Annotated in this window: 57 protein-coding genes (2 of these 57 only partly in view); 30 read left to right on the plus strand and 27 right to left on the minus strand. The window is 66.6% G+C overall.

Annotation, left to right across the window (positions count from 1 at the left end):
- Window positions 1-456: the 3' portion of a glycine--tRNA ligase subunit beta gene (glyS, locus tag CHU93_RS14540; RefSeq protein ID WP_094474877.1), read on the plus strand. Its footprint begins 1,623 nt before the window's first position; 456 of the gene's 2,079 nt are visible here — the last part of the coding sequence; the start codon falls outside the window, past its left edge; the stop codon is at window positions 454-456.
- Between the two features lie 69 nt (window positions 457-525).
- Window positions 526-3,189 (plus strand): pyruvate, phosphate dikinase, encoded by a 2,664-nt coding sequence (ppdK, locus tag CHU93_RS14545; protein ID WP_094474878.1) that lies wholly within the window; start codon window positions 526-528, stop codon window positions 3,187-3,189.
- A gap of 78 nt (window positions 3,190-3,267) precedes the next feature.
- Here ppdK and CHU93_RS14550 read toward each other — a convergent pair whose 3' ends face one another.
- Window positions 3,268-3,585: a hypothetical protein gene (locus CHU93_RS14550; protein ID WP_133064421.1), complete on the minus strand. Its 318-nt coding sequence runs from the start codon at window positions 3,583-3,585 to the stop codon at window positions 3,268-3,270.
- A gap of 40 nt (window positions 3,586-3,625) precedes the next feature.
- On the opposite strand from CHU93_RS14550, the gene CHU93_RS14555 reads away from it, so the two are divergent.
- Together CHU93_RS14555 and CHU93_RS14560 are read left to right on the plus strand one after the other, a co-directional pair.
- Window positions 3,626-4,588: an alpha/beta hydrolase gene (locus CHU93_RS14555; protein WP_165768757.1), complete on the plus strand. Its 963-nt coding sequence runs from the start codon at window positions 3,626-3,628 to the stop codon at window positions 4,586-4,588.
- Entirely contained in the window at window positions 4,585-5,694 is a 1,110-nt protein-coding gene (locus CHU93_RS14560) for an NAD(P)/FAD-dependent oxidoreductase (protein WP_094474881.1), read from the plus strand. Before CHU93_RS14555 ends, CHU93_RS14560 begins: the two co-directional genes overlap by 4 nt.
- On the opposite strand, the gene tgt is transcribed toward CHU93_RS14560, so the two are convergent.
- Window positions 5,670-6,815, minus strand: a complete 1,146-nt coding sequence (gene tgt / locus CHU93_RS14565; protein WP_094474949.1) for a tRNA guanosine(34) transglycosylase Tgt — start codon at window positions 6,813-6,815, stop codon at window positions 5,670-5,672. The genes CHU93_RS14560 and tgt overlap by 25 nt on opposite strands.
- Window positions 6,816-6,829: 14 nt before the next feature.
- The gene (locus CHU93_RS14570; RefSeq protein ID WP_165768758.1) at window positions 6,830-7,696 is read right to left on the minus strand and encodes a LysR family transcriptional regulator; all 867 of its coding nucleotides are present in this window, start codon (window positions 7,694-7,696) and stop codon (window positions 6,830-6,832) included.
- 109 nt (window positions 7,697-7,805) lie between these two features.
- Between CHU93_RS14570 and CHU93_RS14575 the strand changes: the two genes are divergently transcribed.
- From CHU93_RS14575 to CHU93_RS14600, 6 genes are read left to right on the plus strand one after another with little or no spacing between them, the layout of a single operon-like run.
- Window positions 7,806-8,168 (plus strand): monooxygenase, encoded by a 363-nt coding sequence (locus tag CHU93_RS14575; protein WP_133064422.1) that lies wholly within the window; start codon window positions 7,806-7,808, stop codon window positions 8,166-8,168.
- Entirely contained in the window at window positions 8,165-9,193 is a 1,029-nt protein-coding gene (locus CHU93_RS14580; RefSeq protein ID WP_094474884.1) for a zinc-dependent alcohol dehydrogenase, read from the plus strand. The genes CHU93_RS14575 and CHU93_RS14580 overlap by 4 nt, the downstream gene beginning before the upstream one ends.
- Window positions 9,194-9,217: 24 nt before the next feature.
- Window positions 9,218-9,586 (plus strand): hypothetical protein, encoded by a 369-nt coding sequence (locus CHU93_RS14585; RefSeq protein WP_094474885.1) that lies wholly within the window; start codon window positions 9,218-9,220, stop codon window positions 9,584-9,586.
- Between the two features lie 50 nt (window positions 9,587-9,636).
- Entirely contained in the window at window positions 9,637-10,359 is a 723-nt protein-coding gene (locus tag CHU93_RS14590; protein ID WP_207759290.1) for a hypothetical protein, read from the plus strand.
- Window positions 10,356-10,745 carry a cupin domain-containing protein gene (locus CHU93_RS14595; protein WP_094474886.1) on the plus strand — a complete coding sequence of 130 codons (390 nt, stop codon included), beginning with the start codon at window positions 10,356-10,358 and terminating at the stop codon, window positions 10,743-10,745. The genes CHU93_RS14590 and CHU93_RS14595 overlap by 4 nt, the downstream gene beginning before the upstream one ends.
- Window positions 10,742-11,488, plus strand: coding sequence for a TlyA family RNA methyltransferase (locus tag CHU93_RS14600; RefSeq protein ID WP_094474950.1), 747 nt, complete (start codon window positions 10,742-10,744; stop codon window positions 11,486-11,488). The genes CHU93_RS14595 and CHU93_RS14600 overlap by 4 nt, the downstream gene beginning before the upstream one ends.
- On the opposite strand, the gene CHU93_RS14605 is transcribed toward CHU93_RS14600, so the two are convergent.
- Window positions 11,485-11,772 (minus strand): HNH endonuclease, encoded by a 288-nt coding sequence (locus tag CHU93_RS14605; RefSeq protein WP_094474887.1) that lies wholly within the window; start codon window positions 11,770-11,772, stop codon window positions 11,485-11,487. The two genes, CHU93_RS14600 and CHU93_RS14605, sit on opposite strands and share 4 nt — an antisense overlap.
- A 47-nt stretch (window positions 11,773-11,819) precedes the next feature.
- On the opposite strand from CHU93_RS14605, the gene CHU93_RS14610 reads away from it, so the two are divergent.
- The 5 genes from CHU93_RS14610 (at window position 11,820) to CHU93_RS14630 (ending at window position 14,910) form a co-directional block, all read left to right on the plus strand.
- Window positions 11,820-12,371: a TspO/MBR family protein gene (locus tag CHU93_RS14610; protein ID WP_094474888.1), complete on the plus strand. Its 552-nt coding sequence runs from the start codon at window positions 11,820-11,822 to the stop codon at window positions 12,369-12,371.
- A gap of 3 nt (window positions 12,372-12,374) precedes the next feature.
- Complete coding sequence (locus CHU93_RS14615) at window positions 12,375-12,641, plus strand: accessory factor UbiK family protein (RefSeq protein WP_086116488.1); 267 nt, start codon at window positions 12,375-12,377, stop codon at window positions 12,639-12,641.
- A gap of 85 nt (window positions 12,642-12,726) precedes the next feature.
- Window positions 12,727-13,245, plus strand: coding sequence for a type III secretion system chaperone family protein (locus CHU93_RS14620; protein WP_086116487.1), 519 nt, complete (start codon window positions 12,727-12,729; stop codon window positions 13,243-13,245).
- 3 nt (window positions 13,246-13,248) lie between these two features.
- Window positions 13,249-14,031 (plus strand): pyrroline-5-carboxylate reductase, encoded by a 783-nt coding sequence (proC, locus tag CHU93_RS14625; RefSeq protein ID WP_094474889.1) that lies wholly within the window; start codon window positions 13,249-13,251, stop codon window positions 14,029-14,031.
- A 48-nt stretch (window positions 14,032-14,079) separates the two neighbouring features.
- Complete coding sequence (locus CHU93_RS14630; RefSeq protein WP_094474890.1) at window positions 14,080-14,910, plus strand: c-type cytochrome; 831 nt, start codon at window positions 14,080-14,082, stop codon at window positions 14,908-14,910.
- Here the strand turns inward: CHU93_RS14630 and CHU93_RS14635 are convergent.
- Window positions 14,907-15,425 carry a MarR family winged helix-turn-helix transcriptional regulator gene (locus CHU93_RS14635; protein WP_094474891.1) on the minus strand — a complete coding sequence of 173 codons (519 nt, stop codon included), beginning with the start codon at window positions 15,423-15,425 and terminating at the stop codon, window positions 14,907-14,909. The genes CHU93_RS14630 and CHU93_RS14635 overlap by 4 nt on opposite strands.
- A gap of 146 nt (window positions 15,426-15,571) precedes the next feature.
- On the opposite strand from CHU93_RS14635, the gene CHU93_RS14640 reads away from it, so the two are divergent.
- A complete protein-coding gene (locus CHU93_RS14640) occupies window positions 15,572-16,480 on the plus strand; it encodes a branched-chain amino acid aminotransferase (protein WP_094474892.1) in 909 nt (302 codons plus the stop codon).
- The gene (locus CHU93_RS14645) at window positions 16,434-18,044 is read left to right on the plus strand and encodes a phosphomannomutase (RefSeq protein WP_341476590.1); all 1,611 of its coding nucleotides are present in this window, start codon (window positions 16,434-16,436) and stop codon (window positions 18,042-18,044) included. The genes CHU93_RS14640 and CHU93_RS14645 overlap by 47 nt, the downstream gene beginning before the upstream one ends.
- 5 nt (window positions 18,045-18,049) lie before the next feature.
- On the opposite strand, the gene CHU93_RS14650 is transcribed toward CHU93_RS14645, so the two are convergent.
- Both CHU93_RS14650 and CHU93_RS14655 read right to left on the minus strand, forming a co-directional pair.
- The gene (locus CHU93_RS14650; RefSeq protein ID WP_094474894.1) at window positions 18,050-19,228 is read right to left on the minus strand and encodes a glycosyltransferase; all 1,179 of its coding nucleotides are present in this window, start codon (window positions 19,226-19,228) and stop codon (window positions 18,050-18,052) included.
- 10 nt (window positions 19,229-19,238) lie between these two features.
- Window positions 19,239-20,222: a polysaccharide biosynthesis/export family protein gene (locus CHU93_RS14655; RefSeq protein ID WP_243375701.1), complete on the minus strand. Its 984-nt coding sequence runs from the start codon at window positions 20,220-20,222 to the stop codon at window positions 19,239-19,241.
- Between the two features lie 802 nt (window positions 20,223-21,024).
- On the opposite strand from CHU93_RS14655, the gene CHU93_RS14660 reads away from it, so the two are divergent.
- The 10 genes from CHU93_RS14660 to CHU93_RS14705 all read left to right on the plus strand — a co-directional run bounded on the left by CHU93_RS14660 (window position 21,025) and on the right by CHU93_RS14705 (window position 35,158).
- Entirely contained in the window at window positions 21,025-22,467 is a 1,443-nt protein-coding gene (locus CHU93_RS14660; protein ID WP_207759291.1) for a mannose-1-phosphate guanylyltransferase/mannose-6-phosphate isomerase, read from the plus strand.
- A gap of 246 nt (window positions 22,468-22,713) precedes the next feature.
- Window positions 22,714-23,727, plus strand: coding sequence for a KpsE/RkpR family capsule polysaccharide export protein (locus CHU93_RS14665; protein ID WP_243375702.1), 1,014 nt, complete (start codon window positions 22,714-22,716; stop codon window positions 23,725-23,727).
- Window positions 23,724-24,518 carry an ABC transporter permease gene (locus CHU93_RS14670; RefSeq protein WP_094474897.1) on the plus strand — a complete coding sequence of 265 codons (795 nt, stop codon included), beginning with the start codon at window positions 23,724-23,726 and terminating at the stop codon, window positions 24,516-24,518. Before CHU93_RS14665 ends, CHU93_RS14670 begins: the two co-directional genes overlap by 4 nt.
- Window positions 24,515-25,168 (plus strand): ABC transporter ATP-binding protein, encoded by a 654-nt coding sequence (locus tag CHU93_RS14675; RefSeq protein ID WP_094474898.1) that lies wholly within the window; start codon window positions 24,515-24,517, stop codon window positions 25,166-25,168. The genes CHU93_RS14670 and CHU93_RS14675 overlap by 4 nt, the downstream gene beginning before the upstream one ends.
- 5 nt (window positions 25,169-25,173) lie before the next feature.
- Complete coding sequence (locus CHU93_RS14680; protein ID WP_094474899.1) at window positions 25,174-26,439, plus strand: glycosyltransferase family 4 protein; 1,266 nt, start codon at window positions 25,174-25,176, stop codon at window positions 26,437-26,439.
- Window positions 26,436-28,478: an FkbM family methyltransferase gene (locus CHU93_RS14685; protein WP_094474900.1), complete on the plus strand. Its 2,043-nt coding sequence runs from the start codon at window positions 26,436-26,438 to the stop codon at window positions 28,476-28,478. The genes CHU93_RS14680 and CHU93_RS14685 overlap by 4 nt, the downstream gene beginning before the upstream one ends.
- Window positions 28,475-32,080: a glycosyltransferase gene (locus CHU93_RS14690; protein ID WP_094474901.1), complete on the plus strand. Its 3,606-nt coding sequence runs from the start codon at window positions 28,475-28,477 to the stop codon at window positions 32,078-32,080. The genes CHU93_RS14685 and CHU93_RS14690 overlap by 4 nt, the downstream gene beginning before the upstream one ends.
- A gap of 47 nt (window positions 32,081-32,127) precedes the next feature.
- The gene (gene gmd / locus CHU93_RS14695) at window positions 32,128-33,162 is read left to right on the plus strand and encodes a GDP-mannose 4,6-dehydratase (protein WP_094474902.1); all 1,035 of its coding nucleotides are present in this window, start codon (window positions 32,128-32,130) and stop codon (window positions 33,160-33,162) included.
- Between the two features lie 3 nt (window positions 33,163-33,165).
- Window positions 33,166-34,062, plus strand: coding sequence for an NAD-dependent epimerase/dehydratase family protein (locus CHU93_RS14700; protein WP_094474903.1), 897 nt, complete (start codon window positions 33,166-33,168; stop codon window positions 34,060-34,062).
- Complete coding sequence (locus CHU93_RS14705) at window positions 34,055-35,158, plus strand: glycosyltransferase family 4 protein (RefSeq protein ID WP_094474904.1); 1,104 nt, start codon at window positions 34,055-34,057, stop codon at window positions 35,156-35,158. Before CHU93_RS14700 ends, CHU93_RS14705 begins: the two co-directional genes overlap by 8 nt.
- Here CHU93_RS14705 and CHU93_RS14710 read toward each other — a convergent pair whose 3' ends face one another.
- From CHU93_RS14710 to CHU93_RS14725, 4 genes are read right to left on the minus strand one after another with little or no spacing between them, the layout of a single operon-like run.
- The gene (locus CHU93_RS14710) at window positions 35,159-36,637 is read right to left on the minus strand and encodes a capsular polysaccharide export protein, LipB/KpsS family (protein WP_094474905.1); all 1,479 of its coding nucleotides are present in this window, start codon (window positions 36,635-36,637) and stop codon (window positions 35,159-35,161) included.
- Window positions 36,637-37,455 (minus strand): 3-deoxy-8-phosphooctulonate synthase, encoded by an 819-nt coding sequence (gene kdsA, locus CHU93_RS14715; protein ID WP_094474906.1) that lies wholly within the window; start codon window positions 37,453-37,455, stop codon window positions 36,637-36,639. Before kdsA ends, CHU93_RS14710 begins: the two co-directional genes overlap by 1 nt.
- Window positions 37,455-38,270: a 3-deoxy-manno-octulosonate cytidylyltransferase gene (kdsB, locus tag CHU93_RS14720; RefSeq protein WP_094474907.1), complete on the minus strand. Its 816-nt coding sequence runs from the start codon at window positions 38,268-38,270 to the stop codon at window positions 37,455-37,457. The genes kdsA and kdsB overlap by 1 nt, the downstream gene beginning before the upstream one ends.
- Window positions 38,271-38,273: 3 nt before the next feature.
- Window positions 38,274-39,254 (minus strand): KpsF/GutQ family sugar-phosphate isomerase, encoded by a 981-nt coding sequence (locus CHU93_RS14725; protein ID WP_094474908.1) that lies wholly within the window; start codon window positions 39,252-39,254, stop codon window positions 38,274-38,276.
- A gap of 95 nt (window positions 39,255-39,349) precedes the next feature.
- Here CHU93_RS14725 and CHU93_RS14730 point away from each other — a divergent pair, with 95 nt between their 5' ends.
- Entirely contained in the window at window positions 39,350-40,024 is a 675-nt protein-coding gene (locus CHU93_RS14730; RefSeq protein WP_165768759.1) for an HAD family hydrolase, read from the plus strand.
- Here the strand turns inward: CHU93_RS14730 and CHU93_RS14735 are convergent.
- Complete coding sequence (locus tag CHU93_RS14735) at window positions 40,009-40,566, minus strand: sterol desaturase family protein (RefSeq protein ID WP_243375703.1); 558 nt, start codon at window positions 40,564-40,566, stop codon at window positions 40,009-40,011. The two genes, CHU93_RS14730 and CHU93_RS14735, sit on opposite strands and share 16 nt — an antisense overlap.
- A 348-nt stretch (window positions 40,567-40,914) precedes the next feature.
- Between CHU93_RS14735 and CHU93_RS14740 the strand changes: the two genes are divergently transcribed.
- Complete coding sequence (locus CHU93_RS14740; RefSeq protein WP_243375704.1) at window positions 40,915-41,649, plus strand: SDR family NAD(P)-dependent oxidoreductase; 735 nt, start codon at window positions 40,915-40,917, stop codon at window positions 41,647-41,649.
- A 2-nt stretch (window positions 41,650-41,651) separates the two neighbouring features.
- On the opposite strand, the gene CHU93_RS14745 is transcribed toward CHU93_RS14740, so the two are convergent.
- Window positions 41,652-43,136: an LTA synthase family protein gene (locus CHU93_RS14745; RefSeq protein ID WP_243375705.1), complete on the minus strand. Its 1,485-nt coding sequence runs from the start codon at window positions 43,134-43,136 to the stop codon at window positions 41,652-41,654.
- Window positions 43,137-43,318: 182 nt separating this feature from the next.
- On the opposite strand from CHU93_RS14745, the gene CHU93_RS14750 reads away from it, so the two are divergent.
- The gene (locus CHU93_RS14750; RefSeq protein WP_094474953.1) at window positions 43,319-44,500 is read left to right on the plus strand and encodes a capsule biosynthesis protein; all 1,182 of its coding nucleotides are present in this window, start codon (window positions 43,319-43,321) and stop codon (window positions 44,498-44,500) included.
- 3 nt (window positions 44,501-44,503) lie between these two features.
- Here the strand turns inward: CHU93_RS14750 and CHU93_RS14755 are convergent, their stop codons facing one another.
- The 14 genes from CHU93_RS14755 to flgB all read right to left on the minus strand — a co-directional run.
- Window positions 44,504-45,361, minus strand: a complete 858-nt coding sequence (locus tag CHU93_RS14755) for a flagellar motor protein MotB (protein ID WP_094474912.1) — start codon at window positions 45,359-45,361, stop codon at window positions 44,504-44,506.
- The gene (gene motA, locus CHU93_RS14760; RefSeq protein WP_094474913.1) at window positions 45,358-46,224 is read right to left on the minus strand and encodes a flagellar motor stator protein MotA; all 867 of its coding nucleotides are present in this window, start codon (window positions 46,222-46,224) and stop codon (window positions 45,358-45,360) included. The genes CHU93_RS14755 and motA overlap by 4 nt, the downstream gene beginning before the upstream one ends.
- Window positions 46,225-46,308: 84 nt before the next feature.
- Window positions 46,309-47,280: a flagellin N-terminal helical domain-containing protein gene (locus CHU93_RS14765; RefSeq protein ID WP_094474914.1), complete on the minus strand. Its 972-nt coding sequence runs from the start codon at window positions 47,278-47,280 to the stop codon at window positions 46,309-46,311.
- The gene (locus CHU93_RS14770; RefSeq protein ID WP_094474915.1) at window positions 47,277-49,145 is read right to left on the minus strand and encodes a flagellar hook-associated protein FlgK; all 1,869 of its coding nucleotides are present in this window, start codon (window positions 49,143-49,145) and stop codon (window positions 47,277-47,279) included. Before CHU93_RS14770 ends, CHU93_RS14765 begins: the two co-directional genes overlap by 4 nt.
- Window positions 49,142-49,426, minus strand: coding sequence for a hypothetical protein (locus tag CHU93_RS14775; RefSeq protein WP_094474916.1), 285 nt, complete (start codon window positions 49,424-49,426; stop codon window positions 49,142-49,144). Before CHU93_RS14775 ends, CHU93_RS14770 begins: the two co-directional genes overlap by 4 nt.
- Complete coding sequence (locus tag CHU93_RS14780) at window positions 49,426-50,511, minus strand: flagellar basal body P-ring protein FlgI (protein WP_094474917.1); 1,086 nt, start codon at window positions 50,509-50,511, stop codon at window positions 49,426-49,428. The genes CHU93_RS14775 and CHU93_RS14780 overlap by 1 nt, the downstream gene beginning before the upstream one ends.
- Window positions 50,511-50,855, minus strand: a complete 345-nt coding sequence (locus tag CHU93_RS17620; protein ID WP_279354571.1) for a flagellar basal body L-ring protein FlgH — start codon at window positions 50,853-50,855, stop codon at window positions 50,511-50,513. The genes CHU93_RS14780 and CHU93_RS17620 overlap by 1 nt, the downstream gene beginning before the upstream one ends.
- The gene (locus CHU93_RS18275) at window positions 50,777-51,004 is read right to left on the minus strand and encodes a flagellar basal body L-ring protein FlgH (protein ID WP_423825912.1); all 228 of its coding nucleotides are present in this window, start codon (window positions 51,002-51,004) and stop codon (window positions 50,777-50,779) included. The genes CHU93_RS17620 and CHU93_RS18275 overlap by 79 nt, the downstream gene beginning before the upstream one ends.
- Before the next feature lie 74 nt (window positions 51,005-51,078).
- The gene (gene flgG / locus CHU93_RS14790) at window positions 51,079-51,864 is read right to left on the minus strand and encodes a flagellar basal-body rod protein FlgG (protein ID WP_094474919.1); all 786 of its coding nucleotides are present in this window, start codon (window positions 51,862-51,864) and stop codon (window positions 51,079-51,081) included.
- 10 nt (window positions 51,865-51,874) lie between these two features.
- Window positions 51,875-52,633 (minus strand): flagellar hook-basal body complex protein, encoded by a 759-nt coding sequence (locus CHU93_RS14795; protein ID WP_094474920.1) that lies wholly within the window; start codon window positions 52,631-52,633, stop codon window positions 51,875-51,877.
- Between the two features lie 9 nt (window positions 52,634-52,642).
- Window positions 52,643-53,938, minus strand: coding sequence for a flagellar hook protein FlgE (locus tag CHU93_RS14800; protein WP_094474921.1), 1,296 nt, complete (start codon window positions 53,936-53,938; stop codon window positions 52,643-52,645).
- A 3-nt stretch (window positions 53,939-53,941) separates the two neighbouring features.
- Window positions 53,942-54,220 carry a flagellar hook assembly protein FlgD gene (locus CHU93_RS14805; RefSeq protein ID WP_094474922.1) on the minus strand — a complete coding sequence of 93 codons (279 nt, stop codon included), beginning with the start codon at window positions 54,218-54,220 and terminating at the stop codon, window positions 53,942-53,944.
- A complete protein-coding gene (flgC, locus tag CHU93_RS14810) occupies window positions 54,217-54,615 on the minus strand; it encodes a flagellar basal body rod protein FlgC (protein ID WP_094474923.1) in 399 nt (132 codons plus the stop codon). Before flgC ends, CHU93_RS14805 begins: the two co-directional genes overlap by 4 nt.
- Window positions 54,615-54,671 carry the 3' end of a flagellar basal body rod protein FlgB gene (gene flgB, locus CHU93_RS14815; protein WP_094474924.1) on the minus strand. It continues 321 nt past the right edge of the window, so 57 of the gene's 378 nt are visible here — the last part of the coding sequence; its start codon lies off the right edge, out of view — the gene reads right to left on this strand; the stop codon is at window positions 54,615-54,617. The genes flgC and flgB overlap by 1 nt, the downstream gene beginning before the upstream one ends.

Genomic DNA, 54,671 nt, shown 5'->3' on the forward strand with positions numbered 1-54,671 from the left:
GTCCGTCACGACCTGATCGATGCCGTGTTCGCGCTTGGTGGCGAGGACGACTTCGTCCGCCTGCTTGCCCGCGTGAAGGCGTTGCAGGCCTTTGTCGAAACCGAGGACGGCACCAACCTGCTCGCCGGCTACAAGCGGACGGCAAATATCCTGAAGGCGGCGGAGAAGGACCCTCCCAGCGCCGAGCCGGCTACCGGCATTGGCGACGGGGCCGAGGCTGCGTTGTCCGATGCGCTGGATGCGGCGCTGCCGCAGGCGCAGGCTGCGGTGGCCGATGAACGCTTCACCGATGCCATGGCGGCACTGGCCGCACTGCGCGGGCCGGTGGATGGATTTTTCGACGCCGTGATGGTCAACGATCCCGACCCGGCAGTGCGGGCGCGGCGTTTGGCCCTGCTGGCGCGGTTCCGCGATGCGGTGCATGGCGTGGCGGACTTTTCACATATCGAAGGCTGATCGGCAGCCGTCATAGGGGGTATGGCGGCCGTGGCTGGCAACGCGAAGTTTCAAAGGGTGCACGGGGCAATGACCAAGTCAGTCTTCAAGTTCGGCGGCGGCACGGCCGAGGGCGACGCCAAACAGAAGGAACTGCTGGGCGGCAAGGGCGCTAACCTGGCCGAAATGGCCGGCATCGGCCTGCCGGTGCCCCCGGGCCTCACCATCGCCACGCACGTGTGCGCGGCCTATTATGACGCCGGCGGCAAGCTGCCCGATGAAGTCGCCCGCGACGTGCTGGAGGCGCTGGCCTTTGTGGAGGGCGTGACGGGCAAGCACTTTGGCGATGCCAGCAACCCGCTGCTCGTCTCCGTCCGCTCCGGCGCGCGCGTGTCGATGCCTGGCATGATGGACACGGTGCTGAACCTGGGCCTCAACGACGTGACGGTGGAAGGCCTCGCCACCGCGTCGGGCAATGAGCGCTTCGCGTGGGACAGCTATCGCAGGTTCATCCAGATGTATGGCGATGTCGTTCTGGGCCTTGACCATTATCTGTTTGAAGACGCGCTGGAAATCGCCAAGGAAGACAAGGGCGTCACGCAGGACACCGGCCTCGACGCCGGGGATCTGAAGGCCCTGGTTGGCCGCTACAAGGCGATTGTCGAGCAGGCCCTGGGCTGGCCCTTCCCGCAGGACCCACATGAGCAATTGTGGGGCGCGATTGGCGCGGTGTTCGGTTCCTGGCGCTCTGACCGCGCGCGCACCTATCGCCGGCTGAACGATATTCCCGAAAGCTGGGGCACGGCGGTGAACGTGCAGGCCATGGTGTTCGGCAATCTGGGCGACACGTCGGCCACCGGCGTGGCCTTCACCCGCGATCCCAGCACGGGCGAAAAGGCCTGGTACGGCGAATATCTGATCAACGCGCAAGGCGAGGATGTTGTGGCCGGCATCCGCACCCCGCAATATCTGACCAAGGCAGCGCGCGAAAAGGCCGGCGCCAAGGCGGCGTCGATGGAAGAGGCGATGGGGCAAGTCTTCACCGAACTCGGCCGGGTGTTCGACCTGCTGGAAGGCCATTATCGCGACATGCAGGATATCGAATTCACGGTGGAGGATGGCCGCCTGTGGATGCTGCAGACGCGCAGCGGCAAGCGCACCGCCAAGGCCGCGCTGAAGATTGCGGTGGACATGGTGGCCGAAGGGCTGATCAGCGAGGCCGAAGCCGTGCTGCGCGTGGAAGCCGCCGCACTGGACCAACTGCTGCACCCGACGCTCGACCCCAAGGCCCCGCGCGACGTGATCGCCCGCGGCCTGCCCGCCAGCCCCGGTGCCGCCAGCGGCGCCGTGGTGTTTGACAGTGATACGGCCGAACAGAAGGCCCGCGCCGGCGAAGCAGTGATCCTGGTGCGCACCGAAACATCGCCTGAGGATATTCACGGCATGCACGCGGCGCGCGGCATCCTGACGGCGCGCGGTGGCATGACCAGCCACGCCGCCGTGGTGGCGCGCGGCATGGGCCGCCCCTGCGTGTCGGGTGCCGGCAGCATCAGCATCGACATGGCCACCCGCGCCATGAGCTGCGGCGGCCGCCGCATCGTGGAAGGGGAGCGTATCACCCTGGATGGCGCCACCGGCGATGTGATGCTGGGCGAAGTGGCGACGGTGGAACCCGATCTGTCGGGCGATTTCGGCGCGCTGATGGTTTGGGCCGACAAGCATCGCCGCCTGAAGGTGCGCACCAACGCCGAAACCCCGGCCGATTGCCGGGTGGCACGCCAGTTCGGGGCCGAGGGCATTGGCCTGTGCCGCACCGAGCATATGTTCTTCGAACCCAGCCGCATCACCGCCGTGCGCCGCATGATCCTGGCCGAGGACACCGCGGGGCGCGCTGCGGCGCTGGCCGAGCTGTTGCCCGAGCAGCGGGCCGATTTCGCCGAGATTTTCCGCGTCATGGCCGGCTTGCCGGTGACGATCCGCCTGCTCGATCCGCCGCTGCACGAATTCCTGCCGCATGATGATGCCGGCTTTGCCGAAGTGGCCGCCGCCACTGGGCTGGCCGAATCGCTGGTGCGCCGCCGCATCGGCGAACTGCACGAATTCAACCCGATGCTGGGCCATCGTGGCTGCCGGCTGGGCATCACCTACCCCGAAATCTATGCCATGCAGGCCCGCGCCATTTTCGAGGCCGCGGTGCTGGTGGCCCAGGAAACCGGCGAGGCCGTGGTGCCCGAAGTGATGGTGCCGCTGGTCGCCACCCCGCGCGAACTGGAAATCACCAAGGCGGTGATCGATGCGGAAGCGGCCACCGTGTTCGCCGAAACCGGCACCACATTGGAATATCTGGTCGGCACCATGATCGAGCTGCCGCGCGCCGCCCTGCGCGCTGCCGAAATCGCCGACCATGCCCAGTTCTTCAGCTTTGGCACCAACGACTTGACCCAGACCACGCTGGGCATCAGCCGCGACGATGCGGCGCGCTTCCTCGGGCCCTATGTGGAGCAGGGCATTTATCCGAAGGACCCGTTTGTCTCCATCGATGAAGACGGTGTCGGCGAACTGGTCAGCCTTGCGGCTGAGCGTGGGCGCGGCGTGAAGTTGGGCCTGAAGCTGGGCATCTGCGGCGAGCATGGCGGCGATCCGGCCAGCATCGCTTTCTGCGAGCGGCTGGAGCTCGATTATGTCTCCTGCTCGCCCTATCGCGTGCCGATCGCCCGGCTGGCGGCGGCGCAGGCGGCGTTGAAGCGGGGCTGAGCCCTCAGCGCCGCCACATCCACCAGCCGGTCGCAAAGCCGGCCAGCACCCACAGCCATATCTCGGCAAACAGTGCCATCAGCGCTCCTCCCACCGCGCATCGATGATGAGCGGATGGTGACGCAGCCGGGCAAGAATGGCGGCGCGGGTTTCCCGGTCGGCCGTGCCGGAAAGATAGGCGATGCGGGCAGGATGGCTGCGCGGCGGGCGGAAACTGATGCTGCCATCGTCAACCTCATGCACGGCCAGTGCCCGTTGCGCCGCCCAGCCCAGCCGGCCGATGATGGTATAGCCTTCCACCACCATCCCGCCACGTGCCAGCACCACGGTGGCCGCCAGCCCGGTCAACAATTTCACGCTGTTGTGCATCGCCCACAGCGGTAGGGCTTTGGCCAAAGGCTGGCAAGCACCGGCAGAGGCGGCTATGCCATGCGCCATGGCCGCTGAACATGTTCCCGAACCCGATGACTGGTTGCGCCGGCACCGCCTGCCCGACGGCGCCGAACAAAGCCATGTGCTGATGCCCGATGGCTGGCCGGTGCGGGTGGTGCATCTGCCCCAGCGCGACAAGGGCCATATCCTGATCCTTACCGGGCGGGCCGATTTCGCCGAGAAATATGCCGAGGTTCTGCACGATCTTGCCGATGCCGGCTGGGGCGCGACCATCTTCGATTGGCGCGGCCAGGGCCTGTCGCGGCGGGTGGGGAAGACGCCCCAGCATGGCGCGTCACCCGGCTTTCCTGTCTGGCTGCGCGATCTGGCCAGCATGATCGAATGGGCCAGCGCCCGCAGCGATGGCCCCCTGGTGGCAATGGCCCATTCGATGGGCGGCCATCTGCTGCTGCGCCATCTGGCGGCTGGCGGCGGCGGTGTGGCGCGGGCGGTGCTGCTGGCGCCGATGATCGGACTCAATGTGCAGCCAGTGGGCCCGGGTATCGGCCGCTGGCTGGCCGGCGTGCAGGTGGTGCGCGGCAAGGGCGATGATTATGTGTGGGGCGGCGGCCCCTGGCAGCCCGGACGTCCCGGCGAACAGCGGCAACGCTGGCTGACCAGCGATATCGAACGGTTTCGCGATGAAAGCTGGTGGATCGGCACCTATCCCGCGCTGGCGCTCGGCAGTGTCACCTGGGGATGGCTGGATGATGCCTTCGCCAGCATTGACGCGTTGACGGCGCCGGGCGCAGCCGAAGGCATTGCGACCCCCGTGCAATTCCAGATACCGGCCCGCGATGGCCTGGTCGATTGCGCGGCCACCCGCCGTCTCGCCGCCCGCATCCCCGGCGCGCAGCTGATCGAATATGCTGACGGTGCCCACGAACTGCTGCGGGAGGCTGATCCGCTGCGCCAGCAGGTGCTGGCCGATGCGCTTGCCTTCCTGGACATGATCAGCCTGCCATGAGTGACTTCGACATTGCCATCATCGGGGCCGGAATTGCGGGCGCCAGTACGGCCTGGTCACTGCTGCAGGCCGCCCCGGGCTTGCGCATCGCCCTGATCGAGATGGAGACCCGGCCTGGCTATCACACCACCGGGCGGTCGGCGGCTTTCTGGGTGGAAAGCTATGGCGGGCCGGCGATCGTGCCGTTGTCCCGCGCATCGCGTGGGTTTTTCGGCGCGCCACCGGCCGGCTTTGGTCCATTGCTGGCGCCGCGCCCGGCATTGACCGTGGCAGCGCCCGATGATCCTGGCGGCCTGGAACGGGTGGCGGCCGAGTATGATGAGGGCGGTGTCGCTTATCGCTGGCTGGATGCCGCCGCCATGGCCGCCCTGCCATCGGGGCCGATGCTGCGTCCGGAATGGAACCGGCGCGGCCTGGTGGAGGATGATTGCCACGATATCGATGTGGCGTCGCTGCACCAGGGCTTTCTGCGCGGCGTTGATGGGGCCCGGCCCACATTGATCACCAATGCCGAAGTGACCGGTCTTGATCGCAACGGCGGCCGGTGGCGTATCACCACCCGCGCCGGGGAATTCACCGCCGCCACGCTCGTCAATGCGGCGGGTGCCTGGGCGGATGCCGTCGCGGTGCTGGCAGGGGCCGCCCCGCGCGGCGTGCAGCCGCTCAGGCGCACCATGGCGGTGCTGCGCCTCGATCCGCCGCCGCCGGCCGATCTGATGGTCGTGCTGGAAGCGGCCGGGCGCTTCTATTTCAAGCCGGATGGCGGCCGGCTCTGGCTGTCCCCCCACGATGAAACGCCCGACGTGGCGCATGACGTGCGACCCGACGAGCTTGATCTTGCCATGGTGATCGACCGGTTCGAGCAGGCGACCACGGTGACGGTGCAGCGGCTCGAATCCAGTTGGGCCGGCCTCAGAAGCTTTGCGCCCGACCGGGTGCCGTTGTTCGGGTTTGACGCCGGGGTTGATGGGCTGTTCTGGTGTGCCGGCCAGGGCGGCTTTGGCATCCAGACGGCGCCGGCCGCCGGCCGCCTGTGCGCGGCGCTGTTGCTGGGCAACACGCCGCCGCTGGACCCTGCGCCCTATCTCGTCACGCGGGCGTTGTAACGGGCCAGGAAACCTGCCGCAAAATCGGTCAGCGTGCCGGCGGCAATGGCGGCGCGCAAACCCGCCATCAGCTGCTGGTAAAAGCCGATATTGTGCTGGGTCAGCAACATGGCGCCCAGCATCTCGCCCGCCTTGATGAGATGGTGGAGATAGGCGCGGCTGGCCGCATCGGGGCCATGGCACACCGGGCAGCGGCAATCCTCATCCAGGGGGCGCAGATCCTCGGCATGGGCGGCATTGCGCAGATTGAGCGGGCCATCATGAGTGAAGGCCTGGCCGTTGCGCCCCGAACGGGTGGGCAGCACGCAATCAAACATGTCCACCCCGCGCACCACGGCGCCCACGATGTCATCCGGCTTGCCGACACCCATCAGATAGCGCGGGGCGGTTTCGGGCAGCTGATCGGTGGCATAATCCAGCACGCCAAACATCGCCGGCTGGCCTTCGCCCACAGCGAGCCCGCCGATGGCATAGCCGTCAAAGCCGATGGCGCGCAGCGCCGTGGCGGATTCGGCGCGCAACCGTTCGTCGAGCCCGCCCTGCTGGATGCCGAACAGCGCGGCGCCGGCCGCATGTTCGCCGCCGGCATCAAAGGCCGCCCGGCTGCGCACCGCCCAGCGCATGGAGCGTTCCATGGCGGCGGCGACCTGTTCGCGTGGGGCGGGCAGGGCGACCAGTTCGTCAAAGGCCATCACGATATCGCTGCCCAACAGGCGCTGGATCTCCATCGAACGTTCCGGGCTCATCAGATGGCGGCTGCCATCAAGATGGCTGGCAAAGGTCACGCCCTCTTCGCTGCGCTTGGTGAGGGACGACAGGCTCATCACCTGATACCCGCCGCTGTCGGTCAGGATCGGGCGGTTCCAGCCCATGAAGCGGTGCAGGCCGCCCAGGCGATGGATCCGTTCGGCCGTGGGGCGCAGCATCAGGTGATAGGTGTTGCCCAGGATGATGTCCGCCCCAGCCGCGCGCACCTCGGATGTGCGCATCGCCTTCACCGTCGCGGCCGTGCCCACCGGCATGAAGGCCGGCGTGCGGATCTCGCCACGCCGCATGGCGATGGTGCCAGTGCGGGCCTTGCCGGACCGGGCGTGGATGGTGAACTGGAAACGCGGGGGCATCATGGCGCGGGGCCTTAGCCGGCTTTGCCCCCCTGCGCAAAGGCAGCACTGATCCAGCGGGTGACAGCGCGAATCGCCGGCAGGCGCTGCACATCGCGGTGGACGGCCAGCCAGGGGGTGCGTGGCGGCGCCGGGGTGGCGGTCGGGATTTCGATCAGCCCGCCCGCCATGCGGCGCGGCAGCAAACCGATGCCAGCACCGGCCTGGGTGGCGGTGAGCAGCGCCCGCGTGGAGCCGGTGGCCATGCGCACCGCCCCTGACAGGCCAAGCCCGGCCAGCCAGGCCATTTCGGGGATGCGGCCGAAACTGTCATCATAAGCCAATATCGGCCCGTCAGCCGCATCGATGCTGGCCGGATCGCGCCCCGCCAGCCAGGCTGGGCTGGCAAACAGCGCCACCTGCTCGGCCGGCAGCGCCCGCACGATCAGGGCATTGCCTTCGGGCCGGCTCATCCGCACCGCCACATCAGCCTCGCGGCTGGCAAGGCTGACCACGGCGCCCTGGCTTTGCAGGGTGATTGCGATGCCGGGATGCCGGGCCCACAGTTGTGGCAGGGCAGGGGCCAGCCGATCGGCAATGATGGTTTCAGTGGCGGTGATGCGCACGGCCACCGGCCCGTCTGCCCGCATGGCCGCCGCTGCCCGGCTGATGCTGGCCATCTGTGCCTCCAGCGGTTCGGCCAGGGCGGCCAATTTCTGCCCCTCGGGCGTCAGCCGCGCACCATCGGCCCGCCGGTCCACCAGTCGCAGCTTCAGGCTGCCTTCCAACCCGTCGAGCCGGCGGGCGGCGGTGGAGATGGCGATGCCGCGTGCGCGGGCCGCTGCGCTGATTGAACCCAACCGGGCAACGCTGGCCAGCAGCGCCATGTCATCAAGATCCATCGACAATCGTTCCATTTCTGCAACGCTGGTTTGCCGAGATCTGCATGGCAGCGCCGGCCTGCCAATGCCAGCATTAGATCTTCATCAATCGATGATGAGGAGAATGACGATGTTGCCGAAACTCGTTCCCGCCATGGCCCTTGCGATGGGCCTGCTGCTGGCCGGCGGTGCCCAGGCCCGCCCCGTGGCCGTGCTTGTGGCGGTGCCCATCCCGGCCGGCCTGCCCAAGGAAAAGCTGGAGGGCCTGTTTGCCGCCAGCGTGGGCGACTATCAGGGCCGCACGGGCCTGACGCGCAAATATTTCACCATTGGCGATGATGGCCGGGCCGGCGGCATCTATCTGTGGGAAAGCCGGGCAGCGGCCGAAGCCTGGTTCAACGAAGCCTGGAAGGCAGGGGTGCTGAAACGCTGGGGCGCACCGGCCAGCGTCAGCTATTTCGATGTGCCGCTGGTGGTGGACAACAGCAAATGATGCAGGCGCTGCATTTCATCGCCCCCGGCCGTTTTGAATGGCGGGAGCAGAAGCCGCTGGTGCTGGCGGCCGCCACGGACGCGATTGTGCGCCCGCTGGCGGTCGCCCGCTGCGATCTGGATCTCTATATCGCTGCCGGCGTGGTGAAGATGCGAGGGCCGTTCGCCTTTGGCCACGAATGCGTGGCCGAGGTGGTGGACGCGGGCGAGGCGGCCGGCGTGCAGCCGGGCCAGCGGGTGATCGTGCCGTTCCAGCTGAGCTGCGGGCGCTGCCCGGCCTGCCAGCGCGGCCACACCGGCAGTTGTGAAGCCTATCCACCGCTCGCCAATTTCGGCCTCGGCGGCGCACCACGCACGGATTATGGCGGCGCATTGTCGGGCGCGATGCATGTGCCGTTTGCCGATCATATGCTCGTGCCGCTACCCGAGGGCCTGGATCCGGTGGCGGTGGCAAGCGCGTCTGACAATATCGCCGATGGCTGGCGCGCGGTGGGGCCGCAACTGGCAGCCCGCCCCGGTGCCAGTGTGCTGGTGGTGGGCGGTCTGGCGCAGAGCGTCGGCCTCTATGCCGCCGGCTGCGCGGTGGCGGCGGGCGCGGGCCGCGTGCTCTATCTGGACGATGATGAAGACCGGCGCGAACGGGCGGCCCGCCTGGGCGCCGAAGTCGCGCCGCTGGCGCTCGCCGAAGGGCGCACACCCACCGATCTGTTCGACATCGTGGTGGAGGCGGCGGGCACGGCGCCGGCGCTGGAATTTGCCATCCGTTCGGCAGCGCGCAATGCGGTGCTGACCAGTGTGGCCATTCATCTTGATCGATTGACCCCGGTGCCGCTGACCGAAGCCTATTACCGCGGGCTCACCTTCGTCACCGCCCGGGTGGATTCGCGCGCACATCTGCCGGCGGTGGTGGGCTGCCTTGCCTGCGGGCATTTCCACCCCGAGCATGTGACGCACAAGGTGCTGCCCTTTGCCCAGGCCGGCGAGGCGATGACCAATCCTGGCCCCAAGCTGGTGTTTGTGCCCTGATGCGGCCTTGCCTATAATCGGGTCATGCGCAGCGCCTTGCTCATCCTTGCCGTGCTGGCCGCCCCGGCGCTGGCGGCGCGCACCGATGTGGGTGCGTTGCCTGCCAGTGGCCCGGCGGTGAAATGCCTCGACGAAACCGGCCTGCAATATGTGGCGACCGGCAATCGCGACTGGCTGCTGATGCGCCAGGGCCGCGGCACCTTCCGGGCCGAGCTTGTGGGTGGCTGCCCCGGCATGGGCGCCAACCGCATCATCGCCCGCCGCAACACCCAGGGGCGGCTGTGCGGCAATGATCTGATCGAGGTGATCGATCCGGTGGGCGGCATGAACTATGGCCAATGCCGCATCGGCCGGATCGAGCCGATTGCCGTGCCCAAGGGCGCGCGCTTCTAACCGAGCCGGCAGCCTCGACAGGCGGGTGCTGCCCGCCGTAAGGGCAAGGCATGAACGAAATTGCAAAGAACCGCCCCGCCTGGGCCGTGGCGCTGCTGGCCGGGGTCGCGATGCCGGCGGCCGCGCTGCTGCTGGTTGGGCCAGCGGGCGTGGCCGGCGTGGGCGCGCCGGTGCTGGCAGCCGGCCTGATGGCGATCGGCATGATCGGCGCTGCGGCGGCGGGCCGGTTCTGGACCGGCTATGGCATTGCCGTGCTGGCCGGCCTGGGGCTGGTGCTGCTGCTGCGCAGCGCCGGCTTCGGGCCATTGCCGCACCCCTTTTCAACCGGGCTTGCGGTGCTGATGGCCAGCCTTAGCTTTGCCGCGCGCGGTTTTCTGTTTTCGCGGGCGCTGGGTGCGCGGGGCTGGTTGATGGCCCTGTTTGTCGTCGCTGGTGAGGCGGCAACCCTGGTGGCCACGGCCACATTGCCCGGCGTGTTGCCGGCCTGGCTGCTGGCCCTGCTGCCGGCGCAGTGGGCGAGCATGGCGCTGAACACCGCCTTGCTGGGCACCGGCACGCGGGCGGCGGCATCGGCGCTCTATGCGCTGGCCGGCACGGCGGCCGCCACCCTGCTGGTTGCTCGGCTGCTGCCGCGCAAATGGCCCTATGCCATCATGTTCATAACCTGGCTGGCGCTGTCGGCGCTGGTGATGCACCGCCCGGTGCCGCCCGCTGGCGGCGCGGCGCCCGCTGCGATAGGCTTGGGCGCAGAGCAGGCAGGGGACAGGAAATGAGCAAGCATATCTGGGCAATCGGGGCGGCGATGGCGCTGGCGGGCTTTGGCGCCGGGCTGGCCGTGGCGCAGGGCGCGGCGCCCACCACCATGCGCACGCCGCAGTTCGCCAACACGGAAGTGAAGGTGTGGAAAAGCCTGATCATGCCGGGCAATCCGCTGCCGCTGCACCGCCATGATCATCCGCGCGTGATCATCGCGCTGAAGGGCGGCACGATGCACATCCTCGAGGAAACCGGCCCGGCGCCGGACAAGAGCGACATCGCCGTGTGGGAAACCGGCAAGGCCTATTGGCTGCCCGCCAATCCCAAGACCCAGCACCAGGACATCAACATCGGCAAGGACCCGATCGAGGTGATGGTGGTGGAGCTGCAGAAGGCGTGGTGAAAACCGGATCGGCAAAGGCGCGGGTTGACCAGTTGCTGGTGGCGCGCGGGCTGGTCGAAAGCCGGGCACGGGCGCAGGCGCTGATCATGGCCGGCCTGGTGTTTTCCGGCGACAGGAAGATCGCCAAGGCCGGCGACCTGCTGGCAGACGATGCACCGCTGGAGCTGAAGGGGCGGGATCATCCCTGGGTGTCGCGCGGCGGCATCAAGCTGGATCATGGCCTGACGCATTTCGGCTGGGATGTGACAGGGGCGGTCACCATCGATGTCGGCAGTTCCACCGGCGGATTTACCGATGTGTTGCTGGCCCGCGGTGCGTCGCGGGTCTATGCGGTCGATTCGGGCACCAACCAGCTGGCGTGGAAGCTGCGCCAGGATGCGCGGGTGGTGGTGCTGGAACAATTGTCGGCCCGGCTGCTCACGGCCACGCACATCCCGGAGCCGGTTGATCTGATCGTCTGCGATGCCAGCTTCATCAGCCTCGCCAAGGTGCTGGCAGTGCCGCTGGGCTTTGCCAAACCGGGTGCGCGACTGCTCGCCCTGATCAAGCCGCAGTTCGAGGCGGGCCGGGCCGAGGTGGGCAAGGGCGGCGTCGTGCGTGACCCGGCAGTGCATTCACGGGTTTGCGATGAGGTGTCCACCTGGCTGGCCGGCGAGGGCTGGCAGGTCGCCGGCATCACCCCCAGCCCGATCACCGGCCCGGAAGGCAATGTGGAATTCCTGATTGCGGCCCAGCGCGGCTAACGCTTCTTCGAACGCGTCGGCGCGTGGAAATCCGGCGGTTTGCCCGCCACCCAGGCCAGAAAAACGGCCAGATCGGTATTGGCCAGCAGTGTATCGCGGTCCGCACCGATGCGGGCCAACTGGGCATTGCTGAAATTGGCATGGATGGCGCGGTGGCAAATGGGGTGCAGCGCCACCACGCTGCGGCCGCCCTTGGCGCGTGGCAAGGGGTGATGCCATTCCACCCGCGCCCCCAAGGGCCGGTGGCACAGCCAACAGCGGCTTTCTGCGGCATCACTGGCCATGGCTGCGGGATAGAAGATTGCCGCCAAAGCGGCTACATTTGTTGGTGATGAGCGTTGCCGATTCTGTCGAGTTCGTGCCCGAACCCTGGTTTTCGACCGGCAGATTTGCGCGCGCCGCACTGGTGGCCGTGCCCGGCATCTTGTTCGGTGGCGGCCTTGTGGCCCGCATTGCCGGTTCCACCGAAGCCAATCCCTGGTACCAGTCGCTCACCCTGCCGGCCCTGCAGCCGCCGGGGCCGCTGTTCGGCATCGCCTGGGCCATTCTCTACACATTGCTCGGCCTGGCGTTGGCCATGGTGTGGGGCACGCGCGAAGCCAAGGGCAAGCGGCTGGCCATTGCCCTGTTTGCCGTCGGGCTCGCCATCAATCTCACCTGGTCACCGGTGTTCTTCAAGCTCCACATGATCAGCGCGGCGCTGGGCATCATCATCGCGATGCTGGTCGTGGCGCTGGCCACCGCCTGGGCCTTTTTCCGGGTCAACCGGCTGGCCGGCTGGCTGCTGCTGCCCTATCTGGGCTGGCTGTGCTTTGCCACCGGGCTCAATGTTTCCATCCTGATGCTCAACCCCATGGCCGATGCCATGCAGATCGGAATCTGATCCATGCAGAACGACAACAAGCTGTTTGAAGACCTGTCCAAGGTTGCCACCGCCGCCATGGGCACGCTGGCGGGCGCCACCAAGGAATTGTCGGGCGCGGCCCGCGACCGCATGAAGGATTTCGTTGGCGCTGCCGATATCAGCCGCGATGAATTTGATGCGGTGAAGGCGGTTGCCATGGCCGCGCGCGAGGCGGTGGAGCAGCTGAAGGCCGAAGTTGCCGCACTGAAGGCCGAACTGGCCGCCAAATCTGGTGGCGATCAGGCCTGATATCCACAGGATATTGCGTGCAGCCCCCTTGCCGAATCGGCAAGGCTTGCCCAGCCTCCATACAAGGCTGTAAGGGAGGGGCGAGATGAGCTTTCCCGACATGGAATTTGCCGGACCGGAACCGGCCCCGATCGATATGCTGGAACAGCTGTTCGATGCCAATGGCTGGGCATCGGAACGGCTGGGTGACGAGGAAATCATCACCACCATCAAGGGCGGCTGGACCACCTATCAACTGCGGGCGCTGTGGCGGGACGAGGATCGCGTGCTGCAGATCATCGCGCGCGGCGACCTCTCCGTGGCTGACCATCAGCGTGCCGCCATCTATGAAGTGATCGGCCTGATCAACGAGCAGCTGTGGATGGGCCATTTCGAGCTGTGGTCGGCCGACGGCGCGGTGCTGTTCCGCCATGCCACCCTGCTGGCTGATGATGATGCCGCCGATGGGGGCGATCTGTCGGCCGCCCAGGCGGAAATCCTCACCGATGCCGCGGTCGAGGAATTCGAGCGTTACTATCCGGTGTTCCAGCTCGTGCTGCTCGCGGGCCAGGCCCCGGCCGAAGCGCTGGCTTCGGCGCTGCTTGAAACCGCCGGCGAAGCCTGATCGATGACGGATGGTGCGGGGGCGCCGATCTGGCTGATCGGTTGTGGCAACATGGGCGGCGCGCTGTTGCGGCGCTGGCTGGATGAGGGCCTGGGCCCGGTGGCCGTGATCGATCCGGCGGCCCGCAACCTGCCCGATGGCGTGGAAGCGCTGCCGCGCCCACCGGCGACCGGCAAACCCGATATTGTCGTGCTGGCCGTGAAGCCGCAGGCCTGGGCCCAGGCCGTGCTGCCGCTGGCTGGCCGGTTGGGGCCGCTCACCCTCGTCATCTCCGTCATGGCCGGCGTGAAGACCGAGGATCTGGCCCGGCTTTTCCCCGGTGCAGGCATCGTGCGCGCCATGCCCAATACGCCGGCGGCCGTGGGGCAGGGGGCCACCGCCCTGTTCACCCGCGATGGCGACATCGTGCAGGGCGCCGCCGAAGCGCTGTTCCAGCCGGTCGGGCAAACCGTGTGGCTCACCGAGGAAGACCAGTTCGATGCGGTCACCGCCCTGTCAGGCTCCGGCCCGGCCTATGTCTTCCATTTCATCGAAGCGCTGGCCGCTGCCGGCGAAGCGGCCGGCCTCGCGCCTGCCATGGCGATGCGGCTGGCGCGGCAGACGCTGATTGGCGCCGCCGCCCTCGCCGCCCAGGATGGCGCCAGTTCCGCCGCGACCTTGCGCGAGCGCGTCACCTCACCAGGGGGCACCACAGCGGCCGGGCTCTCGGTGCTCATGCCGGCGTTGACACCGTTGCTCGAACGGGTGGTCGCCGCAGCCGCTGCCCGTTCGCGCGAACTGGGCTGACGCGGGCCGTATTTGCCGTTAGCCTCCGCGATCGGGGGAGAACGGCCGATGCAACCATGGCTCCGAATCACGGCTGCTGGCGTGGCGGCTGCGGCACTGCTCGCCGTCGGCGCTGGCGGTGCGCTGTTATGGGCCGGCAACCGGATCTTGTTGCGGGATGTGGGCGCCTTGCCAGAAGCCGTCGCCGGCGGGCCGGGTGATGTGGCACTGGGTGCCCGGCTGGTCGCGATTTATGGCTGCAACGGCTGCCACGGCAAGGCGCTGACCGGGTCGGATTTTTACGGCATCATCGCTCCCAATCTGCGGCAGCGGGCGCGCACTTGGGGGTTGGAGGGCTTTGCCCGCGCCGTGCGCCGCGGCGTGCGGCCCGATGGCACCAGCATCAGTTGGGCGATGCCATCCGAACATTTTGCCGCCATGGCCGACAGCGAGATTGCGGCCATCCACGCCCATTTGAAACAATTGCCGGCCGCGCCCGATGCGCAGCCCGTCACCATCCACCACCGCCTGTTCAAGGCCTATGCCGCGGCCACCGGCGAACTTGTGGCCAATGTCGCGCTGGTGCGGGCCAATGACCGCGGGCCTGAGATTGCACCGGCACCCGGCACGCCTGCCTGGGGACCCTATTTCACCCGGCTGGCCTGCGCTGAATGTCACAACCATGGCCTCGGCGGCAATCCGGGCTTCACGCCCGCCCTGATCGACGCAATCCAGGTCTATGATTGGCCGGCCTTTGTCAGGCTCACCACCACGGGCCGTCCACCGGATGGGCGCGAGCTGCGATTGATGACTTCCGTTGGCCGCGAACGCCTGGCGCCGATGACCGATGCCGAACGCCGCGCCCTGTTCGATTATCTGAAGGCGTTGCCCGAACGCTAATCCTGCAACGCTTCCACGCGCGGCCGGTCTTCGGGCGGCACCAAACCCATCAACACGGCCCAGAACCCCGTCACCGCCTGCTGCCCGGCCTCGCCATAGGCGCGCGCCATTGATCGTTCCAGCTCGGCAAACAGTCGCGCTTCGAGGGCCGCACCAGCCGTGGTCAGCCGCAACAGGCGCTGGCGGCGATCGTTGATTCCGACTGCCTGCTCCACGAGTTCGCGGGCCTGCAAATCGGTCAAAACCCGGCCCAAGGACTGCTTGGTGATGCCCAGCAGGCCGATCAGCTCGCCCACGCTCAGGCCCGGCTGCCGGGCAATGAAATAGAGCGCGCGGTGGTGGGCCCGGCCCAGGCCCTGCGCTTCCAAAATGGCGTCGGCGCCGCGGATCATCGCGGTATAGCCGAAATAGAGCAGCTCGATGCCCCGCCTGATCTCATCCTCGCGCAGGAACAGCGGCGAGGCCGGGGTCACCCGCAATGGTGTGGCAGCGGCGCTGATATTTGGGACAGTCATGTTGACATATCTGCCACAAGGCGTATGGCAAGGCAAGCGGTTGACGCAACAACCGGCCAGCCAGCAACCCGCTCAGGGTTCGTTTGTTTCGCCGGTTGCCTGCTGCCAGCCAAAAAATTGCAAGCTTGTCAGGAAGAGGAAGTGCCATGGACGCCGGCTTCGATGATCGCAACGGTCAGATCTGGATGGATGGCCAGTTGGTGGATTGGCGCGAGGCCAATGTCCATATCCTCACCCACGGTCTGCATTATGCCAGCGCGGTGTTCGAGGGCGCGCGCGCCTATGGCGGCCATATCTATGCCCTGTCGGCCCATTCGCAGCGCCTGATCGATTCGGCCAACATCATGGGCTTCCCGCTGCCCTGGACGGTCGCCGAGATTGACGAGGCCTGCAGGGCCACGCTGGCGGCCAACAATCTCACCAACGCCTATGTGCGCCCGGTCGCCTGGCGCGGCAGCGAGCAGATGGGCGTTTCGGCACAGAAGACCAAGGCGCACATGGCGGTGGCCTGCTGGGAATGGGGTGCGTATTTCGGCCCCGAAGCGCTGAAGAAGGGCCTGCGCCTCACCATCGCGCCGTGGCGCCGCCCGGCCCCCTACACCGCACCGGTGCGCGCCAAGGCGGCCGGCCTCTACATGATCTGCACCCTCTCCAAGCACAAGGCGGAGAATGACGGCTACAACGATGCCCTGATGCTCGACTGGCGCGGCCAGGTGGCCGAAGCGACTGGCGCCAACATCTTCTTCTGGAAGGATGGCGAACTCCACACGCCAACGCCCGACTGCTTCCTCGATGGCATCACCCGCCGCAGCATCATCGCGCTCGCCCAACGCCGCGGCATCAAGGTGATCGAACGCGCCATCTGGCCGGAAGAACTCGGCAGCTTCAGCCAAGCCTTCCTCACCGGCTCCGCCGCCGAAGTGACCCCGCTGGCCGAAATCGGCCCCTGGAACTTCCAGGTCGGCCCTGAAACGCTGCAGATGGCGCAGGATTATCAAGATCTGGTGCATGGCCGGATCACCGGCGTGGAACCGGTGCCGTCAACGCAGGCATAAGCCAGGCGTGGTTCTGGTCGGACCAGATGGTCCGGACACAAGAAGGGACGCGGGCAAAGCTCGTTTTTTGCAGGAACCACTGATGACGAGAACAGTCGCCGACTGTATGAACGCAAGCGGCGTGGCCTTTGGAACCAGCGGCGCGCGCGGCCTGGTGACGGCGATGAGCGACCGCGTGTGCCATGCCTACACCACTGGTTTCCTCGGGTTTCTCCAGGAAGTCGGGGCGTGGCGCCCGGGCATGCAGGTTGCGCTGGCCGGTGATTTGCGACCGTCGACGCCGCGAATCCTGGCGGCCTGTGCCGCTGCCGTCCGCGATGCTGGCGGCCTGCCCTTGTTCTGCGGTTATCAGCCGACCCCCGCGTTGGCGGCGGCTGCCTTTGCCCGCCGAATTCCGTCTCTCATGGTCACCGGCAGCCATATCCCGGATGATCGCAACGGCATCAAGTTCTTCAGACCCGATGGCGAGGTGCTGAAGGCGGATGAAGCCGGCATGGCCCGACAAATCGTCGATCAGACGTCGAGGCAGTGGGATGAGGCTGGCGCCATGATCGATGCGGCGCCCCTGCCTACCCCGATCGATGTCGCCACCGCCTACGTCGCCCGTTATGTCGATGTCTTCGGACCCGTCGCCCTGGCCGGTCGCCGGATTGGCATTTACCAGCATTCGGCCGTCGGTCGCGATGTGCTGGTTCAGATTCTGGCCGGATTGGGTGCCGAAGTGCTCCCACTGGGCCGATCGGAACGCTTCATCCCGGTCGACACGGAAGCGGTGCGCGCCGAGGACCAGGCGCTGGCGCGGCAGTGGGCGGCAGACCATGGCTGTGATGCCATCGCATCCACGGATGGCGACAGTGATCGCCCGCTGCTTGCCGACGAGCATGGGGAATGGCTGCGGGGCGACATTCTTGGCCTGCTCTGCGCCCGCATGCTGGGCGCCGATGTGGTGGTGACGCCGGTTTCCAGCAACAATGTTGTTGAACGTATTCCGGCGTTCACCCGCGTCGAACGCACGCGCATTGGATCACCCTATGTGATCGCGGCGATGGATCAGGCGCGCGCCGATGGCCAGGTTGTGTGTGGCTATGAGGCCAATGGGGGCTTCCTGCTGGGCAGTGATGCGGTGATCAACGGCCGCACGCTGCCGGCACTGCCCACCCGTGATGCGGTGTTGCCAATCGTGGCGGCGTTAGTCGCCGCCGGCACGCGGGGTCTGGCAGCGCTTGTCCGCGCTCTTCCGCCCGGCGTGACCCACAGTGACAGGCTGCCGGATTTTGCGGCCGGCCGCCGCGACGCGCTTATGGACTGGCTGTTGCCGCCTGACGTGGCGGAGCGGGATGCACGGCTCGCCGCGACTTTTGGTCCGATTACCGGCGCCGCGCTGGAACAGGTCAACCTCACCGATGGCGTGCGGATGCTGTTCGCCAACGGCCGCGTCATCCACTTGCGTGGGTCCGGCAATGCCCCGGAGCTGCGCTGCTACACCGAAGCGGAATCACCTTCGGTCGCAGCAGCCATGAACGGCCGCAGCCTTGCATTGGTCGCGGAGCGGTTTCCCGGCTGAGCTGTTCAGCCGCCCAGCTGGTGTAGAAAACCCTCAACCCGGCTGAAATGGCTCTGCCAGTCAGGGGCGCGATAATGCTTAAGCCGATCCAACTGGTCGGCGCGGGCAGTGCTGCCGGGCAGGGCATAGGCCATGATGGCCGCACGCCATGCCGCAACATCATCGGGCGGCAGCAGGATGGGAACGCCCTGGCCGATTTCGCGGAACACCGGCAGGTCTGACGCGATGACGGGTACGTTGGCGGCCAATGCCTCTGCCAGCGGCAGGCCATAGCCCTCGGCCCAGCTGGGGAAGAGCAAGGCGCGCGCGCCAGCCAGCCGATCGGCAATGCCGGCATCATCCAGCGCCCCTGTCTCGCACACGCGGCTGCCGAAGCCACCGGCATCCAGCCGCGCCAGCACGTCTTCACATGCCCAGCCCCGCCGGCCGATGATAAGCAGCCGTGGTGCGTCCTCGCCATATTGCGCCAACAGATGAGCCCATAAATCCAGCAGCAGCGCGTGATTCTTTCGGCCTTCGATGGTGCCCAGGATGATGAAGTCATTGCGATCAACCCGCTGCATCGGCACAGGCAGGTGAGGGGTGCCTGGCCAGGCCACCAGCGTGGGTGGCAGCTGCTTTGCCTGACCGGCGGCAAATTGCGCCAGCGTGTCGATTGTGTCCTGGCTGTTGCCGATGATCGCGCCGGCAATGGCCAAAGCCGCCGTCATGCGGGCATGGTGGCGATCAGCTTCGCCAGCCCGGCAATATTCGGGATGAGTGATCGGGATCAGATCATGCACCATCAAGACGGGCCTGACCTTGGCGGCAGCGACCCAGTCAGCCAGGCCGGGCAGATCCAGCCCGGTGTGGCCCACATTCAGCCACAGGCGTCCGCGGCCCGGCAAGGAACGCCAATTGCCGGGGCCATGACGCAGGAACCAAGATGCCAGCTGCAGGCGCTGCCAGGACAGCGACGCCGGTGGGTCTTCGGGCTGGCCGAGCGACCGGAACAGGGCGCGCGAGGCTGCCACGCCCAGTACGTGGCGACCGTGACGATGGAGCAGCGTGGCCTGCGCACGATCGCCGAAATGCGCCAGCCAGGCCATGCAGATGCGATCGATGCCGGTCGGGCGCACCCCGGACCAGCGCCGCCACAGCATCCGCGACACATCCAGCAGATAGGGCGCATCATTGTCGCGCATTGGCGGTTGGTCAGTCCTGCTGCTGGACCACCGTCGTCACCGTTGCGATCGGCAGGATCGTTTGGGAAACGATGCCCACGAACCGCTGCAGTTCGGCGATCGGGGCATTGGTGATGTAGACCAGATCCTTGTCGCTCATGCGGAACTGCTGGGCGAGGAAATAGACCGCCGGATCCTTCAGATCGAAGCTGTAGATGACCGGGACGCGCTGGCCACCTGGCGTTTCCGGGTCTTCCCAGCGGAACAGGAAGACACCGCGCGGGTTGGCCCGCCCATCCTGCAGGCCCCCAATGCGGCCGAGCGCCTGGGACAATGTGATGCCCATCGCTTCAAAGCGAATCTCATCGTTGCGGCCCGCAGCGCCAAGCACCGTGAAGCTGTAGGGTTGGTGCAGTGCAGTCACCACATCATCCTTGGCCAGCACGATGTTGTTGTCGCCGCGCTCGATGATGTCGCTGAGAGCCATGCGATGGATCCGGCCAGCGCGGGTGACCTGAATGGTTGTAAGGTTGACGGGCGGCTTTACGCCGCCTACCTGGGCCAGCGCGTCCAGCAGCCGCTCGCCGCGCGGCGTAAGCGGCAGGCGCGCCGATTGGCCAACCTCGCCAACCACGGTCACGGTTGCCGTGGCGTTGCGCACCAGACGGACCAGCACCTGGGGCGCATTGGCGCGGCCACGCAGGCGGCGAACGATGTCGGTTTCGATGTCCCGCAAGGTGCGACCGCCGGCCGGTACGGCGCCGGCAAAGGGCACGTTGATGGTGCCGTCGGGGCTGACCAGCAATTCCGGCAGGGTGCTCGGCCGTGCCGTGTTGATCGCCGTGCCGATGCGGGTATCGGATGCGGGTCCGCCGAAGAGCGTGGCGGGCGGTGCCTCCCAGATGGTGACTTCCAGGGCATCACCCACACCCACCACGGTGCCCACCGGCAGGGCGCCGGCCAGCACATCGGCAAAGGCTGGCCAGGGGGCTGGCGCCTTTAACTGGGCCGCCATGTCACCACGCACCTGGACGACCTTGATCGGGCTCGCCTGTTGATCAGGTCCGGCCGGAACCGACCCGCCCCGCAGGACGGCTTGGCGCCCGGGCCCGAATGGCTGGCACGCGCTCAGCGTCAATCCGGCCAGCAGAGACAACAGCAGGCTGCGAGAGAAGATCGGCGATGTCATGGTTACTCGACTGGTTGGCATGGGGCCTTCGCGCGTCTTGCCAGGCTCAAGCCAGCCATTCGGACCGGATCCGGTGGTCCTGACGTCTAGAGCGCTGCAACGGCCATGGCCCATGGCATCACTGGCGTGGCTTGTCAAAACCCTCACCGGACGTCACCAGGGCGCCTGTTGACAAGACTTTGACGCAATTTCGGGTAACCGAAGCCTATTCGCGGCAAACCGAAAACGGCGCAGCTCGGGCGGTCGTTCGTCCACTTGACGACTGCAACCGATGCCCTATAGAACCGCATTCTGCCTTACGAGATGGTCATGCAGCCAGGCTTGGGACGCGAGACAAGGTTCCGCCGGCGATGTGGGTCAACCACTGGCGGGGATGACAGTGCGAGTCGAACTGTCACATTCTGGGCGTAGGAGAGCCTACCGGCACTCCATGTGCCGCAGTGCGACAGGATCGGAACCGGGGCATCGGTGCTGTGGCCGCTTTGAGCAGGAAATGAGAAGCGCGTTTGAAACGTTGATTGGGATGAAGAGACAACGTGCGGGAACGGCTGGGCTTGCCATCAGCGCCATTTTCGAGCGGTGCCTGCACACGATCACGACGGACGCCTGATTTGGAAGGATGCCCGATATGACCGGACCCAAGATCCACCCCGTCATCCTTTGCGGTGGTGCCGGCACGCGCCTGTGGCCCACCTCGCGCCGCAACCAGCCCAAGCAATTCGCCATGGTGATCGACGGCTATAGCCTGTTCCAGCATGCGATCCGCATGGTCGACGCCGAGGCGTTTGCCGCCCCTGTTGTGGTCACCGGCGCCGATCAGCGTTTCCGGGTTATGGAGCAGATGGGCCGCATCGAGCGCGCTCCGGGTGTCATCATCGTGGAGCCGGACGCCCGCAACACGGCGCCGGCAGTGTTGTCCGCAGCCCTGCACCTGCACAGCGTTGATTCCGACGCGCTCATGCTGGTGCTGCCGTCCGATCACCGGATTCCGGACGGCGAGGGCTTCCGGGCTGCGGTTGCTGCTGCAGCCGATCGTGCTGCCGCGGGCGATCTGGTCACGTTCGGCATCCGCCCCGTTCGGCCGGAAACCGGCTATGGCTATCTTGAGCTCAGTGATCCTTCGGCCATGGCCGCAGGCGTTCCGCAGTCGCTCGTGCGCTTTGTCGAAAAGCCAGACGCGATCAAGGCGCAGGCCATGGTGGACGCAGGCCGGCATCTCTGGAACGCGGGTATTTTCCTGATGTCGGTCCGGGCTGTCATTGCGGCCTATGGGGCCCATGCACCGGACATTCTCGCCGCCGTTGACGATGCTGTGGCCGAAGCGCGCACGGAAGGCGGGTTCCTACTGCTTGGCAAGCGTGGTTGGCTGCAGGCCACCAGCATCTCGGTCGATTTCGCCATCATGGAAAAGGCGAGCAATCTTGCGGTCATGCCCTACAATGGTGCTTGGAGCGATCTGGGTGACTGGGCCAGCGTGTGGCGCGATGGCGGGCCGGACGATGAGGGCAATCTGCTCGTCGGTGACAGTCTGGCCTTTGACTGTCGCGACAGCATGATTCGCAGCGAAGTGCCGGACCAGATGGTGGTGGGCCTCGATCTTGACCAGATGGTGGTCGTGGCCACCAATGACGCCGTGCTGGTTGCGCCGCGCACGTCTAGTCAACGCCTCTCGATGGTGGTGAACGAACTGCGCAAGCGAGAACGCGCCGAAGCAGATCGTGGCCGGCGGGATCATCGTCCGTGGGGCTGGTATGAAAGCGTTGCAGTGCGGGAAGGTTTCCAGGTCAAGCAGATCGTAGTGAGCCCGCATCAGGCGCTGTCGCTGCAATCCCATAACCATCGCGCCGAACACTGGATCATCCTGTCGGGTAATGCCCGCATCACCATCGATGACGGCATTCAGGACATCGGTGCCGGCGGCTACGTGTTCATCCCCCTCGGTGCCATTCACCGGCTGGAGAATGTGACCGATGAACCGGTGGTGATGGTGGAAGTCCAGATCGGCAACTATCTAGGCGAGGATGACATTATCCGCTATTCCGACCGCTACGCACGGGTTGAGGCCGTTTGAGCCGGGGCGCCCGACAGCGCAGCAGGATCATTTATCAGCCTCATGACGTCACAACCTGAACCACTGTCCCCCGCGGCGGACGTGATTGCCATTGATCCCTCAAGTCGCCAGCTGCACGCTTCAGCCGGCGGCGTGTCCACTGAGGCCCGCGCACCCAATTTGGTCTTGCGCTGGTTGCGGAAACAGGGGCCGCTGTTCTGGGTCACGGTTCTGGTGCCGGCGCTGCTCGCCGGCTTGTATTTTGGCTTGCTTGCGTCCGACGTCTATATCTCGGAAAGCCGCTTTGTCGTGCGCAGCCCGGAAAAGCCGGCTCGGTCGGGGCTGGGCATGCTGCTCAGCACGGCCGGTTTTTCCAACGCCAGCGAGGAAGTGCGCGCGGCGCAGGGCTTCATCGAATCCCGCGATGCCCTCAGCAGCCTGGAACGTGACGCCCTGGCCCGCAAGGCCTGGGGCAATGATCACATCAGCCTGTTCAACCGGTTCGATCCGATCGGCATCGCTGGCTCGTTCGAAGAGTTGTACTTGTATTACTCAGGCAAGGTTGGTGCCGAATATGACACCGAAACCGGCATCACCACGCTGACCGTGCGGGCTTTCTCGCCTCAGGATGCGCAGGCGATTAACCGCCGCCTGCTCGAAGGGGCTGAGGCTCTGGTGAACCGGCTGAACCAGCGTGGCCAGAGCGATCTGGTGCGCTATGCCGAAGGCGAAGTGGAGGATGCGCGCATTCAGGCCCGCAATGCGGCCCTGGCACTGGCCTCCTATCGCAACCAGTCTGGCGTCCTTGATCCCGAACGTCAGGGCACTGTGCAGCTGCAAATGGTGTCAAAGCTGCAGGACGAGCTGATCGGCGCGCGCATGCAACTGCTGCAATTGTCGGAGGCCGCTGCGCAGAACCCGCAGATCCCGCTGCTGAAGATCCGCATTGCCGGGCTTCGGAAGGCGATCGATGAACAGATTGGCCAGGTGGCTGGCAATTCCAAATCGCTTTCAGCCACTGCCGTCCAGTATCAGCGCTTGCAACTGCAGCGCGAATACAGCGATCGCCGGCTTGCCGCCGCGCTGGCCGCCCTGCAGGATGCCCGCAACGAGGCCCGCCGGCAGAGCGCCTATGTGGAACGCGTGGCTCAGCCCAGCCTCCCCGACGCTGCGATGGAGCCGCGTCGCATCCGTGGGTTCCTGGCCACGCTGACCGTGGGCCTGGTGGCTTGGGGCATCCTGTCCATGCTGCTGGCTGGCGTCAGGGAACACAAGGGATGAACAGTGGCGGCGATTCGCTGGCTGCCGCTTGGGCAATCCAGCGGCGGGTCATCGGCGCCTTGCTGATGCGCGAGATCCTCACTCGCTATGGCCGTCACAACATCGGCTTCCTCTGGCTGTTTGCCGAACCGATGATGTTCACCTTGGGCGTGGCGGCGCTGTGGACGGCAGCGGGAGCCCACCGCATGTCCAACTTGCCGATCGTTGCGTTCGCGCTGACCGGCTATTCTCTGGTGCTGCTGTGGCGATCGATGCCAACCCGGTGTATTTCGGCGATCGAACCCAACCTGTCGCTACTTTATCACCGCAACGTCAAGATTGCCGATGTGTTCTTCGCCCGGCTGATTCTGGAGGCCGGCGGCACCACGATTTCCTTTGTCATCCTCACGCTGGTATTTTGGCTTGGGGGCTGGATCAAGCCGCCGGAGGACGTGCTTCAGGTCGCCTGTGGCTGGTTCATGATGGGCTGGTTCGGCATTGGCCTGGGGCTGACGATGGGTGTGCTGTCGTGGAAGAGCGAGATCATCGAGAAGATCTGGCACCCGGCTGCCTATCTGCTGTTCCCGCTGTCGGGCGCGGCTTTCCTCGTCGATTCCCTGCCGCCCATCGGGCAGGACGTGGTGCTGCTGCTGCCGATGGTGCACGCCACCGAATTCCTGCGCGAAGGCTTTTTCGGATCGGTGATCCGCGCCCATTATGATCTGACCTATATGGCCGCATGGAACGCCGGATTGAGCGTGACCGGCCTTCTGCTGCTGCGCTCCATCGCCAGCCAGGTGCGCCCGGAATGATAAGGCTGTCGGGCGTCTCCAAATCCTATGGAACCGCATCGGGGCCGGTGCGGGTGCTGCAGGGCGTCGATTTCCAGGTCAACCGCGGCGAATCCGTGGGCATCCTCGGTCGCAACGGCGCCGGTAAGTCCACGCTGATCCGTATCATCAGCGGCGCCGAGACGCCCGATGCCGGCACCATCGATCGCCGCATGTCGGTCTCGTGGCCGCTGGCCTTCACCGGCGCCTTCCAGACATCGCTGACCGGCATCGACAATCTGCGCTTCATCTGCCGCGTCTATGGCGTCGATACCGAACGGCACATTCCCTATGTCGAGGAATTCAGCGAGCTGGGCGTGTACCTGCGCGAACCGGTGCGCAGCTATTCGTCGGGCATGCAGGCGCGGCTGGCCTTCGCCCTGTCGATGGTGATCGAATTCGACTGTTTCCTGATCGACGAGATCGTGGCCGTGGGTGATAGCCGCTTCCAGGCCAAGTGCCACGAGGAATTGTTCGTCAAGCGCGCCGACCGGGCGCGGATCATCGTGTCGCACGATCCGGGGTATATCCGCAGCCATTGCGATCGCGCCGTGGTGCTGCAGGGCGGCAAGCTGCACGCGTTCGACACGCTTGACGACGCCTACAGCTATTACACCGAGATGATGGCCTGATCGCCGTGCCGACGCCTGCGCCACTGCTGCCGGCCATCGGAACCGCGCTGCGGCGCGGGGTGAAGCGCCTGGCCTTCCGCCACGAACCGGCGGCCGTGCCTGCGGCTCGCCAGCTGTTCGTCGATGTGTCGGTTATCGTGCAAAAGGATGCGCGCACCGGCATCCAGCGCGTGGTGCGCGCCCTTCTGGCCCAGCTGATGGCGGGTGCCGGGCCCGATGTGGTGGTCCAGCCTGTGTTTGCCAGCCGCGATCACGGCTATGCCCGTGCCGTGGTGGCCGGCGATGGCCGGATCAGCAATGCCAGCGGCCGGCCCGATGTGCTGCAGCCGGTGGTGGCGCGGCGCGGGGACGTGTTCCTGGGCCTGGATCTGGCCGCCCACCTGCTGCCGCATGCCGAAGCCGATCTGGCGCAGTGGCGGCGCGATGGCGTGACGATCGCGGTTGTCGTCTATGATCTGCTGCCGCTGCTGCAGCCCGATTGGTTCCCGCCGCGCACGCTGCGCAATTTCCAGCGCTGGCTGGGCGTGCTGGCTCGGCAGGCCGATCACTGCATCTGCATTTCCCGCACCGTGGCTGATGCGCTCGCCAGCGCCCTGTCCGCCCGCGCGGCGGCACCGCTGCCGCACATCAGCACGGTGCCGCTGGGCGCCGATCTGGCCACCAGCTTCCCCTCGCGCGGGCTGCCGTACGATGTGGCGACGCTGCGCCAGTGGCTGCACCGACACCGCACCCTGCTGGCGGTGGGCACCATCGAACCGCGCAAGGGCCACCGCCAGTTGTTGGCGGCGCTGGAGCATCTGTGGCGGGCGCAGCCCGAAAGTGACATCGCCCTGCTGCTGGTGGGCCGCCCGGGCTGGCAGACCGCCGATCTGCAGGCGGAGCTGCGCCAGCATCCTGAACGGGGGCGGCGGCTGATCTGGATCGACGATGCCAGTGACGAACTGCTGGGCGAACTTTATTGTGCCACCGCCGGGCTGGTGGCGGCATCGCACGGCGAGGGCTTTGGCCTGCCGCTGATCGAGGCGCTGGCCCAGGGCGCACCGGTGCTGGCGCGCGACCTGCCGGTGTTCCGCGAAGTGGGCGGTGACCTGTTTGATTATTTCGCCGATGATGCGCCGCAGCCGCTGGCGGCACGGCTGCAGAAGTGGTTGGCCCATCGCCGCCGCCCGGATCCCGGCGCCATTGCCGCGCTGCCGCGCTGGGCCGACAGCGCTGCCGCCCTGGCCGCCTGCATCGGCGTGCCGCTGTCACGCGCGGGCAGCCCGGCATGACCATCCTCAGCCACGGCCAGAATTTCGAGGATGTGCGCCTGTGGCGGGCGTTCCGCGATGTCGCCTGCGGTCGCTACCTCGATATCGGCACCCAGGATCCGGTGCAGGATTCGGTCAGCCTGGCCTTCTACGAACGGGGCTGGCGCGGCGTGCATGTCGAACCCACGCCGGCCTATGCCGCCGCCATGCGGGCGGCGCGCCCCGATGAAACGGTGATCGAGGCGGCGGTGTCGACCGCGCCCGGGCCGATCCGCCTGTTCGAAATCCCCGAGACCGGGCTTTCGACGGGCATTGCTGCGATTGCCGAACGCCATGCCGGCAACGGCTGGACGTGCCGGGAAATCACCGTGCCCACCGTCACCCTGGCCGGGCTGTTCGATCTCATGGGGTCTGATCCCATCCACTGGCTGAAGATCGACGTCGAAGGCATGGAAGCCGACGTGCTGGCCAGCTGGGGTGATCATCCTGCTCGCCCGGCGGCACTGGTGATCGAGGCGACCGCGCCGACGACACAGGATCCCACGCACCACGATTGGCATGCGCTGGTGACGGATCGAGGCTATATCGACGTGCTGTTCGATGGCCTCAGCCGTTATTTCGTTCACGAAAGCCATGCTCACCGCGGCGCCGATCTGGCCCTGGCACCCAACGTGTTTGATGGCTTCCACGTCGGGCCCACCCATTTCACCGCCAAGGCACTGGCACGCCAGCAAGAGACGGAGCGTGCGGCAGCGCACGGGGCTTGGGCAGCCGAACGTGAGGCCAGTGCGGCCCGTCATCACGCCGAAATGGCCGCGGCCCAGGCCGAAGCGGAGTCGGCGCGTGCCGATGCAGTTGCGGCGCGTGCCGAAATGGCTGCAGCCCAAGCTGAAGCGGAGTCGGCGCGTGCCGATGCAGTTGCGGCTCACGCCGAGATGGCTGCAGCCCGGACTGAAGCGGCGCAGCTTGCCGAACGACTGGCCGCCGAAGCCCAGGCGCATGCGGCGGCCATCGCGGTGGTCCAGGCCCGGCTGGAAGGGCAGGAGCAACTGGCCGCGACCCGGGCACAGGCACTCACGGCCGCGGAAGCAAGCATCGCGGAACTGCAGGACCTCCGCCTGGACCAGTCGCGCGAAACCGGCCGCCTGGAAGGGCTGCTGGCCGCAACGCAGCAGCAGGCCGCCGCCCTCGCCAGCGAGGTGGCGCGGCTGCAGGACCATATCGCCTGGCGCGAGCGGCTGCTGCAGCAGGCGGCCGCGCTGCTGGCGGCGATGCCGCGCCCGCTGCCCGGCTGGCGCGCCCACCTGGCAATCAAGGCTCATGCCCGCGCGGTTGCCGGTCACCAGGGCGCCATCGCGCGCTGGCAGGTAGACAGCCTGGCCGGCACCCCGGCGGGATTGTCGCAGGGGGCGGAATTGACACTCGCCAGCCAAGGTGTGGCTGATCCACAAGGCATTCACGGGGGCTTTGATACCATGGAAAGCGACGGTCCGATCACGTCGGTGCCCAGGCTGCTGGCGCCGCACGATCGCGAATTCATCCGCACCGCCTATCAGTCCGTTCTGGGCCGCGCGCCCGATCCTGATGGAGAGGCGCATTTCCTGGGCCATCTGCGCGCGGGTGTGCACAAGCTGACGATTCTGCGCCATCTGCGCCAGTCGGACGAAGGCCGCGCCTTCATCCCCGGCGTGGCCGGGCTAGACCGCGCGATCAGGCGCCATCGCCGCGCCAATCTGCCGGTGATTGGCGCGCTTTTCCGCCTGTTCACCGGCGCGGAAGGCAATGGCGCCACGCACCGGCAACTGCGCATCCTGGCCAATGATCTGGGCCGGATGCGCGGCGAACAGGTCGGTCTGGCCGCCATGGTGCAGCAACTGGCCCAGCGCCCGGTGGTGGTGGCCGAGGCCGCCCCCGCCCCCGCGCCGCCGCCCCCGCCGGCATGGGCAGTGCAGCCGCCCCGCCTTGATCCCGGGCCGATGCCCGAAACCTTTGACAGCACCGAGCGCCGTCTGCTGTCCAGCCTGCGCCTGTTCGCCCTCACACGTGGAGCGCCTTCGTGAAGCTGCTTTTCGATCTCCAGGCCCTGCAGAACGGCAGCCGCACCCGGGGCATCGGCCGTTATGTCCGCAGCCTGTTCGATGCGCTCGCCCGCCGCAAGGACATCGAGCTGTACGCCCTGCTCAACAGCGCCTTTGCCGAAACGCTTGACGCCGCTCGCGACCATGCCACCGCCCGTATCGGCGCTGCACGCGTGCTGGTGTTCCCCGGCCTGGCGTCCACAAGCGAGATTGAGGATGCCAACCTTGCCCGGCGGCAGTTGAGCGAAGCGGCTTATGCAGCGTTCCTTGATCAGCTGCCTTTCGATGTCGTGCTCAATGGCTCCATAGTGGAAGGCTTCACCGACGAGTCCATCGCCCGCTACAGCCGCGATCGCGATTATCTCGCTGCTGCGGTCGTTCACGACCTGATTCCAATGTTCGACCTCGACCATTATCTCGGGTGGCACAAAGCTCGGAAATGGTACTTCGACCGTGTCTCGGTGGTGGAAGATTGTGACGTCATCCTGACGAATTCGGATTCGTCACTGCGCGAGGTAGCCCAGTTTCTTTCCAACCCGCGTGAAAGCTGCACGACGATTTCGGCCGCCTATGACTCGGCGATTTTCAACGCCAACGGGCCGGACGCAACAGGGCTATTGAAACGGCTTGGCATCACCAAACCCTTTGTCATGCACACCAGTGCCGTTGAGCCACGCAAGAATTTTGATGGGCTGACCAGGGCTTTTGCAGCCATGCCTGACGCTGTCAGGTCAGGCCATCAGCTTGTGTTCGTCGGCAAGGCCAACGAAATTGAACGTGTGGATGAATTGCGCGCCTTGGCGGTTTCGCTTGGCATTCCGTCTGCCGATCTCGTCATGCCGGGGTTTGTTGCCGATGATGATCTGGCACGACTCTATCGCAGTGCGCAGCTGTTCGTGTTCCCGACTTTCCATGAAGGATTTGGGCTGCCAGCGCTGGAAGCGATGGCGTGCGGCTGTGCCACCATTGGTTCGAACCTCACCAGCATCCCCGAAGTCATCGGAAATCCCGAGTATCTGTTTGATCCACACGATTCGCAGTCAATTGCGCAGCTGATGGCTGGCCTGTTGACTGATCCGGCCCGCCATGAGGCTGCTGTGCGCCACGCCCGGAGCCAAGCCGCCACATTCAGTTGGGATACGGTGGCCGATCGCGCCGTGGCGGCGCTCTCGGCCGCCGTTGCCCGCCGCCCGCAGCGCCAACCGGTTGTCCCCAGTGCCCGCAGCATGGCCGGCCGGATCGCCGGAATGATCGATCTGGCCAAGTGCCCGCCCGAAGATGTCGAAATGTTGGCGCGCTGCCTTGCCGCCAGCGAAGACGCCCTGACGACGTATGCCGCCGTCGCGATGCCAAAGAGGGGGAAGACGTGGCGTATCGAAGGCCCGTTCGACAGCACTTACAGTCTGGCGCTGGTCAATCGTGAAACCGCCCGCGCGATGGCCGATTTCGGCTGGACGGTGGCACTACACAGCACCGAAGGGCCGGGCGACTTTCCACCTGATACAGCCTTTCTGAAGGACAACCCCGATCTGGCCGCGATGCATCAGCGCGCCACCAAGGGCAGTCAGAAGCGCAGCTTTGCGGCCAGTCGTCTGCTTTATCCGCCGCGCGTCGCAGACATGGGCGCGCCGATAAACGCACTGCATCATTATGCATGGGAGGAATCGGGCTTCCCGCACGCATTGGTGGATGATTTCAACGCCAGCCTGACGATGATGACGACACTTTCGACCCACGTCGAAAAGATCATGATCGACAACGGCGTCAGCGTGCCGCTGGTCACCAGCGGTTGTGGTGTCGATCATTGGGACCGCATCGTGCCCGATCCCGGCTACCGCGTCGATGCGCGCGGCTTCCGCTTCCTGCACGTGTCGTCATGCTTCCCGCGCAAGGGCGTCGATGCCTTGCTCGCCGCCTATGGCCATGCGTTCAGCTTCGATGACGACGTGTCGCTGGTGATCAAGACGTTCGACAATCCGCACAATGATCTGCGCGAACAGCTGGCGGCGCTGCAGGCGCAGAACCCGCGCTATCCCCATGTCGTGATGATCTTCGGCGACATCTCCGATGCCCAGCTGAAATCGCTTTATGGCCAGTGCCATGTCATGGTTGGCCCCAGCTTTGCCGAAGGCTATGGCCTGCCGTTTGCCGAAGCCATGCTGACCGGCATCCCGGTGATCACCACCAACTGGGGCGGCCAGCTGGATTTCTGCAACGCCGGGAACAGCTGGCTGGTCGATTACCACTTCGAACGGTCCACGTCTCACCTGGGCGTCTGGTCATCGGCCTGGGCCCGTGTCGACGTGGCGGGCCTGACCCAGGCCATGCGCGACGCGCGTGCCACCAGCCCGGCCCGGCGCGCGGCGATGGCAGCGCGGGGACGCGAACAATTGCGGGCCCGCCACAAATGGACGGATGTGGCCCGCCGCTTGTCGGCCGCCGCCGCCACCCTGCCGGCGCGGCCGCAGCGTGATCCACACATCGGCTGGATCAGCACCTGGCACAGCAAGTGCGGCATCGCCACCTATTCCCAGCATCTCATCAAGGAAATTCCTGGATCAGTTACTGTATATTCGCCAGAAAATGAAGCGAAGTTGCTTGGCGTCGATCATTCAATCCGAATATGGAAACAGTCCAAGTTTGACTCAAATCTATGGAAAATTCCACTTCATGCGTCGATGTCTCAGGTGGATGTTGTCGTTATACAGTTCAATTTTGCCTTCTTTGATCACGCTGATTTGAGTGAGCTTGTCCGAGCCTTGAAGGCCATGAACAAGAAGGTCGTGATTGTTTTGCATTCGACGGTTTACCCGTTCAACGATCATAATCCGCAGAATTACCATCTGGAATGGCTGGTTGCCACTCTGTTGCAATGCGACCGAATTCTCGTGCACGCGATCAAGGATCTGAACCGATTGAAAGACATCGGGCTGGTCGAGAATGTTGCCCTGTTTCCGCATGGTGTGCTGCGCCGGCCAGAGCCCCCGCAGGCCCGTTCACCGTCCAGGTGCCCTACCATCGCAACTTATGGCTTTGCATTGCCGCATAAGGGCTTGCCCGAAATGCTGGAGGCAGTTCGCCTGCTGCACGACCGCGGGCGCCATGTCCGGCTCAAAATGGTCAACGCAGAATATCCAGCCGAGGTTTCAACGGCCTTGATCGAGCAGCTGAAGACAAAGGTAGGCCAGTTACAGCTGTCTCAACATGTGGAAATGCATAACCGTTTCCTCCCGGACGACGAGAGCATGGCGTTGCTGACTGACACCGATCTCGTGGTCTTTCCATATCAGAACACGGACGAATCGGCCAGTGGCGCGGTCCGGTATGGAATGGCGGTGGAGCGTCCGGTGGCGGTGACCCCGCTGCCGATCTTCGGCGATCTGGATGGCGCCACCTTCCGCCTGCCGGGCACAAGCGCGGCCGATCTGGCCCATGGAATTGCCGCCACGCTGGACGCGCTTGCCGCTAACACGCCAGATGTGGCCGCCATCGCCGAACGGGCGGCAAGCTGGCGCGATCAGCATGATTACAATGTGGTTGGCCGGCGCCTGTTCAACATCTGCAAGGCCCTTGCCAACCGCTAGCGCAATCGCCAGTGCAAAGCTAACGAGATCAGCAATCAGGAATATCTATGAAAACCGCCATCGTCACCGGCATCACCGGGCAGGACGGGGCCTATCTGGCCGAACTGCTGCTCGGCAAGGGCTATACCGTCTACGGCACCTACCGGCGCACCAGCTCAGTCAATTTCTGGCGCATCGCCGAATTGGGGATCGAGGGCCATGCCAATCTGAAGCTGGTCGAATATGATCTCACCGATCTGTCGGCCTCCATCCGTCTGCTGCAGTCCACTGGCGCCACCGAGGTTTATAACCTGGCGGCGCAAAGCTTTGTTGGCGTGTCATTTGATCAACCGGTCACCACGGCCGAAATCACCGGCATCGGCCCGCTGAACCTGCTGGAGGCGATCCGCATCGTCAATCCGGCGATCCGCTTCTACCAGGCCAGCACGTCGGAAATGTTCGGCAAGGTGCAGGCCATCCCGCAAACCGAAACCACGCCCTTCTATCCGCGCAGCCCCTATGGCGTGGCCAAGCTTTATGCCCACTGGATCACGGTGAACTATCGCGAAAGTTATGGCATCTTCGGATCGAGCGGCATCCTGTTCAACCACGAAAGCCCGCTGCGTGGCCGCGAGTTCGTGACGCGCAAGATCACCGACAGCGTCGCCAAAATCGCGCTGGGCAAGCTGGATTGCCTGGAACTGGGCAATCTGGATGCCAAGCGCGACTGGGGCTTTGCCAGGGAATATGTGGAAGGCATGTGGCGCATACTGCAGGCCGATCAGCCCGAAACCTATGTGCTGGCCACCAACCGCACCGAAACCGTCCGCGATTTTGTGGCGATGGCTTTCAAGGCGGCGGGCATCATCGTGGAATTCCGCGGCAAGGATGAAGGCGAAACCGCCGTCAATACCGCCAGCGGCCGCACGGTCATGCGGATCAACCCGGCCTTCCATCGCCCGGCCGAAGTCGATCTGCTGATCGGTGATCCAGCCAAGGCCAAGGCCGAACTAGGCTGGGAGCCGCACACCAGCCTGGAAGAGCTGTGCCGGATGATGGTGGAAGCGGACCTGCTCCGCAACCGCGCCGGCTACTCGTTCTGATCGATGGCACGGGTTCTTGTCACCGGAGCCAATGGCTTCACCGGCGTTCACCTGCTGGAACGGCTGGCGCGCGATGGCCATGAACTGCATGGGCTTGCGCACGGCGGTAGCGATGCACATCCACTGCTGACCGCTGCCCACGCCGCCGATCTGCGCGACTTGCCGGCGCTGGCCGATGTGGTGGCACAGGTGCAACCCGATTGGGTGGTGCACCTCGCCGCTATCGCGTTCGTCGCCCACGGCGATGCGGCCGAACTTTACAGCAGCAACATCCTGGGCACCCGCAACCTGCTGCAGGCACTCAGCACGGCGCCGCGCCGCCCCGATGCCTTGCTGATCGCCAGCAGCGCCAACGTCTATGGCAACCGCCGCGAAGGCGTGTTGGATGAAAGCATGACCGCTGAACCGGCCAATGACTATGGCATCACCAAGCTGGCCTGCGAGCAACTGGCGCGTCTGTATGGCGATCGCCTACCGATCATCACGGTGCGTCCCTTCAACTACACCGGGCGCGGGCAGGGCGAACAGTTCCTGATTCCCAAGATCCTTGCCCATGCTATGGCCCGCCAGCCAGTGATCGAGCTGGGCAATATCGACGTGGCGCGCGATTTTTCTGATGTGCGCGCCGTTGTGGATGCCTATGCCCGGCTGCTGGAAACGCCGGCAGCGATCGGCGGGCTGTTCAACGTCTGCTCTGGCGAAGCCCGCACGCTGGCCGAGGTGATCGCGTTGGTGGATCAGATCTCCGGCCACCACATGGAGGTTCGGGTCAACCCAGCCTTTGTGCGCGCCGATGAGGTGAAGACGCTCTGCGGCAGCCGGGCGCTTCTTGAATCGGTGATCGGGCCGCTGGCCATGCCGCCGTTGGCCGACACGATTGCGTGGATGCTTGGTGACTGAGCCGCTCAATGTCACGCTGTCGGTTGATGCGCTCAGCCCGCGCCTGACCGGTATTGGCCGTTACTGCCTAGAACTGGTGCGTGGCGTGCCAATTGTGCCGGGTGTGGGCGACGTTCATTTTGTGCGTGGCGCGCATTGGGTTGATGATCCCGAAGCGTTGCTGACAGACGACTGGGCGTCGCCGAAGCGAGGCCGCATCGGCCGCTGGCTTGAACGGCGCCGCAACCAGCGCCGTCAGCGCAGGTCAGTGGTCCACGGCCCGAATTTTTTCCTGCCCGACTGGGCCGAGCGGGGCGTCATTACCGTCCATGATCTGTCCGTGCTGCTCTATCCCGAAACCCATCCCGCCGAACGGGTGCGTGATTTCGAACGCCGTTTCCAGTCCAGCCTTGATCGGGCGGCGGAGATCATCACCGACAGCGAAGCCGTTCGGGGCGAGATCCTGTCGATGCTTGGGGTGCCGGCTGAGCAGGTTAAGGCGATCCCCTTGGGCGTGAGCCTCGCGGCCGTTGAAGCGGATCCGCTCGCGTTGCAGCGCTTGGGGCTTTCGCATCGCGGGTTCTGCCTTTGTGTCAGCACATTCGAGCCGCGAAAGCGGATCGATTGCCTGGTCAGGGCCTATGCCCTGCTGGATCCAGCCTTGCGCAAGGCCGTGCCCCTGGTGCTGGCCGGGGCGAGCGGCTGGCGCAATGAAGCACTGAATGGCCTGATCGAAACGGGCGTTGCCCAAGGTTGGGTTAATCGGCTGGATTTCGTGCCGGATGCGCTGCTTGGCGCCCTTTATGCCGGTGCTCGGCTGTTCGTTTATCCGTCCCGGTATGAAGGGTTCGGCTTGCCACCAATCGAGGCAATGCACCACGGCATTCCGACCATGGTGGGCGATGCGGCGACGCTGATCGAGGTAACAAAGGGCGCGGCGCGAGTGGTTGACGCCGATGATGTCGAGGCCTTTACTGACCAGCTGGCCGACGCCCTGGAAGACTCCCTGTGGCAGGCAGCGGCAGCAGAGGCTGGACGGACCGTGGCCGCATCTTATCGTTGGCAAGACAGTGTGGAGGCTACTGTCGCTGTATATCGCCACGTTGCAGGACGCTGATCAGCGCCCCAGCAGGCGGCGGACCCGACCGGCCGTGCGGCGGACGGCGATGACGGCGCTGGCCTTGGCATCCAGCGCCGGCGCGGCGGCGGTGAGGCGCTGCACCAGAACTTCGGCTGGGCAGGGCAAACCGGTTTCGGGATCCAGGTAGCGCGGATAAAGAAGATAGGCGGCGGCCACCAGCTCGTCGAGCGTGCGCCGCGCCGTGCGGCGGGGCGGCACTGGGCCGCGATCGGTGGTGAGGCCCCAGCCGGCATAGAAGGGCACGCCGTGCACCGTCACCGGCTTGTCGCGCAACAGCGCCTCGAACCCGGCCAGGCTGGAATTCACATGCAGTTCGTCAACCATGGCGATCAGCGCCGCCATCGACGCGGCGGTTTCGACCTGATCGGCCAATGCCGCCATATCGGTTGGCGCAATCATGCCCTTGCGGTGGCCGGCCAGCACATCGGGGTGCGGCTTGTAGATAAGGAACGCATCCGGGCCGGCTTCGGCGCGGGCGCGGCGCAACAGTTCGAGATTGGAGGGCAGGGCGCCGCCGCTGGTCACCGCGCGGTCATCCTCCACCTGGCCGGGCACCAGCACGTGGCGGCGCGCACCGCCGGGGCGGGGCAGGGCTGCCACCGTACCCCGTTCATATTTGGACAGGCCAGCGGCAACGATCGCTTGGCGCAGCGCCGCCGCCCGTTCCACCAGATCGGCCGGAAACACGCCTTCCTGCAGCAGGCGTTCAATCCCGCTTGGCCGTGTCGGATCGAAATGCACGCCGTCGCCATCAACGCTGATCGACAACGGCGGCACGCAATCGGCACCCAACCCGGCCGAGCGCAGGAAGCCATCCTCCACTTCCAGCACAGGCCGGTTCCCCAGCGCCCGCACTTGCGCTGCCGACAAGCGCGACCGCCACACCGCCACGCGGTCGCCATCGGCCAGCACTGGCATCCCGCGCTGGAATGGCGCCTCAAGGCCATTCCACAGCAGCGGCGCCACCGTTGGCCGCTTCCAATAGGCAAAGCCCAGAGCAGCCGTGATACCGCGATTGCTGTCGATGAGCTGGCGCCAAAATCCGGCCAGCTCAATCGCCTGCACCGCAGAGATGGCATCACCACTGAAGGGATCTCGCCAAGCCCAGCCGGTCAGATGCGCCCTGACCAGCGCGGAGCGATCAACCGCCTCGCCACCGGCCAGTTCCAACGGCACGCCGGCGGCCAGCGCCAGCAGGGTGCGCGGATCCTCGGCCGGCAGCACCACAAGTTCGGCTTTGTCCAGCAGCGCCCATGGGTCGGCATCGGCCGGCCAGTTGGCGGCCGTCAGCACGGCTGGGCCAGCAATGGCCTGGCCCCAGTAACAGCCACCCACCCGGTGCCGGGCCAGCGCAGCCAGCAGCGTGTCTGCATCGCCAAGCCCGTCACCGCCTGGCAGCGCAAAGGCCGGCAGCCGCGCGCCCGGAAACGGCGGGATGGCCAGCACCGGGCGCATCAGGCCAGGGCGGCGATGGCGATCAACTGGCGCAGCAGGCCAGGCAGGTCTGCCAGCGGCACCATGTTGGGCCCGTCAGACAGGGCGCTGTCAGGCTCTGGATGGGTTTCCATGAACAGGCCATCCACGCCCACGGCCATGGCGGCGCGGGCCAGCGGGGCGACAAACTGGCGCTGGCCAAGCGACCGGTCGCCGCCACCGCCCGGCAGTTGCACGCTGTGCGTGGCATCAAACACCACCGGACAGCCCATTTCCCGCATGATCACCAGGCCGCGCATGTCCACCACAAGGTTGTTGTAGCCAAAGCTGGAGCCGCGTTCGCACAGCAGGATATTGCCATAAGCCACCCCGGCCGTACCAGCGGCAGCGCGTGCCTTGCCCAGCACCGCGGCCATATCGGCCGGAGCCATGAACTGCGCCTTCTTGATGTTCACCGGGCGGCCGCTGGCGGCGGCGGCACTGATCAGATCGGTTTGCCGCGCCAGAAAGGCTGGCGTCTGCAGCATGTCCACCACTTCGGCCACCGGCGCCACCTGATCAGGCAGATGCACATCGGTCAGCACCGGCAGGCCGGCTTCGCGCCGCACCTTCTCCAGCACGCGCAGGCCTTCCTCCAGCCCATGGCCGCGAAAGCCCGTCACGCTGGTGCGGTTGGCCTTGTCGAAGCTGGCCTTGAAGATCACCGGTATGCCCAGGTCGTCGCCAATGCGATGCAACCGCTCGGCAACGCCAAGGCACAGTGTCTCGCTTTCGATCACGCACGGACCAGCGATCAGGAACGGCGGCGCGCCAGGCGCACGCGTGAAGGACGGCAACATCAGATGGGCTCCACAGCGGCACGCCGGGCCAGCGCCGCCTCGATCAGCGGCACATCGCTGGGGTTGTTCAACTCGATCAGATCCCACGCCGGCGCCGCGCAGTGGGCAGCGCCCACCGCCAACCCGGCATCAACGAAGCGCAATTGTTCCAGCCCCTCTTGCAGCTCAAGCGGGGCCGGGCCCGCCGCGACATAGGCGGCCAGCGCCGCCGGGCGATAGGCGTAAAGCCCGACATGCAGCAGCACCGGCGCCATCGGCACGCTGCCCGGCGCGATGTGCGGGATGATCGATTTGGAAAAATACAGCGCGCGGCCATCGCGGCTGCACACCGCGGTGGTGCCGCCCACACGGCCGGCGGCGGCATCGGCCTGCAGATGCGCCAGCACCGCCGGCGTCGCTGGCATCACGGCCGTTGCCAGCGCCAGATCAGGCCGCGCCACGGCCAGCGCAACCACGGCCCGCACCATGGCAATGGGCGTCAATGGTGCATCGCCCTGCAGATTGACCACCAGGTCGGGAACTTCGGCCAGCCCGGCCAGTGCCGCCGCGCACCGCTCCGTGCCGTTCAGGCACGCTTCCGGCGTCATCACCACATCCATGCCCAGCGCGCTGCAGGCATCGGCTATACGGTCATCATCCGTCGCAATCACGCACGCCACATCGCCGGGCAGGGCGGCCGCGGCGGCGCGGGCTGCGGCCCAGCTCTGGCTGATCGCCGGGCGTTGCACCCCGTCCGCACAGCGGATCATGGTCAGCGGCTTGCCAGGAAACCGGCTCGACGCGAACCGGGCCGGGATGATGATCGCTGTGCGCACCCGTCACTGCCCCCAGGGCGGCGATGCGGCAATGTCATAGATCTGCACCGCACCCACCGGCTGGCGCGAGCCGGCATCCGGCACCACGAACAGCACAGTGATGCGATTGGCGCGCATCAGTTCCAACGCATCCTCTACCGATGCGCCGCGCTCGATCAGCTTGGGCTGCGGTGTCATCACATCCCGGGCGGTGGCGGTGGCCACATCGCAAATGTGGCGGCGCAAGTCGCCATCGGTGATCACGCCCACCAGGTCGCCCGCGCCATCCACCACACCGGTGAGGCCCAGGCGTTTTTCGGTCATCATCGCCACCACGGCATCCATGTTGGCGCTGGCCGGGACCAGCGGCAAGCGACCGCGTCCGTGCATCACATCGGCCACGGCCCGCATGCGCCGGCCGATTTCGCCGCCGGGATGCAGCGCGCGGATGTCATCGCCCGACAGCCCGCGCGCCCGCATTGCGGCCACGGCCAGGGCATCTCCAAGCGCCAGCATCATCGTCGATGAGGTCGTGGGCGCCATGCTGGCCGTGCAGGCTTCCGGCATCGGCGGCAGGGTGAGCGCGATGTCGGCCTTGCGCAGCAACAGCGAATCGCGATTGCGGGACACGCCGATGATGGGCACACCCAATCGCGCGGCATGGGCATAAAGCGGCTGCAGTTCGGCCGAATCCCCGCTGTTCGAATAGATCAGCAACAGATCGCCCGGCATCACCATCCCGGCATCGCCATGGGCGGCTTCGGCCGCGTGCACGAAATGGGCCGGGGTGCCGGTGGCCGCCAGGGTGGCCGCCACCTTGCGGGCGATATGGCCGGATTTGCCCATGCCCGACACCACAACCCGTTGCCGGCAAGCCAGGATGGCCGCCACGGCATCGCCAAAGCTGCCGTTGATCATTTCGCCCAGCCGCTGCAACGCCTCGGCCTCCAGGGCAATCACGGCGCGGCCGTTCTGCTGATGCTGTTCGGTTGGTTGGCGCAACATGGTCAATCCTGTCTGGCCAGCAGGTAGGGGCTGCCCGTGCCTGGCTGCCCTGTCAATTCTTGACAGCGGGGGAGCAGCCGAACAGGCAGATGCTGATGAACGCAACGCAAAAGCTGCCCAAACCCCTTCGCCACATCCTGTTCGATCTGGATGGCACGCTGGTTGATAGCGTGCGAATCACCTGCACAATCATTGATAGCATGCTGGCCGAACGCGGTCTTGCCCATCGCGCCGATCCGGCGCTGGCCCGTGCCATGGATGCGATGGGCGGCGTCGCCATGATCAGCGCGGTGATGGGCGTTCATGCCCGGGACCCGGCGGCCGATCTGGCCGAATTCCGCGCCCGGCATGCCGTGGCGGCAACGCCGGCCGATCTGCCCTTTCCCGGCGTGGTGCCGGCGCTGTCCCGGCTGGCCGCGGCCGGCATTGGCCTTGGCATCTGTTCCAACAAGCCGCAGGCCCTGTGCACCAAGATCCTGGGCGATCTGGGCCTGGCCGGCCATTTCGCCGCGATCGTCGGCGCCCAGCCCGACCTGCCGCGCAAGCCGGCGCCGGATGCTGCCCGGCTGGCGCTTGCCCGCATGCAGGCCGATCCCGGCCAGTGCCTGTATGTTGGGGATTCGGCTGTGGATGTGGCAACGGCTGCCGCAGCGGGCTTGCCGGTGGCCCTGGTTGCCTGGGGCTACGGCTTCGAAGCGGCCCGAGCGGCCGCACCGGATACGATGGTCCTGCATGATCTGGCCGAACTGGCCGTTCACAGCGACGAATGACGCGCCGGCTGCTTGACATCACGCCCCGGCACGATCCGCGTGCGCAGCAGTCGGTCCCACATCATGCCGGTGATGGCGAAATTGCCGGCTTCGTGGTGGTGATGATGGCGCATGTGATGGGTCTTCAGCGCGCGCGCCAGCCGGCCCTTCATCGGCCATTGGTGGCAGGCATAATGCACCAGGTCATAGGTGACATAACCCACCATGAAACCCAGAAACATCCAACTGCCAGCCGGACCGATGGCGGCCAGCATGATCGCCCAGATCAAACCGCCAACGGGCAGGCTGACAATGGGCGGCATCAGATTGCGCAGCGGATCATTGGGCACCGCGTGGTGATTGCCATGCATCACGAACACCGCCTCCGCGAGGCGAGTTGATGCCGGTTGCCAGTGGAAGACATAGCGGTGCAGGGCATATTCGGTCAGCGTCCACAGCACGCCGCCTGCCAGGAACAGCAGGATGGCCGGGCCGAACGATGCGGTTCCTCGAGCCGCCAGCGCGATCAGTGGCAGGCTCACCGCCCACAGGGCGATGAACATGCTGGCAGAAATAACCGTAAGCTTTTCCAGCCAACGATTGTTAAACAGCCTGATTCGAGACTGGGCAGACGTCATTGCTCGCGCTCTCAACATGAGAAGACTGCCATAGTCAAGGGACAAGCCACGCAGTGGGGCGCGGCAAGCCAGTTCGCCAAAGGCTTGTGCATTCTTGGCAATTCGTGACAATATTGTGAATGCTGCAATGCAACATCTTGATCGCAAACCCACCCCTGGCGCCGTGCGCATTTGGCCTGTGAGCACAGCATGAACATTCGGCAAGGTGAACAGAAGCTGTCTGCGCCCAGTGGCAAAACGCAGCCCATCCCGCCGGTCCTTCGGGCGACGCTGGTGACCGGTGCATCAGGCGCCCTGGGCGGGGCTCTGGCGCGACAATCTGCCGTGTCCGGTGAGGCGCTTCTGCTGTGGGGCCGCGATGCGCTCCGGTTGGCGGCCGTGGCTGATGATTGCCGCGCCGCCGGGGCGCTGGTGCAGGTGCGCCAACTTGATCTGGCCGACACTGATGCCATGTTGGCGGCGCTGGCCGCCGACGATGGGGCCTGGCCGATTGCCAGCGCCCTGCTGGTCGCCGGCCAGGGCGATGCCGTGCCCCCGGGCCAGGATCTGGAGCCCCCGGAGCAAGTGGCCCGGCTCGCCAATGTCAATCTTGGTGCGCCGGCCGCGCTCGCCACGGCGCTGGCTGGCCGCATGGCAGCGCGCGGGCAGGGGCGCATCCTGCTGGTTGGATCGGCAGCAGGCTTTCATGCCTTGCCGCACGCACCGGCCTATGCCGCCAGCAAGGCCGGCCTGGCCCGCTTTGCCGAGGCCCTGCGCCTGGCGGTGGCGCCGAAGGGGGTGCAGGTCACTCTCGTCTCTCCCGGTTTCATCGATTGGGCCGGCGGGGGCCGTCCCATCCCGCGTCCGCTCTTGATCCCGCTTGATGTCGTCGCCCGCCGCATCCTCGCCGCATTTGCTGGTGGGGCAGGCCACGCCATCATCCCGCGCCGCTTTGCCCTGCTGCGCCTGTTGGATCGCCTGTTGCCGGGCCCGCTGCGCGCCGCCGTGCTGCGCCGCCTGAACGCCTGATCTCAGGCGGTGATTGCCGCGATCAGTGCGCGGTGCAGGTCGGCCGGGGTGCGATCAACCGCGCCATCAGGCCCCGGCACAATCGCGCCATCACTGCCAAAGCGCAGCATCACATAAGGCGTGCGCCGATCGCCACCCGGCATCACCGCGCCGGGAATGGACGGCCGGTGATCGCCATAAAACAGCAGAACGGCCGGCCGCCGCAGCGCCGCGACCCCGTCGATCAAGCGTGACAGCATCGCATCGCCGCGCCGCACCAGCGCCAGATAGGCGCTCGACATGCTGCCATGGCTGCCCGCCTGATCCACTGGCCAGGGCCCGTGGTTCTCGATCGTCACGGCATGGATCAGACACGGCCCTTTGGCCGCCTCCGCCCGCGCCAGGATCATATCGGCAATGGCCGCATCGCCCACATATCGGCCCTCCGCCGGGGCCGCAAAGGCCTCAGGCCCCACCAGTTCGGCAAAGCCGGCGGCCGGCAGGATGCGTTCCCGCCCATAAAAGCGCAGATCATGGGGGTGGATGAACAGGCTGGTCCAGCCAGCGCGCGCGAGCCGGGCGGGCAGGGCATGGCTCGCCTCCCCCAGCGCGGTCAGATAAGGATCAAAGCGGCGAAAGCCCAGGTCCGCCTCGTCCCGGCCAAAGATCACGCCATATTCCGTGCGCATCGTGTAGGCGCCAAATCCCGACACCAGCAGGCCACCATGGGCCCAGGACTGCCGCCGCGCCGCCGCGAGCCCCGGCAGCGCCAGCTCCGGCGCGCCAAACAGATCGGCCGGATCAGCAAAGCTTTCGCATTGCACGGCAATCACCAGCGCAGCGCTGGCCGGCGCCGGCAACCCATCCTGGCACGGCTGCGGATCAGCACTCTGCCGCCACCGCCGCCAGTGCAGCAACAGGGTTGGCAACAGGCCGTGCCGGGCCACATCGGCCTCAGCATCGGGGCAGGGCGCCAGATCGCGCCAGCGCGGCAGCCGCAGCGTGATGGCAAGCAGGGCCAGCACCGCGCCAAGCAGCACCAGCCCTTCCATATGTGGCTGCAACGCAGGCGAGAAGGTGAGGGCGAGGCCCAGCGCCAGCCCCGCAGCCCCCAGCACCAGCGCTGCCAGCTGCCAGCGTTTCAGCGCGTCCAGATAAAATTGCGGATGGCGGAACACGGCGCCCACCAGCACCAGATCGGTGAACAGCAAGGGCTCGCCCAGCACCGCGGCCTTGGCATTGGACACCAGCGCCAGCGCCAGCGCCAGCCCGGTTGCCACCAGCGCTGCGACCGGGGCGTTGCCGGCCAGCGCCAGCACCAGGCCAAACAGGCCCAGCACCAGCAGCTGGCCCAGCCACAAGCCAGCCAGCGATCGGCGGCCCATGGGCCGCACCAGCCCATCGGCGGCAGCGGCGCTGCCCAGCATCAGGGCGACAAGGATTTCAATGCCCATTGGCCGGCCGCCATAGCGGGCATGGCGCGGCCTGTCATCTTGCCGGCGCAGCACGGTCTGCCCCCCTCTCGCCTTGTTCACGCCCAATTCACGGGCAAAAGGCTCGACAAAGCGTTGTGCTTGCCGCAATGGCCGGCGCCCGTTCTGCCAAGAGCCTGCCCCCGGTGCCCGTCCAGCCTAGTCCTGCCACCATCACCCCCAGCCAACCCCGCAGCGTCTTGCTGCTGCAGGGGCTGATGGGCCCCTTGTTCCGGGCGCTGGGCAAGGGGCTGATGGCGCGTGGCCATGTCGTTCACAAGGTCAATTTCAATGGCGGTGACCGGGCCTTCTGGCGACTGCCCGGCGGGATCGACTATCGTGGCACCCTGGCCGATTGGCCGGCCGCACTGCGCGCCATCATCCAGCGCCACAATGTCACCGATGTGATGCTGTTCGGTGATTGCCGCGACCATCATGTCGAAGCCAAGGCGGTGTGTCGCGAACTGGGCGTGCGGGTGTTCGTGTTCGAGGAAGGCTATGTCCGCCCCGATTGGGTGACGATGGAGGAAGGCGGCGTCAACGGCAATTCCAGCCTGCCGCGCGATCCGGCCTGGTATCGCCAGACAGCGGCCGCCCTGCCACCCGTGCCGCCGCACGGCCGCGTCTTGTCCAGCTTCCGCCGCCGCGCGCTGGAAGGGTTCGCCTACAACGCTGCCGACGTGCTCAGCCGCTGGCATTATCCCCACTGGAACAATCACCGGCCCTGGCACCCGCTGGTCGAAGGCATGGGCTGGCTGCGCAAGCTGTGGCGCAAATCCGATCGCGAGGCGGCGGGCCAGGCGCTGATGGCCCGGCTGGCGGCAGGCGGCGCGCCCTACGTGCTGTTTCCGCTCCAGCTCGACAGTGATGCCCAGATCCGCATCCATTCGCCGTTCGTCGGCATCGCCGATGCGCTGAAAACCGTCATCCAGTCCTTTGCCGCCCACGCGCCCGCCGATCTGCGCCTGCTAGTGAAGGAACATCCGCTCGACAATGGCGTGCGCGACTGGGCGCAGGAAACCGCCGACATCGCGAGCAAGTTCAAGGTGGCCGATCGGGTGGACTATCTGGTTGGCGGCGATATCGAGGCGATTGCAGCCGCCGCCCGCGGCATGGTGACGATCAACAGCACCACCGGCACCCTGGGCCTGGCGCTCGGCGTGCCCGTCGTGGTGCTGGGCCACGCCATCTATGATCTGCCCGATATCACCTGCCAGAACGGGCTGGATGATTTCTGGGCCAATCCAACGCCGCCCGACGCCCAAAGCTTTGCCGCCTTCCGTCGTGTCCTGATTGATCGCTGCCTGATCCCCGGCGGCTTCTTTTCAGGCGAAGCGCTGGATCGCGTCGTCAAACATGCCATCGCCCGCTTCGAAGGCGTGCCGCTGCTGCCCGAATAGCGGTCAGGCCGGATCGTCATACAGCAGGGTGATGCTGATCCGCCGGTTGCGCGGGTCGGTGGGATTGTCCTTCACATAGGGGTCGGTGTCGGCCACGCCTTCGATGCGGCGGAAACGTTCGCCGGGGATGCCAGCGCCCATCAGCAGCCGCCGTGTGGCATCGGCACGGGCAGTTGAAAGACTCCAGTTGGATTTGTCGCCCGACCGGGAAAAGCCCAGCGCATCGGTGTGGCCGCGCACGGTCAGCCGGTTGGGCGTGTCGCTGATCGCCTGCGCGACCGTCTGCACCAGCCGGCCGGCGGCCTGGGTGGGGGCGGCGGTGCCCAGCGCGAACATGGTGAAATCGGCGCGCTCCACCAGATCGATGCGCAGGCCATCGCGGGTCTTCACGAATTTCACCTGGCCCTGCAGGCCCTTCAGGGTCGGGTCCGCCGCCATCTTGCGCTTGATCAACTGGGTCAGCTGATCGAACGCCTGGCGCTGTGCATCGCGGCCCTGGCCTTGTTCACGGTCGGGGCTGGGGGTGCTGTTGTCGCTGCCCGCTGCGGTCACCGGCCGCCGCCCTTCGGTTTCCGGCCGCACCGACGTGCCATCGGGCGCCACCACCGATTTGCCGCCGAACAGGCCGTTCGATCCACCGCTGTTCTGCAGCTGGATCACGGTGGGGGTGAAATAATCGGCAATCCCCTTGCGCTGCTGCTCGTTGGTCGCCCCCAGGATCCACAACAGCATGAAAAACGCCATCATCGCCGTCACGAAATCGGCATAGGCAATCTTCCACGCGCCGCCGTGGTGGCCATGGCCATGGCCCTTGACCTTCTTGATGATGATTTCGGGTTCGATCAGGCCTTCGGGCTTCACTTCGCCGTCCTCATGCCATCAAAAATCTCGCTGAACGTCGGCTGGTGGGTGGGACTGATGGCGGTGCGGGCGGCCTCGATCACCAGTGGTTGCGGCTGGCCTTTCAGGGTCGCCACGATCACGCGGCGCACCACCAGGTAAATCTCGCTGTCCTCATCGATCACCGCCTTCAGCCGCGATGCCAGCGGGCCCACCATGCCGTAACTCAGCAGCACGCCCAGGAAGGTGCCGACCAGCGCCGAACCCACCATGGCGCCCAGGATGGCCGGCGGCTTGTCGATGCTGCCCATCGTCTTGATCACGCCCAGCACGACCGCCACGATGCCCAGCGCCGGCAACGCGTCCGACATGGTCTGCAGCCGCTCCACCGGTTTCAGGGCAGCGTGATGATGCGTCTCGATATGGGTGTCGATCACCTCCTCCACCGCCATGGGGGACAAGGTGCCGGTGGAAACCACCAGCAGCCGGATCGAATCCGTCACCAGGCTGATGAAGAAATGATCGCCGGCAAACTGGGGATATTCGGCAAAGATGCTCGATGATTTCGGGTCCTCGATATGGGGTTCCACGGCCGTTGGCCCATCGGTGCGGAACAACCGCATCAACCGCGCCGTCAGGAAGATCGCCGCGCCATAATCGGCCTTCTTGTACTTGGGGCCCTTCACCACGCGGCCCAGCCCGCCGCCCATCTCCTTGATGCCCTTGATGTCTGTCGCCACCAGCGTCGCGCCGGCCGCCGCCCCGCCAATGATCAGGAATTCGTGCGGCAGCGCGTGCAGCACCGGGCCCAGGCTGCCGCCGGTGATGGCAAAGCCGCCAAACACCATGACAATCAGCACGACAAGTCCAACGATGGACAGCATGGATAGGCGGGCCTCCCCCCGGGTGGTTGCGTCCCACCCGGTTACGGCCACTGCCAAAGCGGATTTAATCCCGCCGTTTTGGCGCTATCGCAACTGGTCCCACAAGGACAGGCTCGACATCCGGGCAAAACTGGCCTGCGCCGCCTCCAATATGGTCGTCAGCCGGTCCAGCCGGGCGATCGCCTCCACCATGTCGGTCTCCTCCAGCCGGCTGATGTCACGGCGCCATTGCAGCTGGCTTGCGTCGAGCCGCTGGGCTTCCGCCTCCAGCCGGGCGCCGCGCGTGCCCAGCAGGGCCTGGCCAGCAGCCAGCCGCTCGATATGGCCATCCACGGCGGCAATGGCCTCATCCATGCCAGCCTCGAAGAAATCGGGGCGCGGCTCCACCAGGCTGGCGGCCAGATGCGCCAGGCTGTCGAACAGATTGCGGGTGCGTGGCGGCGGCGGGACCGTGGGATCGGCCGGCGGTGCCATCGGATCGGGCGGGGGCAGGGGGTCGGTCACGCCAAACGCCTCCGGCCCGCTGATGCCGGCGGGCAGGGTGCGCCCGGCCACCGCCACCTGTGGCGGTGCCCCCAGCCCGGCCCAGGCGGCCAGCCCATCGGCATCATCGGCATAGGCGGGGGCAAGGCCGGCGCCGGCAAACAGCGCCTCGCCATCCGGGCCCTGCGCTTCCGCCAGCCCGCGCGCTGCGGCCAGAAGTTCGCTCACCTCCAGCGCCAGCACCTGCCGGTCCCCGGCGTTCAGCGTGGCATTGCGCCCGGCCAGCGCCAGTTCCTTGGCGCGCGCCACCATGTCGGCAATGCCGGCCAGCGCGGTCTCGCTGGCGGTCAGCCGGGCGGCGGCGGCGTCCATCGCCTTCCGCTGCGCCTCGCCAGCGGTATCGGCCCGCTTCAGCGTGGCGGCGCGGGCAAAGGGAATGGCATCATCACCCGGCTTCGTCACCCGCTTGCCGGTGCTGATCTGCTGCTGCACCTCGGCCGCTTCAGTGGAAAGCCGGGTCAGCCGGCGCACGGCGGCATCATGGCCCGACCGGCTGGAAAGCGGCGGGATCATCGCGTCAGGCCCAAAATCTGGTCAAGCAGGTCGCGTGCCACGCCCACCACCTGGGCATTGGCGCGATAGGCCGCCTGCAGCCGGGTCAACTCGGCCGCCTCGCGCTCCAGGTCCACGCCCGAAACGGCATCATTGGCCCGGCCCGTGTCCTCCTTCAGCGCCGCTGCTGCCGCCTCCAGCCGGCGCGTGTCGGCCACGCGGCTGCCGATGCCGGCCAGTTCGGCATCCAGCTGGGCTTCCAGCCCGCCGTTCGGCCCCGGCTGCGCCCGCCGTGCCGCCAGCGCCAGGGCACCCCGATTGTCCTGCGCGCCAGCCGGGGTGGGCGCGATGCGGAAGATTGTGCCATCCGCCCCCGCCGGCACCGTGAAGCGCAGCCCCGGGCCTTCGATCAGGCTGCCATCGGCTGGCACCGTGGCAAGCAGGGTGACACCGCTCGGGTCGCGCACCTCGGCCAGCCCGCCCGGCACAAGCGTGATCCGCCAGGGCGGCGGCGTGGTGTCGCCACCGGGCAAGGCCAGCGCCGTCGCGTCATCGGCGATCGTGGGCAGGCGCGTCGCATCGGGCGGGCCGTCCACCTGCCAGCGCCCCGCCGCCGCCACTTGGCCCGGTGCCAGCGGCCGCAGGCTGAGGCCCCGGGCACCGCCCAGCGGCTGCAGATCCCATTGGTCGCCCGCCACCGCGCCGGCGCCGATGGTCACGGTCAAGCCATCGAGCAGCAGCGGCGATGTCCCCGTCACGCTGGCGCTGCCATCGCCGCGCACCAGCGTGAAGCCGGCGGCATCGGCCAGCAGGCGATAGCCGGATGGATCAGGCACGCTGCCATCGGCCAGCACCACATCCACCGGCGCACTGCCGGCATTGGCCTTGCCCACCGTGCTGCCTATGCCGGTGGTGGCAAAGATGGCCGTGCCCGGCTGGCCGGCGCCATCGATGCCCTGTGCGTGCCAATCGTTGATCAGGCTGGCAAACTGGCTGGCCTGGCCATCCAGCGCGGCACGGGCGCGGATGATCTCGCCGCTGGCCTCCAGCAGGCCCGCCAACCGGCCCGAAGCCGGCAGCCGCAGCGGTTGCGGATCAAATTCGGGGTTCAGCAGCACGGTCTGGCCATCAGCCGCCACACCGATGCGGCTGGCATTGCCGGCAAAGGGCACGATGGTCACCGCCGATGGGCCAAAGCCCAGCTTCACCTCCACCGCGCCGCGCCGGCCCTCGCTGATGCTGATCCGCACCTCGTCGGCCAGATCGCGCAGCAGGCTGTCGCGATTGTCGAGCAGGCCATTGGCCGCCGTGTCGCCCTCGTCGCCGCGCCGCAGTTGCTCGTTCACCTTGGCCAGGGCGGCGGCCAGATCATTCACCCGCCGCGCGCTCAAGGCCGCCTCGGCGCGGATATCCTGCTCCAGATTGTCAAGATCACCGCCCAGGCTGTTGAAACCATTGGCGGCATCATCGGCAGCGTTCAGAAAGGCGATGCGCGCCGCGCCCTGGGTTGGCGCCGCCGCCAGCGCGGTGCCGGCATCGAAAAAGGCCCCCAGCCGGGTCGCCACCGCCGCCGTGGTCGACAGGGATTCCAGCCGTTCCAGCCAGTCCAGCCGGGCGCCCAGCCGGGCCTGATCGCCGCTGGCCACGCGCGCCGCATTGGCCTTCAGCGCATCGACATCGCGCACCACGCCGCCCGTGCGCACCCCGGCGCCCGAAAGACTGGCCCGTTCCAGCGGCCCGCCGCGCCCGGCCGGCATCGTCGCCAACACGGCGCGCCGCCGCACATAGCCCGGCGTGTCGGCATTGGCGACATTGTCGCCGGTGGCGTTCAGCGCATTCTGGAAGGCCAGCACGCCCGACCGGCCCAGCGCCAGCAGATCCATCATGGCCGTGCCCCTTTCGCCAGCAACTGCGCCAGGCCCAGCGGCGCAGCGCCGGCAATGATGCGGCCCTGTTGCTCGTCGATCAGATCGCGGATCTGGTCATTGCCGCCCATCAGATCATCGCCCAGCTTCGCACTGCGCGCCGTCTTCAACAGCCGGGTGACCAGCAGCGCCTCGAAATCGCCGGCCGCCTTGTCGCGCGCCTTGGCTTCGGCCGCAGGCGTGGGCCGCTGGCCGGGCTGCAACAGGGCAGGCAATGCCAGGATGGGGGGCTGCAACTGCATCAGATCACCACCAGCTCGGCGCGCAGGGCACCGGCTGCCTTCAAGGCTTCCAATATGGCCACCAGATCGCCCGGCGCCGCGCCCAGTGCGTTCACGGCGTCAACAATCTCCGAAAGCCGGGCGCCCGGTGCAAACAGGTTCATGCGGGCGTTGGTTTCGCCGGCTTCCACATTGGATTGCTGGGTCACCGTCGTCTGTCCGCGACCGAAGGGATTGGGCTGGCTGGCCTGCTGATTCTCGGTCACCCGCACCACCAGGCTGCCATGGGCCACGGCGGCGGGCAGGATGCGCACCTCGCCGGAAATCACCACCGTGCCGGTGCGGGCATTCACGATCACCCGGGCCGGCGGCGGCGCCAGCGCCACGTTCAGCCCTTCGATGGTGCTGGCCATGGCGATGCGGCGTTCCGCCTGGTCCGGCGCGTTCAGCCGCACGCGCACGCCATCCTCGGCATTGGCGACCACGCCATTGAAATGCCGGTTGATCGCCGCCACCACGGCGCTGGCGGCGGAAAAATCCGGCTCGTTCAGGTCCAGATACATCGGGCCCTTTTCGGCAAAGGGCGATGGCACCACCCGTTCCACCACCCCGCCGGCCGGCACCCGGCCACTCGTCGGCGTGCCCGCCACGATGCGGCTGCCATCGCGGCCTTCCGCGCCAAAGCCGCCCACCGCCAGGCTGCCTTGCGCCAGTGCATAAATCTCACCATCCGGCCCCTGCAGCGCGGTCAGCAGCAGGGTGCCGCCGCGCAAGGATTTGGCCTGACCCAGCGCCGATACCGTCACATCCAGCCGCTGGCCCGGCTTGGCAAAGGCCGGCAGCTCCGCCGTCACCATCACGGCCGCCGCATTGCGCAGCTGCGGGTTCACGCCCGGCGGCAGCTGCACGCCCAGGCGCGTGGCCGCCGATTTCAGCGACTGGATGGTCAATTCCAGATTCTGGTCGCCACTGCCGGTCAGGCCAACCACGATGCCATAACCGGTCAGCGCGTTGGCCCGCACGCCGGCAAAGCGCGCGATGTCCTTCACCCGCTCCGCCGCGGCCGGCACGGGCAACAGCAGCAAAAGGGCCAGCAGCCAGCGCATCAGAACGGCGCAATCTTCGCAAAAAAGCGCGCCAGCCAGCCCTGGCGGCTGTTGTCCGCAACCTGTCCGGTGCCGCCAAAGCGGATCCTGGCATCGGCCACGCGCGTCGATGGCACGCTGTTGTCAAAGCCCAGATCCTCGGCGCGGATATAGCCGGTCAGCTGCAGATGCTCCTCGCCGCGGTTCAGCATCAGCCGCTTTTCCCCCGCAATGCGCAGCACCCCGCCGGGCAGCACCTCGGCCACCGTCACCGTGATCTCGCCGTTCAACTCGTTGCGCTGCTCGGCGCTACCAGCCCCCTTGAAGCCCTGGTTGCTGCCGGCCTGCAACGCCTGCTGCGGCACCCGGCTGAACGGGAAGAATCCGGCAGGCGAAAGCTGTTGTCGCTCTCGCGGGCGGAATCGGCGCTGGCCGATTTGCTGGCGCTGGTCCGCTCCACCAGCCGGATGGTGACGAGATCCCCCACCCGCCGCGCCCGCCGATCGGTGACCAGGCCAACAAAATGCCACGGGCGGCAGCGTCGGTGTGATCACCGCCAGCCTGGCCGCCACCAGCAGCAAGGCCGCGTTACACATTCTGCACCACATAACGGCCCATCTCATCGGCCGCGTTGATCACCTTGGCATTGATCTCATAAGCGCGCTGCGTCTCGATCATGTCGACCAACTCCTGCACGGTCGACACATTCGATCCTTCCAGCATGCCCTGCCGGATCGTCCCCATGCCGGCCTGCCCGGCCACGCCCAGTGTCGGCGGGCCCGATCCGGCAGTCTCGCGATAGAGATTGTCGCCGATCGGCATCAGGCCAGAAGGGTTCAGAAAGCGCGTCAGCTGCAACTGCCCCACCTCCACCGGCGCGGACTGGCCGGGCAGGGCGGCGGTCACGATGCCATCGGGGGAGATCACGATCTGCGATGCGCCATCGGGGATCACCAGCGGCTGCGCCAGCCGCTGGCCCGATGCGGTGACGATTTCGCCGGTGGCCGACAGTTTGAACCCGCCATCGCGGGTATAGCCCACGGTGCCATCGGCCAACTGCACCGCGAAGAATCCGGCGCCATCAATGGCCAGGTCCAGCGCATTGTCGGTGGTGATCATGTTGCCTTGCGTGTGGATGCGCTCCGTGCCGGCGATGCGCACGCCGGTGCCGGTGCCAAGGCCGGTGGCATATTGCGTGTCCGCGCCGCTGGCGGCGCCGGGGTTGCGGTCATCCTGATACATCAGGGCGGCAAAATTGGCCCGGTCGCGCTTGAACCCGGTGGTGGAGACGTTGGCCAGGTTGTTGGAAATCGTCTTCATGCGGTGGTCAAGCGCATCCAGGCCCGACCGTGCGATCTGCAAGGCTGTCGTCATCGCCGCCTCCTCAACTGTTCAGGCCCATCAGCCGGGCCCCCTGTTCGTCCATTTCGGTCGCCAGCTTGATCAGCCGGGCATTCAGCTCGAACCCGCGCTGTTCCTCCACCAGCTGCACCAGCGCTTCGGCCGCGGTCAGATTGGCGCTTTCCAGCGCGCCGCTTTCCACCCGCGCTTCCGGGTCAGGCTGCAGCGGCTCCTGTGGCAGAAACAGGCCATCGCCGGCCTTGTCGCGGCTCTTGATGCTGCTGCCGTCCACCAGCTTCAGCCGGCCCAATATCTGCGGCCCGTCGGGCCCTTGCACCGATACCGTGCCGTCACGGCCGATCACCGGCTCGGCGCCCGGCGGCACCGAAATCGGCGCACCGCTGGCGCTCACCAGCACGCGGCCATCGCCATTGGCCAGCACGCCGGCGGCGTTCACCACCAGATCGCCGCGCCGTGTATAGGCCTCGCTCAGCTGGCCGCCCACCATCGGGCCCTGCACCGCCAGCCAGTGCCGGGCCGACAGCGCGATATCCAGTTCGCGGCCCGTGGCGGCAATCTTGCCGGGCTGCTGCGGCGTGGCCAGGCTGGGCGAACCCACCTGCGCCCGCGCTGCCCACGCCCCGTCCACCGCGGCCCTGGCCGCCATATAGCGGCCTTCCTGCGCCACCACATCGCGGCGAAAGCCCGGCACCTGCGCATTGGCCAGATTGTTGGCCGTCACCAGGCTTTCGCGGGCCCGCGCCGAAAGGCCGGTCAGGGCGGTGTAGATGACCCGGTCCATCGTCCGTCATCAGCTGCGCAGGTTGATGATTGTCTGCATCAACTGGTTGTCGGTCTCGATCGATTTGGCGCTGGCCTGGAAATTGCGCTGCGCTGCGATCAGGTTGACCAGCTCGGTGGTCAAATCAACGTTTGACCGCTCCAGATTGCCCGACAAGATGGTGCCCACCCCGCCGCGCCCGGCCTCTGCCGTGATCGCCTCGCCCGATTGCGGTGTCACCACCCAGCTGGCATCGCCCGTCTGCTTCAACCCTTGCGGATTGGAGAAGCTGGCCAGCGCCACCTTGCCCAGCGTCTGCACCTCGCCATTGGAGAAACTCGCCTTCAACAGGCCTTCGGGATCAACCGACACGCTTTCCAACTGGCCGGCCGGGATGCCATCCTGCTGGATCAACGCCACCGAAAACGGCCCGGCCTGCTGCACAGTGGCAGTGCCATGATCAACTGCGATGGCCAGGTTGCCGCCACCGGTGGGCGGCACGAAGCCATCAAACTGGAACGCCGTGGTGGGTGCCACCAGCGCGCCATTGCCATCAAATTCCATCGGCAGGCCAGGTGTGCCACCCACATTGAGTTCGGTGTCGCCCACGAACACCCGCGCGGTCCAGCGGTGCACCGGGTCGGCCAGGGTGGGAACACTGTCCTTCACATAATAGACGGTTGCCGCCAGCGGATTGCCCAGGCTGTCGAACACCGTCGTCGATGTGCTGGCGTTGAAGGTGGCGGGATCGTTGCGATCAAACACATAGGGGTTGGTGGGCGTGTAGATCGGCCGGTTGGCGATGATCGGCGCATCGGCCGGCAGATTGGCCGAAATGCTCACCGTGCCGGTGGCCTGCGGCGTGCCAGACGACAAGGGCAGCCGCGCCGACACGGTGGAGGCCAACCCGGTCGCCTGCACCGCGCCATCGGTGGTGGTGGGGAACAATTGCAGCCGCCGCCCCTGCGCATCCACGATGAAGCGATCCGGCGTCACGCCAAAGCTGCCGTTGCGGGTGAAGGCCGTCTGCACGCCGCCAGCGCCCGATTTGACGATGAAAAAGCCCTGGCCGGCAATGGTGAGATCCAGCGCGGAGGACGAGGTTTCGGTGGGCCCCTGGCCGAACTGCTGGGTGATGGCGCGCACCGTGGTGCCCGATCCCGTCACCCGGTTGGGGTTCGACAGCGGCGACAGCGCAATGATGTCGCCAAAGGCCACCCGGCTGCGCTTCAAACCGGTGGTGCCAACGTTGGCGATGTTGTTGGCAATGGTCGACATTTCAGTCTGGGCACCGGCAAGGCCCGTCATCGCGGTGTAAAAGGCCATGGCTTATTGCTCCTGTGCGGGGAAACGCGCGATCAACTGGTCCAGCCGGTCGGAAATGCCGGCCAGTTTCGCATTGGTTTCGGTGGTGCCGGCCAGCTGGCTGAACATCGCCATCTGCTGCATATATTCGAGGTTATCGACCGGCTTCGTCGGATCCTGGTTCTTCAGCTGCGCGGTCAGCAGCGCCAGGAAATCACCCTGATCCAGCGTCGCCTTGGGATTGCGCCCCGGCGCTGCTGGCGCGGCCGGGATGCCGGCGGGCAGGCCATCCACCCGGCTCACTTGCCGATCCTCAGCGTGTCCATGGCGAGGCTGCGGGCGGTCGCCAGCACCTCGACATTGTTGGCATAGGCGCGGGCGGTTTCCACCATCTCCACCATCTCCTGATTGGGATCCACCGCCGCCTGCCAGACATGCCCCGTCGCATCGGCGAGCGGATGATCGGGATCGAGCTTCTTTTCCGGGCTGCCGGTGCGCGCCATGCTGGCCACATCCACGGTGGCGGCCTGGCCCTGATAATGGGTGGCAAACACCGGGCGCAGCGCGCGATAGGCATCCGCCTCCTTGCCGGCGATGCTGCCGGCGTTGGCCAGGTTGGATGCGATGGCATTCATCCGCACCCGCTGGGCGGCCATGGCGCGGCCGCTGATGTCAAAAATGGTCAGATCACGCGCCATCAGCCGTCTGCCTTCAAGGCGGCCATGATGCTGTTCACCCGCGCCCCCAGAAATTC

This window comes from Sandarakinorhabdus cyanobacteriorum (assembly GCF_002251755.1).
In the GTDB taxonomy this organism is placed as follows: Bacteria; Pseudomonadota; Alphaproteobacteria; order Sphingomonadales; family Sphingomonadaceae; genus Sandarakinorhabdus; species Sandarakinorhabdus cyanobacteriorum.

What these genes read in the sequence shown, in the direction of transcription:
- gmd (WP_094474902.1), top strand. Translation starts at nt 32,128, where the DNA reads ATGAAAACCGCCATCGTCACCGGCATCACCGGGCAGGACGGGGCCTAT.
- CHU93_RS14630 (WP_094474890.1), top strand. Translation starts at nt 14,080, where the DNA reads ATGCAACCATGGCTCCGAATCACGGCTGCTGGCGTGGCGGCTGCGGCA.
- CHU93_RS14765 (WP_094474914.1), bottom strand. Translation starts at nt 47,280, where the DNA reads ATGATCCCGCCGCTTTCCAGCCGGTCGGGCCATGATGCCGCCGTGCGC.
- CHU93_RS14580 (WP_094474884.1), top strand. Translation starts at nt 8,165, where the DNA reads ATGATGCAGGCGCTGCATTTCATCGCCCCCGGCCGTTTTGAATGGCGG.
- CHU93_RS14640 (WP_094474892.1), top strand. Translation starts at nt 15,572, where the DNA reads ATGGACGCCGGCTTCGATGATCGCAACGGTCAGATCTGGATGGATGGC.
- CHU93_RS14595 (WP_094474886.1), top strand. Translation starts at nt 10,356, where the DNA reads ATGAGCAAGCATATCTGGGCAATCGGGGCGGCGATGGCGCTGGCGGGC.
- CHU93_RS14675 (WP_094474898.1), top strand. Translation starts at nt 24,515, where the DNA reads ATGATAAGGCTGTCGGGCGTCTCCAAATCCTATGGAACCGCATCGGGG.
- CHU93_RS14635 (WP_094474891.1), bottom strand. Translation starts at nt 15,425, where the DNA reads ATGACTGTCCCAAATATCAGCGCCGCTGCCACACCATTGCGGGTGACC.
- kdsA (WP_094474906.1), bottom strand. Translation starts at nt 37,455, where the DNA reads ATGTTGCCGTCCTTCACGCGTGCGCCTGGCGCGCCGCCGTTCCTGATC.
- CHU93_RS14650 (WP_094474894.1), bottom strand. Translation starts at nt 19,228, where the DNA reads ATGCGCGACAATGATGCGCCCTATCTGCTGGATGTGTCGCGGATGCTG.
- flgC (WP_094474923.1), bottom strand. Translation starts at nt 54,615, where the DNA reads ATGGCGCGTGATCTGACCATTTTTGACATCAGCGGCCGCGCCATGGCC.
- CHU93_RS14555 (WP_165768757.1), top strand. Translation starts at nt 3,626, where the DNA reads ATGGCCGCTGAACATGTTCCCGAACCCGATGACTGGTTGCGCCGGCAC.
- CHU93_RS14645 (WP_341476590.1), top strand. Translation starts at nt 16,434, where the DNA reads ATGGCCGGATCACCGGCGTGGAACCGGTGCCGTCAACGCAGGCATAAG.
- CHU93_RS14660 (WP_207759291.1), top strand. Translation starts at nt 21,025, where the DNA reads ATGACCGGACCCAAGATCCACCCCGTCATCCTTTGCGGTGGTGCCGGC.
- tgt (WP_094474949.1), bottom strand. Translation starts at nt 6,815, where the DNA reads ATGCCCCCGCGTTTCCAGTTCACCATCCACGCCCGGTCCGGCAAGGCC.
- flgG (WP_094474919.1), bottom strand. Translation starts at nt 51,864, where the DNA reads ATGACGACAGCCTTGCAGATCGCACGGTCGGGCCTGGATGCGCTTGAC.
- CHU93_RS14655 (WP_243375701.1), bottom strand. Translation starts at nt 20,222, where the DNA reads ATGGCGGCCCAGTTAAAGGCGCCAGCCCCCTGGCCAGCCTTTGCCGAT.
- ppdK (WP_094474878.1), top strand. Translation starts at nt 526, where the DNA reads ATGACCAAGTCAGTCTTCAAGTTCGGCGGCGGCACGGCCGAGGGCGAC.
- CHU93_RS14605 (WP_094474887.1), bottom strand. Translation starts at nt 11,772, where the DNA reads ATGGCCAGTGATGCCGCAGAAAGCCGCTGTTGGCTGTGCCACCGGCCC.
- CHU93_RS14770 (WP_094474915.1), bottom strand. Translation starts at nt 49,145, where the DNA reads ATGATGGATCTGCTGGCGCTGGGCCGGTCGGGCGTGCTGGCCTTCCAG.
- CHU93_RS14610 (WP_094474888.1), top strand. Translation starts at nt 11,820, where the DNA reads ATGAGCGTTGCCGATTCTGTCGAGTTCGTGCCCGAACCCTGGTTTTCG.
- CHU93_RS14730 (WP_165768759.1), top strand. Translation starts at nt 39,350, where the DNA reads ATGAACGCAACGCAAAAGCTGCCCAAACCCCTTCGCCACATCCTGTTC.
- proC (WP_094474889.1), top strand. Translation starts at nt 13,249, where the DNA reads ATGACGGATGGTGCGGGGGCGCCGATCTGGCTGATCGGTTGTGGCAAC.
- CHU93_RS14700 (WP_094474903.1), top strand. Translation starts at nt 33,166, where the DNA reads ATGGCACGGGTTCTTGTCACCGGAGCCAATGGCTTCACCGGCGTTCAC.
- CHU93_RS14795 (WP_094474920.1), bottom strand. Translation starts at nt 52,633, where the DNA reads ATGGACCGGGTCATCTACACCGCCCTGACCGGCCTTTCGGCGCGGGCC.
- motA (WP_094474913.1), bottom strand. Translation starts at nt 46,224, where the DNA reads ATGCTGTCCATCGTTGGACTTGTCGTGCTGATTGTCATGGTGTTTGGC.
- CHU93_RS14560 (WP_094474881.1), top strand. Translation starts at nt 4,585, where the DNA reads ATGAGTGACTTCGACATTGCCATCATCGGGGCCGGAATTGCGGGCGCC.
- CHU93_RS14685 (WP_094474900.1), top strand. Translation starts at nt 26,436, where the DNA reads ATGACCATCCTCAGCCACGGCCAGAATTTCGAGGATGTGCGCCTGTGG.
- CHU93_RS14670 (WP_094474897.1), top strand. Translation starts at nt 23,724, where the DNA reads ATGAACAGTGGCGGCGATTCGCTGGCTGCCGCTTGGGCAATCCAGCGG.
- CHU93_RS14800 (WP_094474921.1), bottom strand. Translation starts at nt 53,938, where the DNA reads ATGGCCTTTTACACCGCGATGACGGGCCTTGCCGGTGCCCAGACTGAA.
- CHU93_RS14570 (WP_165768758.1), bottom strand. Translation starts at nt 7,696, where the DNA reads ATGGATCTTGATGACATGGCGCTGCTGGCCAGCGTTGCCCGGTTGGGT.
- CHU93_RS14775 (WP_094474916.1), bottom strand. Translation starts at nt 49,426, where the DNA reads ATGCAGTTGCAGCCCCCCATCCTGGCATTGCCTGCCCTGTTGCAGCCC.
- CHU93_RS14750 (WP_094474953.1), top strand. Translation starts at nt 43,319, where the DNA reads ATGGGCCCCTTGTTCCGGGCGCTGGGCAAGGGGCTGATGGCGCGTGGC.
- CHU93_RS14710 (WP_094474905.1), bottom strand. Translation starts at nt 36,637, where the DNA reads ATGCGCCCGGTGCTGGCCATCCCGCCGTTTCCGGGCGCGCGGCTGCCG.
- CHU93_RS14780 (WP_094474917.1), bottom strand. Translation starts at nt 50,511, where the DNA reads ATGCGCTGGCTGCTGGCCCTTTTGCTGCTGTTGCCCGTGCCGGCCGCG.
- CHU93_RS14620 (WP_086116487.1), top strand. Translation starts at nt 12,727, where the DNA reads ATGAGCTTTCCCGACATGGAATTTGCCGGACCGGAACCGGCCCCGATC.
- CHU93_RS14590 (WP_207759290.1), top strand. Translation starts at nt 9,637, where the DNA reads ATGAACGAAATTGCAAAGAACCGCCCCGCCTGGGCCGTGGCGCTGCTG.
- CHU93_RS14585 (WP_094474885.1), top strand. Translation starts at nt 9,218, where the DNA reads ATGCGCAGCGCCTTGCTCATCCTTGCCGTGCTGGCCGCCCCGGCGCTG.
- CHU93_RS14725 (WP_094474908.1), bottom strand. Translation starts at nt 39,254, where the DNA reads ATGTTGCGCCAACCAACCGAACAGCATCAGCAGAACGGCCGCGCCGTG.
- CHU93_RS14575 (WP_133064422.1), top strand. Translation starts at nt 7,806, where the DNA reads ATGTTGCCGAAACTCGTTCCCGCCATGGCCCTTGCGATGGGCCTGCTG.
- CHU93_RS14735 (WP_243375703.1), bottom strand. Translation starts at nt 40,566, where the DNA reads ATGTTCATCGCCCTGTGGGCGGTGAGCCTGCCACTGATCGCGCTGGCG.
- CHU93_RS14615 (WP_086116488.1), top strand. Translation starts at nt 12,375, where the DNA reads ATGCAGAACGACAACAAGCTGTTTGAAGACCTGTCCAAGGTTGCCACC.